55 protein-coding genes (1 of these 55 cut by a window edge) are annotated in these 55,208 nt (G+C 67.2%); 35 read left to right on the top strand and 20 right to left on the bottom strand.

Translation table 11 applies throughout. The features are described 5' to 3' along the window. Positions 1 to 132: 132 nt before the first annotated feature. The 10 genes from ACSQ89_RS25965 (at position 133) to ACSQ89_RS25920 (ending at position 11,518) form a co-directional block, all read left to right on the top strand. Positions 133 to 1,341 (top strand): aspartate transaminase, encoded by a 1,209-nt coding sequence (locus tag ACSQ89_RS25965; RefSeq protein WP_436295216.1) that lies wholly within the window; start codon positions 133 to 135, stop codon positions 1,339 to 1,341. A gap of 112 nt (positions 1,342 to 1,453) precedes the next feature. After that, positions 1,454 to 2,659 (top strand): ABC transporter substrate-binding protein, encoded by a 1,206-nt coding sequence (locus ACSQ89_RS25960; RefSeq protein WP_436295217.1) that lies wholly within the window; start codon positions 1,454 to 1,456, stop codon positions 2,657 to 2,659. 34 nt (positions 2,660 to 2,693) lie between these two features. Then, positions 2,694 to 3,566: a branched-chain amino acid ABC transporter permease gene (locus tag ACSQ89_RS25955; RefSeq protein WP_436295218.1), complete on the top strand. Its 873-nt coding sequence runs from the start codon at positions 2,694 to 2,696 to the stop codon at positions 3,564 to 3,566. 42 nt (positions 3,567 to 3,608) lie between these two features. Then, the gene (locus ACSQ89_RS25950; RefSeq protein WP_436295219.1) at positions 3,609 to 4,640 is read left to right on the top strand and encodes a branched-chain amino acid ABC transporter permease; all 1,032 of its coding nucleotides are present in this window, start codon (positions 3,609 to 3,611) and stop codon (positions 4,638 to 4,640) included. Beyond that, entirely contained in the window at positions 4,630 to 5,403 is a 774-nt protein-coding gene (locus ACSQ89_RS25945; RefSeq protein WP_436295220.1) for an ABC transporter ATP-binding protein, read from the top strand. Before ACSQ89_RS25950 ends, ACSQ89_RS25945 begins: the two co-directional genes overlap by 11 nt. Positions 5,404 to 5,419: 16 nt before the next feature. After that, entirely contained in the window at positions 5,420 to 6,148 is a 729-nt protein-coding gene (locus ACSQ89_RS25940) for a branched-chain amino acid ABC transporter ATP-binding protein (protein ID WP_436295221.1), read from the top strand. Positions 6,149 to 6,185: 37 nt separating this feature from the next. Then, positions 6,186 to 8,276 (top strand): hydantoinase/oxoprolinase family protein, encoded by a 2,091-nt coding sequence (locus tag ACSQ89_RS25935; protein ID WP_436295222.1) that lies wholly within the window; start codon positions 6,186 to 6,188, stop codon positions 8,274 to 8,276. Between the two features lie 12 nt (positions 8,277 to 8,288). After that, the gene (locus ACSQ89_RS25930; RefSeq protein WP_436295223.1) at positions 8,289 to 9,977 is read left to right on the top strand and encodes a hydantoinase B/oxoprolinase family protein; all 1,689 of its coding nucleotides are present in this window, start codon (positions 8,289 to 8,291) and stop codon (positions 9,975 to 9,977) included. Continuing rightward, complete coding sequence (locus tag ACSQ89_RS25925) at positions 9,977 to 10,780, top strand: SDR family oxidoreductase (protein ID WP_436295224.1); 804 nt, start codon at positions 9,977 to 9,979, stop codon at positions 10,778 to 10,780. The genes ACSQ89_RS25930 and ACSQ89_RS25925 overlap by 1 nt, the downstream gene beginning before the upstream one ends. A gap of 15 nt (positions 10,781 to 10,795) precedes the next feature. Then, a complete protein-coding gene (locus tag ACSQ89_RS25920; protein WP_436295225.1) occupies positions 10,796 to 11,518 on the top strand; it encodes an HpcH/HpaI aldolase family protein in 723 nt (240 codons plus the stop codon). Between the two features lie 3 nt (positions 11,519 to 11,521). Here ACSQ89_RS25920 and ACSQ89_RS25915 read toward each other — a convergent pair whose 3' ends face one another. Then, positions 11,522 to 12,490 carry a LysR substrate-binding domain-containing protein gene (locus ACSQ89_RS25915; protein WP_436295226.1) on the bottom strand — a complete coding sequence of 323 codons (969 nt, stop codon included), beginning with the start codon at positions 12,488 to 12,490 and terminating at the stop codon, positions 11,522 to 11,524. 88 nt (positions 12,491 to 12,578) lie between these two features. On the opposite strand from ACSQ89_RS25915, the gene nac (ACSQ89_RS25910) reads away from it, so the two are divergent. After that, complete coding sequence (gene nac, locus ACSQ89_RS25910; RefSeq protein WP_436295227.1) at positions 12,579 to 13,502, top strand: nitrogen assimilation transcriptional regulator NAC; 924 nt, start codon at positions 12,579 to 12,581, stop codon at positions 13,500 to 13,502. Between the two features lie 15 nt (positions 13,503 to 13,517). On the opposite strand, the gene ACSQ89_RS25905 is transcribed toward nac (ACSQ89_RS25910), so the two are convergent. Both ACSQ89_RS25905 and ACSQ89_RS25900 read right to left on the bottom strand, forming a co-directional pair. Next, on the bottom strand, positions 13,518 to 14,189 hold the full coding sequence (locus ACSQ89_RS25905) for an RraA family protein (protein ID WP_093103747.1): 672 nt from the start codon (positions 14,187 to 14,189) through the stop codon (positions 13,518 to 13,520). Between the two features lie 35 nt (positions 14,190 to 14,224). Next, complete coding sequence (locus ACSQ89_RS25900; RefSeq protein WP_436295228.1) at positions 14,225 to 15,433, bottom strand: aspartate transaminase; 1,209 nt, start codon at positions 15,431 to 15,433, stop codon at positions 14,225 to 14,227. A gap of 319 nt (positions 15,434 to 15,752) precedes the next feature. Here ACSQ89_RS25900 and nac (ACSQ89_RS25895) point away from each other — a divergent pair, with 319 nt between their 5' ends. From nac (ACSQ89_RS25895) to ACSQ89_RS25840, 12 genes are all read left to right on the top strand, one after another. Then, positions 15,753 to 16,691, top strand: a complete 939-nt coding sequence (gene nac, locus ACSQ89_RS25895) for a nitrogen assimilation transcriptional regulator NAC (protein WP_436295229.1) — start codon at positions 15,753 to 15,755, stop codon at positions 16,689 to 16,691. Between the two features lie 133 nt (positions 16,692 to 16,824). Next, positions 16,825 to 17,241, top strand: coding sequence for an acetyl-CoA carboxylase biotin carboxyl carrier protein (locus tag ACSQ89_RS25890; protein WP_436295230.1), 417 nt, complete (start codon positions 16,825 to 16,827; stop codon positions 17,239 to 17,241). A gap of 12 nt (positions 17,242 to 17,253) precedes the next feature. Beyond that, a complete protein-coding gene (accC, locus tag ACSQ89_RS25885; protein ID WP_436295231.1) occupies positions 17,254 to 18,606 on the top strand; it encodes an acetyl-CoA carboxylase biotin carboxylase subunit in 1,353 nt (450 codons plus the stop codon). Continuing rightward, a complete protein-coding gene (gene pxpB, locus ACSQ89_RS25880) occupies positions 18,603 to 19,271 on the top strand; it encodes a 5-oxoprolinase subunit PxpB (RefSeq protein ID WP_436295232.1) in 669 nt (222 codons plus the stop codon). The genes accC and pxpB overlap by 4 nt, the downstream gene beginning before the upstream one ends. Next, a complete protein-coding gene (locus ACSQ89_RS25875) occupies positions 19,268 to 20,254 on the top strand; it encodes a biotin-dependent carboxyltransferase family protein (protein WP_436295233.1) in 987 nt (328 codons plus the stop codon). The genes pxpB and ACSQ89_RS25875 overlap by 4 nt, the downstream gene beginning before the upstream one ends. A 1-nt stretch (position 20,255) precedes the next feature. Beyond that, on the top strand, positions 20,256 to 20,672 hold the full coding sequence (locus tag ACSQ89_RS25870; RefSeq protein WP_436295234.1) for an acetyl-CoA carboxylase biotin carboxyl carrier protein: 417 nt from the start codon (positions 20,256 to 20,258) through the stop codon (positions 20,670 to 20,672). A 13-nt stretch (positions 20,673 to 20,685) separates the two neighbouring features. Beyond that, positions 20,686 to 21,453, top strand: a complete 768-nt coding sequence (locus ACSQ89_RS25865; protein WP_436295235.1) for a LamB/YcsF family protein — start codon at positions 20,686 to 20,688, stop codon at positions 21,451 to 21,453. A 112-nt stretch (positions 21,454 to 21,565) separates the two neighbouring features. Continuing rightward, positions 21,566 to 22,318 (top strand): SDR family oxidoreductase, encoded by a 753-nt coding sequence (locus ACSQ89_RS25860; protein ID WP_436295236.1) that lies wholly within the window; start codon positions 21,566 to 21,568, stop codon positions 22,316 to 22,318. Positions 22,319 to 22,345: 27 nt separating this feature from the next. Then, positions 22,346 to 23,047 carry an amino acid ABC transporter permease gene (locus ACSQ89_RS25855; RefSeq protein WP_436295237.1) on the top strand — a complete coding sequence of 234 codons (702 nt, stop codon included), beginning with the start codon at positions 22,346 to 22,348 and terminating at the stop codon, positions 23,045 to 23,047. A gap of 3 nt (positions 23,048 to 23,050) precedes the next feature. Beyond that, entirely contained in the window at positions 23,051 to 23,809 is a 759-nt protein-coding gene (locus ACSQ89_RS25850; protein ID WP_436295238.1) for an amino acid ABC transporter permease, read from the top strand. A gap of 75 nt (positions 23,810 to 23,884) precedes the next feature. Next, positions 23,885 to 24,619: an amino acid ABC transporter ATP-binding protein gene (locus ACSQ89_RS25845; protein ID WP_436295285.1), complete on the top strand. Its 735-nt coding sequence runs from the start codon at positions 23,885 to 23,887 to the stop codon at positions 24,617 to 24,619. A gap of 35 nt (positions 24,620 to 24,654) precedes the next feature. Further along, positions 24,655 to 25,497 (top strand): ABC transporter substrate-binding protein, encoded by an 843-nt coding sequence (locus ACSQ89_RS25840; protein WP_436295239.1) that lies wholly within the window; start codon positions 24,655 to 24,657, stop codon positions 25,495 to 25,497. Positions 25,498 to 25,510: 13 nt separating this feature from the next. Here ACSQ89_RS25840 and ACSQ89_RS25835 read toward each other — a convergent pair whose 3' ends face one another. After that, positions 25,511 to 26,452 (bottom strand): LysR family transcriptional regulator, encoded by a 942-nt coding sequence (locus ACSQ89_RS25835; protein ID WP_436295240.1) that lies wholly within the window; start codon positions 26,450 to 26,452, stop codon positions 25,511 to 25,513. A gap of 92 nt (positions 26,453 to 26,544) precedes the next feature. On the opposite strand from ACSQ89_RS25835, the gene ACSQ89_RS25830 reads away from it, so the two are divergent. Both ACSQ89_RS25830 and ACSQ89_RS25825 read left to right on the top strand, forming a co-directional pair. Continuing rightward, a complete protein-coding gene (locus ACSQ89_RS25830; RefSeq protein WP_436295241.1) occupies positions 26,545 to 27,513 on the top strand; it encodes a Bug family tripartite tricarboxylate transporter substrate binding protein in 969 nt (322 codons plus the stop codon). Between the two features lie 20 nt (positions 27,514 to 27,533). Further along, positions 27,534 to 28,535 (top strand): 4-hydroxythreonine-4-phosphate dehydrogenase PdxA, encoded by a 1,002-nt coding sequence (locus ACSQ89_RS25825; RefSeq protein WP_436295242.1) that lies wholly within the window; start codon positions 27,534 to 27,536, stop codon positions 28,533 to 28,535. 22 nt (positions 28,536 to 28,557) lie between these two features. Here the strand turns inward: ACSQ89_RS25825 and ACSQ89_RS25820 are convergent, their stop codons facing one another. From ACSQ89_RS25820 to ACSQ89_RS25800, 5 genes are all read right to left on the bottom strand, one after another. Further along, positions 28,558 to 29,289, bottom strand: a complete 732-nt coding sequence (locus tag ACSQ89_RS25820; protein ID WP_436295243.1) for an MBL fold metallo-hydrolase — start codon at positions 29,287 to 29,289, stop codon at positions 28,558 to 28,560. Between the two features lie 601 nt (positions 29,290 to 29,890). After that, entirely contained in the window at positions 29,891 to 31,117 is a 1,227-nt protein-coding gene (locus ACSQ89_RS25815; protein ID WP_436295244.1) for a sulfite oxidase, read from the bottom strand. Positions 31,118 to 31,260: 143 nt separating this feature from the next. Beyond that, positions 31,261 to 32,442 (bottom strand): glutamate carboxypeptidase, encoded by a 1,182-nt coding sequence (locus ACSQ89_RS25810; RefSeq protein WP_436295286.1) that lies wholly within the window; start codon positions 32,440 to 32,442, stop codon positions 31,261 to 31,263. Positions 32,443 to 32,586: 144 nt separating this feature from the next. Next, a complete protein-coding gene (locus tag ACSQ89_RS25805; protein ID WP_436295245.1) occupies positions 32,587 to 32,934 on the bottom strand; it encodes a hypothetical protein in 348 nt (115 codons plus the stop codon). A gap of 102 nt (positions 32,935 to 33,036) precedes the next feature. Then, positions 33,037 to 33,864, bottom strand: a complete 828-nt coding sequence (locus ACSQ89_RS25800) for a TIGR02594 family protein (RefSeq protein ID WP_093103777.1) — start codon at positions 33,862 to 33,864, stop codon at positions 33,037 to 33,039. A 165-nt stretch (positions 33,865 to 34,029) separates the two neighbouring features. Between ACSQ89_RS25800 and ACSQ89_RS25795 the strand changes: the two genes are divergently transcribed. Both ACSQ89_RS25795 and ACSQ89_RS25790 read left to right on the top strand, forming a co-directional pair. Further along, positions 34,030 to 36,702 (top strand): C1 family peptidase, encoded by a 2,673-nt coding sequence (locus ACSQ89_RS25795; protein ID WP_436295246.1) that lies wholly within the window; start codon positions 34,030 to 34,032, stop codon positions 36,700 to 36,702. 159 nt (positions 36,703 to 36,861) lie between these two features. Then, positions 36,862 to 37,188, top strand: a complete 327-nt coding sequence (locus ACSQ89_RS25790) for a hypothetical protein (protein ID WP_436295247.1) — start codon at positions 36,862 to 36,864, stop codon at positions 37,186 to 37,188. Here the strand turns inward: ACSQ89_RS25790 and ACSQ89_RS25785 are convergent. Further along, positions 37,139 to 37,654 carry a DUF1772 domain-containing protein gene (locus ACSQ89_RS25785; protein WP_436295248.1) on the bottom strand — a complete coding sequence of 172 codons (516 nt, stop codon included), beginning with the start codon at positions 37,652 to 37,654 and terminating at the stop codon, positions 37,139 to 37,141. The genes ACSQ89_RS25790 and ACSQ89_RS25785 overlap by 50 nt on opposite strands. A gap of 196 nt (positions 37,655 to 37,850) precedes the next feature. On the opposite strand from ACSQ89_RS25785, the gene ACSQ89_RS25780 reads away from it, so the two are divergent. After that, complete coding sequence (locus ACSQ89_RS25780; protein WP_436295249.1) at positions 37,851 to 38,972, top strand: heparan-alpha-glucosaminide N-acetyltransferase domain-containing protein; 1,122 nt, start codon at positions 37,851 to 37,853, stop codon at positions 38,970 to 38,972. Positions 38,973 to 38,984: 12 nt separating this feature from the next. Here the strand turns inward: ACSQ89_RS25780 and ydiK are convergent, their stop codons facing one another. Beyond that, entirely contained in the window at positions 38,985 to 40,061 is a 1,077-nt protein-coding gene (gene ydiK, locus ACSQ89_RS25775; RefSeq protein ID WP_436295250.1) for an AI-2E family transporter YdiK, read from the bottom strand. Between the two features lie 90 nt (positions 40,062 to 40,151). Here ydiK and ACSQ89_RS25770 point away from each other — a divergent pair, with 90 nt between their 5' ends. The 4 genes from ACSQ89_RS25770 (at position 40,152) to ACSQ89_RS25755 (ending at position 45,452) form a co-directional block, all read left to right on the top strand. Then, on the top strand, positions 40,152 to 41,051 hold the full coding sequence (locus ACSQ89_RS25770) for a Ku protein (RefSeq protein WP_436295251.1): 900 nt from the start codon (positions 40,152 to 40,154) through the stop codon (positions 41,049 to 41,051). Beyond that, positions 41,048 to 41,902 carry a tetratricopeptide repeat protein gene (locus ACSQ89_RS25765; protein ID WP_436295252.1) on the top strand — a complete coding sequence of 285 codons (855 nt, stop codon included), beginning with the start codon at positions 41,048 to 41,050 and terminating at the stop codon, positions 41,900 to 41,902. Before ACSQ89_RS25770 ends, ACSQ89_RS25765 begins: the two co-directional genes overlap by 4 nt. Before the next feature lie 15 nt (positions 41,903 to 41,917). Next, positions 41,918 to 44,434 (top strand): DNA ligase D, encoded by a 2,517-nt coding sequence (gene ligD / locus ACSQ89_RS25760; RefSeq protein WP_436295253.1) that lies wholly within the window; start codon positions 41,918 to 41,920, stop codon positions 44,432 to 44,434. 238 nt (positions 44,435 to 44,672) lie between these two features. Then, positions 44,673 to 45,452 carry a transporter substrate-binding domain-containing protein gene (locus ACSQ89_RS25755; protein WP_436296561.1) on the top strand — a complete coding sequence of 260 codons (780 nt, stop codon included), beginning with the start codon at positions 44,673 to 44,675 and terminating at the stop codon, positions 45,450 to 45,452. 30 nt (positions 45,453 to 45,482) lie between these two features. Here the strand turns inward: ACSQ89_RS25755 and ACSQ89_RS25750 are convergent, their stop codons facing one another. The 8 genes from ACSQ89_RS25750 to ACSQ89_RS25715 all read right to left on the bottom strand — a co-directional run bounded on the left by ACSQ89_RS25750 (position 45,483) and on the right by ACSQ89_RS25715 (position 51,824). Then, positions 45,483 to 46,070 carry a DUF2894 domain-containing protein gene (locus tag ACSQ89_RS25750; protein WP_436295255.1) on the bottom strand — a complete coding sequence of 196 codons (588 nt, stop codon included), beginning with the start codon at positions 46,068 to 46,070 and terminating at the stop codon, positions 45,483 to 45,485. Between the two features lie 25 nt (positions 46,071 to 46,095). Next, positions 46,096 to 46,743 (bottom strand): OmpA family protein, encoded by a 648-nt coding sequence (locus tag ACSQ89_RS25745; protein WP_093103792.1) that lies wholly within the window; start codon positions 46,741 to 46,743, stop codon positions 46,096 to 46,098. Continuing rightward, a complete protein-coding gene (locus ACSQ89_RS25740) occupies positions 46,743 to 48,548 on the bottom strand; it encodes a hypothetical protein (RefSeq protein WP_436295256.1) in 1,806 nt (601 codons plus the stop codon). The genes ACSQ89_RS25745 and ACSQ89_RS25740 overlap by 1 nt, the downstream gene beginning before the upstream one ends. Then, positions 48,545 to 49,192 (bottom strand): DUF3348 domain-containing protein, encoded by a 648-nt coding sequence (locus ACSQ89_RS25735; protein ID WP_436295287.1) that lies wholly within the window; start codon positions 49,190 to 49,192, stop codon positions 48,545 to 48,547. The genes ACSQ89_RS25740 and ACSQ89_RS25735 overlap by 4 nt, the downstream gene beginning before the upstream one ends. An 81-nt stretch (positions 49,193 to 49,273) precedes the next feature. Further along, entirely contained in the window at positions 49,274 to 50,458 is a 1,185-nt protein-coding gene (locus ACSQ89_RS25730) for an amylo-alpha-1,6-glucosidase (RefSeq protein WP_436295257.1), read from the bottom strand. Between the two features lie 102 nt (positions 50,459 to 50,560). After that, positions 50,561 to 50,788 (bottom strand): hypothetical protein, encoded by a 228-nt coding sequence (locus ACSQ89_RS25725; protein ID WP_093103798.1) that lies wholly within the window; start codon positions 50,786 to 50,788, stop codon positions 50,561 to 50,563. A 92-nt stretch (positions 50,789 to 50,880) separates the two neighbouring features. After that, positions 50,881 to 51,186, bottom strand: a complete 306-nt coding sequence (locus tag ACSQ89_RS25720) for a hypothetical protein (protein ID WP_244503778.1) — start codon at positions 51,184 to 51,186, stop codon at positions 50,881 to 50,883. A 161-nt stretch (positions 51,187 to 51,347) separates the two neighbouring features. Further along, on the bottom strand, positions 51,348 to 51,824 hold the full coding sequence (locus ACSQ89_RS25715) for a DUF6130 family protein (RefSeq protein WP_436295258.1): 477 nt from the start codon (positions 51,822 to 51,824) through the stop codon (positions 51,348 to 51,350). Positions 51,825 to 51,972: 148 nt separating this feature from the next. Between ACSQ89_RS25715 and ACSQ89_RS25710 the strand changes: the two genes are divergently transcribed. Next, a complete protein-coding gene (locus ACSQ89_RS25710) occupies positions 51,973 to 52,536 on the top strand; it encodes a cupin domain-containing protein (protein ID WP_436295259.1) in 564 nt (187 codons plus the stop codon). A 139-nt stretch (positions 52,537 to 52,675) separates the two neighbouring features. On the opposite strand, the gene ACSQ89_RS25705 is transcribed toward ACSQ89_RS25710, so the two are convergent. Continuing rightward, a complete protein-coding gene (locus tag ACSQ89_RS25705) occupies positions 52,676 to 52,942 on the bottom strand; it encodes a hypothetical protein (protein WP_436295260.1) in 267 nt (88 codons plus the stop codon). 429 nt (positions 52,943 to 53,371) lie between these two features. Between ACSQ89_RS25705 and ACSQ89_RS25700 the strand changes: the two genes are divergently transcribed. Both ACSQ89_RS25700 and ACSQ89_RS25695 read left to right on the top strand, forming a co-directional pair. Next, positions 53,372 to 54,550: an aminotransferase class V-fold PLP-dependent enzyme gene (locus tag ACSQ89_RS25700; RefSeq protein WP_436295261.1), complete on the top strand. Its 1,179-nt coding sequence runs from the start codon at positions 53,372 to 53,374 to the stop codon at positions 54,548 to 54,550. Between the two features lie 37 nt (positions 54,551 to 54,587). Further along, positions 54,588 to 55,208: the 5' portion of a transporter substrate-binding domain-containing protein gene (locus tag ACSQ89_RS25695; protein ID WP_436295262.1), read on the top strand. It continues 279 nt past the right edge of the window; 621 of the gene's 900 nt are visible here — the first part of the coding sequence; the start codon lies at positions 54,588 to 54,590; its stop codon lies off the right edge, out of view.

Below are 55,208 nucleotides of genomic sequence, written 5' to 3'. Positions count from 1 at the left end.
GCTGTATAGCAAAAGCTTATGCGGGGCGCGCAGGCCCATAAGCGGATGCGACACCCCTAGAGCAAAGCCGTCTTGGCTTCCGCGCCGGGACAAGCCTACCGTTGCGAATATCGCCACCGAAGAGGAAATCCCGTGAGCCCGTCCCGCATCTCGACGCGCATCCGCCGCATCAAGCCGTCCCCGAGCAGCGCCGCTGCAGATCGTTTCGCCGAGTTGCGCAGGGAGGGCCGGGACATCATCAACCTGGCGATCGGCGAGCCCGATTTCGATACGCCGGCCCACATCCGGCAGGCCGGCTGCGAGGCGATCGAGCGCGGCGAGACGCGCTACACCCCGGTCGCCGGCACCCTGGCGCTGCGCGAGGCGATCGCGGCCAAGCTCCAGCGCGAGAACGGCCTCGCCTACAGCCCGCGCGAGATCATCGTCACCTGCGGCGCGAAGCATGCGCTCTTCAATGCGCTGTCGGTCACGGTGGAGGAGGGGCACGAGGTGATCGTGCCCGCGCCCTTCTGGGTCTCCTACCCGGACATGGTGCTGGCCTGCGACGGCACGCCGGTGATCGTGGCCTGCCGCGAGGAGGACGACTTCCGCCTCACGCCCGAGGCGCTCGAGGCGGCGATCACGCCGGCTACGCGCTGGCTGGTCTTCAACTCGCCGACCAATCCGACCGGCACCACCTACACCGGCGCCCAGCTGCGCGCGCTGGCCCACGTGCTGCTGCGCCACCCGCAGGTGATGGTGCTGACCGACGACATCTACGAGCACATCCGCTTCGACGACGTGCCGCCACGGCACCTGCTGGCCATCGAGCCGGCGCTGCGCGACCGCACCCTGGTGGTCAACGGGGTGTCCAAGACCTATGCGATGACCGGCTGGCGCATCGGCTATGCGGCCGGCCCCGCCGACATCATCGCGGCGCTGGACATGCTGCAGTCCCAGTCCACCAGCGGCGTCTCGTCGGTGAGCCAGGCGGCGGCCGTGGTGGCGCTGAATGCCGAGCCCACCTTCCTGCCGGAATGGGTGGCGACCTACCGCAAGCGGCGCGATACGGCATTGCGAATGCTCAACGCCATTCCCGGCATCCGCGCCCGCGCGCCGGGCGGGGCCTTCTACCTCTACCCGCACTGCGGCGGGCTGATCGGCAAGCGCACGCCAGAAGGCAAGACGCTGGCGACCGACAACGACGTGGTGATCCACCTGCTGGAGGCCGGCGGCGTGATGGTGCTCGCGGGCACGGCCTATGGGATGTCGCCCTACTTCCGCATGTCGACCGCCACCAGCGTCGAGCAGATCGAAGAGGGCTGCCGGCGCATCGCCCGCGCCGTTGCGCAATTGCGCTGACGTCGCACCCCATCAAGAACGCTTATACGTGAAGACGCATGACGTATTGGCCCGCCGGCAAGGGCCTTCCTATCATTCTTCCAACCCCCTTTTCATTGATTGGAGCACTGCGATGAGCTGCCACCCCACGACAACGACGAACATGCGCGCCGCGGCCTGGATGGCGCTCGTCGCGCTCTCCGGTCTCTGCGCCTTCACGTCCGCGCGCGCACAGGGCGCCGACACCTTCAAGATCGGCATCATCAGCCCCATGAGCGGCCCGAACGCGCGCTACGGCGCCTTCGCCAACAAGGGCGCCGCGCTCGCCGCCAAGGAGATCAATGCCGCCGGCGGCGTGCTCGGCAAGAAGATCGAGCTGGTGAGCGGCGACAGCCAGTGCGTGCCGGCCGAAGGCGTGGCGGCCACGCAGCGCATGATCAGCCTGGAGAAGACGGCGATCATCATCGGCGACGTCTGCAGCTCGGTGACGCTGGCGATGCAGCCGATGGTGGAGGAGTCGAAGGTGCTGCTGGTCAATGCGGCATCGTCCAACCCCGACATCACCCACAAGGCCGGCGTCGGCGGCTTCAAGTGGACCTTCCGCAACTACCCGACCGACGAGGTGCGCGCGGCCACCGTGCTCGAGTACGCCGCCAAGACCAAGGGCTTCAAGAAATACGCGGTGCTCTCGGTCGACAGCGACTACGGCCGCGGCGCGATCAAGTTCACCAAGCGCTACCTGCCGAAATACGAAGGCGCGGAGATCCTCAGCGAGGACTACTACAAGGATTCGGAGACCGACTTCCGCTCGGTGCTCAGCAAGATCCGCCGCTCCGGCGCGCAGGCCATCATCCTCTACGGACAGGCCGACACCACGCCGATCATCGCGCGCCAGATGCTTGAACTGGGCCTGGCCGGCAAGGTGGCGCTGGTGGGCAACGGCGAGTTCAACACCAAGGAGACCATCGCCGCGGCGCCCAAGGTCATGAACGGCGCGGTCGAGGCGGCGGCCTGGCTGCCCGAGGTGCCGGCGCCGCGCAGCCTCAAGTTCGTCGACGACTACCAGAAGGCCAACGGTGGCGAGATGCCCAACAACCACGCCTACACCCACTACGACACGCTGCAGCTGATCGCGCAGGCCATCAAGAGCGCCAACAGCCTGAAGGGCGAGGACGTGCGCAACGCGCTTTCGAAGATCAAGTACGACAGCCCGATGGGCATGGTGACCTTCGACGATCACAACCAGGCCGTGCTGCCGATGGTGCTGCTGGAGATCACCGACGGCAAGCCCGCCATCAAGGGAACGATCACCACCAAGATCGACTACGCGGTCAAGTGAAGCGCCGACTTCATCCGCCCGCCGGGACACCCACGTGAGCTCCTTCATCCTCGAGCAGATCGTCAACGGCATCATCACCGGGTCGGTGTACGCGCTGGTCGCCGCCGGCATGACGATGATCTTCGGCGTGCTGCGGGCCATCAACTTCGCCCACGGCGAGTACTACATGCTGGGCACCTTCGCGGCCTGGTGGGTCATGTCGAAGCTGATGGCCGACTACAGCCTGGCCATCGTCGGCGGCGTGGCCATCGTGTCGCTGATCGCGGTGCTGATCGGCCGCAGCGTGATGCAGCGGCTCATCGGCCAGCCCTTCCAGGCCGGCGTGCTGGCCACGCTGGGCCTGTCGCTGATCCTGCAGAACGTCGTCATCCTGGCCTTCGGCGGCGGCTACAAGGTGTTCTCGGGCGGCTGGATCGAGCCGATCGAGCTCGGCGACTTCGGCATGTCGCAGCAGCGCGTGATCCTGGTGGTGGTCACGCTCGTCGTGTTCGCAGCGCTCGAGTGGATGGTGCGCAGCACGCGCCTCGGCCGCTCGATCCGCGCGGTGTCGCAGAACATCGAGTGCTGCCAGGTCAACGGCATCGACGTCGAGCAGGTGGTGCGCCGCACCTTCCTGATCGGCGTCGCCATCGCCGCGCTCTCGGGCATCCTGACCGGCCCGATCAACGTCAGCATCTACGGCGGCATGGGCGAGTCGATCACGCTCAAGACCTTTGCCGTGATCGTGATGGGCGGCATGGGCAACGTGCGCGGCACCCTCATCGCCGGCTGCCTGCTCGGCGTGGTCGAGAGCCTGGTGGCCGGCTTCATCGGCCTGCAGTACCGCGACTCGGTCGGCTTCGTCGCGCTGCTCCTGATGCTCATGCTGCGGCCGCACGGCCTGTTCAGCAGCAAAGCCCGCTTCTGAGCCCATGAGCTTCTGAGATTTCACCGAATGGAACGGACGACGATGTCTATCACCACGCTGGATACGCCCCGCCTGCCGGCCGCACGGCTGGCCACGGTGAACTGGAGCGCCTGCGCGCTGGCGATGGCGGTATTGCTGGCGGCGCCGCTCTTCCTGGGCGACTACTACCTGCACGCGATGGTGCTCGCGATGATCTTCCTCTTGCCTGCCTTGGGCCTGAACCTGATCCTCGGCTACACCGGCATGCTGTCGCTGGCGCAGGGCGTGTTCTTCGGCCTCGGCGCCTACGGATCGGCGCTGATGTCGATCCACTTCGGCACGCCCTTCCTCGTGAACTTCCTGTGCGCCGGACTGCTCGCCGGGCTGGTCGCACTGCCGCTCGGCATCCCGGCGCTGCGGCTGCGCGACACCTCCTTCGTGATGTGCACGCTCGGCATGGTGGTGATTGCGCAGGTCGTGTCGAAGAACTGGGTCGAGCTCACGCGCGGCGACATGGGCCTGTCGGGCGTGCCGCGGCCGACGCTGGGCTTCGGCGACATGGCGCTCACCATCGTCAGGGCGCCCGAGTACTTCTATCTCGTGCTGGTGCTCGCCGCGCTGGCGGTGGCTGCCTTCGTCGCGCTGATCCGCTCGCCGGCCGGCCGCTGCATGGTGGCGATCCGCGACAACGAGACGCTGGCCGAATCGCTGGGCGTGCCGACCTGGACCTACAAGCTGATCGTGTTCATGCTGAGCGCGGTGTTCGCCGGCCTCGGCGGCAGCCTCTACGCGCACTTCTCGACGGTGGTCAGCCCGCTGGTGTTCCAGGCCTACTACTCCAACACCATTCTCATCATCGTGCTGGGCGGCGGTGTCGGGAAGGTGCCGGGCGCGATCATCGGCAGCTTCGTCTTCGTGGCCGTCTCGGAGGCGCTGCGGATCACGCCCGAGCTGCGCATGGTGATCTACGGCTTCGTGCTGCTGGGGCTGGTGTTCCTGTTCCCGCAGGGGCTGGCGCCGCTCTTCCACGGCGCGGCCGAGCGCATCGCGCGCATCGGCCAGGGCGGCCGCAAGGAGCAGCGCGATGTCCGCTGAGCACGCCATGCTGCGCATCGAAGGGCTGCGCAAGAACTACGGCGCGGTGGCTGCGCTGCAAGGCGTGGACATCGAGGTCCGGCGCGGCGAGGTGATGGGCCTGATCGGGCCCAACGGCTCCGGCAAGTCGACCCTGTTTGACTGCTGCACCGGCCTGCAGAAGAGCGACGCCGGCCGCGTGCTGCTGAAGGGCGTGGACATCACCGGCTGGCCGATGAACCGGATCGCGCGCGAAGGCCGCTTCCTGCGCAGCTTCCAGAAGACGGTGGTCTTCCCGACGCTGGATTCGGAAGAGAACCTGGTGCTCGCGGGCCAGATGTCGCGCTTCCCCAGCGTGCTGTCCACCTTCTGGATCGGGCCGGCCGCGCAGCGGCGCTTGAAGGCGCTGCGCGAACGCGCCCGGGAGCTGATCGAGGTCTCCGGCCTCTCGCGCGTGGCGCACCTGCCGGCCGGCCACATGTCCGGCGGCCAGCAGAAGCTGCTGCAGTTCGCCTCGATGCTGATGCCCGAGCCCGAGCTGATCCTGCTCGACGAGCCGCTGGCCGGCATCAACCCGGTGCTGATCGAGAAGGTGATCCAGTGCATCGAGCACGCCAACCAGACGCTGGGCGTGACCTTCGTCGTCATCGAGCACAACACCGACGTGCTGATGAACCTGAGCCATCGCGTGGTGGTGCTGCACCAGGGCGCCAAGCTGGCCGACGACACACCCGAAGCCGTCGTGCGCAACCCGGAGGTCATCGAGGCCTACCTCGGAGGCTGACATGGGAGACCCGACCATGGAACTCGAAATCGACAAGCTGTATGCCGGCTACGGCCACCTGGACATCCTGCACGGGGTGGACCTCAAGATCCGCCACGGCGAATTCGTCGCGCTGCTCGGGCCCAATGGGGCCGGCAAATCGACGCTGCTGAAGTCGCTGTTCGGCATGACCACGCACAAGGGCGGCGCGATCCGCTGGAAGGGCAAGGACATCGCCGGCCTGCGGCCGCAACAGATGCTCGCGCACGGCATTGCCTATGTGCCGCAGGGGCGCTGCAATTTCCAGCTGATGACCATCGACGAGAACCTGGAGATGGCGGCCTACACCCTCAAGGACGGCGACCTGAAGGGCGAGCGCGAGTACGTCTACGACCTGTTCCCGATCCTGCGCAAGCGCCGCAACGAGCTTGCCGGAAACATGTCCGGCGGCGAGCAGCAGCTGCTGGAGATGGCGATGGCGGTGCTGCGCCGGCCCGAGATCCTGCTGGTGGACGAACCCTCGGTGGGCCTCTCGCCGCAGGCGATCACGCTGGTCTTCAACGAGCTCAAGCGCCTGCATCAGGGCGGCCGAACCATCCTGCTGGTCGAGCAGAACACCCGCAAGGCGATGCAGGCGGCCGAGCGCGCCGTGGTGCTGCGCCTGGGCAAGGTGATCTGGGACAGCCCGGTCGGCGAACTGAGCAACGCGGACCTCGGCGAACTGTTCATGACGGGCCGTCGCGCGTCGGACGCGGCGCCGGCCTGAGCGCCGACATCCACCGAACATTCAAGGAACGAAAAGCATGAAACTGGCATTCGACACCGGCGGCACCTTCACCGACTTCGCCATGACGGACGACGACGGCACGATCCTGCTGCACAAGGTGCTGAGCACGCCGGATGCCCCGGCGCGCGCCGTGCTGCAGGGCGTGGACGAGCTGCTGGCCAAGGTGCGCGCGAATAACGCGGGCAGGGCGGACACCAGCGGCACGCTGCAGATCCTCGGCGCGACCACGGTCGTCACCAACGCCGTGCTCGAGCGCCGGGGCGTGAACACCGCGTTCATCACCACCGACGGCTTCCAGGACATGCTGCGCATTCGCACGGAGGGCCGCTACGACCTGTACGACCTGCGCATCCAGTACCCCGAGCCGCTGGTGTCGCGCGAGCTGTGCTTCGGCGTGGTCGAGCGCATCGCCGCCGACGGCACCGTGATCACGGCGCTCGACGAGGAGGGCGTGCGCGCCATCGGCCGCACGCTGGTGGAGCGCAAGGTCGACTCGGTGGCCGTGTGCCTGCTGCACGCCTACAAGTACGCGCAGCACGAGCGGCGCGTGGCCGAACTGCTGGCCGAAGTGGCGCCGAAGATCTCGGTGTCGCTGTCGTCGACGGTCTGCCCCGAGGTGCGCGAGTACGACCGTGCGTCGACCACCGTCGCCAACGCCTACACGCGGCCGATGATGGTCGGGCACGTGAGCCACCTCGAACGCGAGCTCTCGCAGCGCGGCATCGACGGCCAGTTGCTGTGGATGACATCGAGCGGCGGCGTGGTGCCGAGCTCGGCCGCCTCCCGCACGCCGGTGCGCCTGATCGAGTCGGGTCCGGCAGCCGGCGCGGTTGCCGCGGCCGACTATGCGCGCCGGGCCGGCGAGCCGAGCGTGCTGTCCTTCGACATGGGTGGCACCACCGCCAAGCTGTGCCTGATCCCGAACGGCCAGCCGATGGTGGCCAACGAACTCGAAGTGGCGCGCCACGCGCGCTTCCGCAAGGGCAGCGGCTTCCCGCTCAAGATCCAGTCGATCCACATGATCGAGATCGGCGCCGGCGGCGGCAGCATCGCGGCACGCAACCGGCTCGGCCTGCTGGGGGTCGGCCCGCGCAGCGCCGCGGCCGCGCCCGGCCCGGCCTGCTATGGCCGCGGCGGCACCGAGCCGACCGTGACCGATGCCGATCTGCTGCTGGGTTACCTCGACGAGAAGTCCTTCCTCGGCGGCGACTTCGCGCTCGACCGCGCGGCGGCAGAGGCCGCGATGGCGGGCCTGGCGAAGGAGCTCGACATCACCCCGGAGCGCTGCGCCTGGGGCATCCACGACATGGTCAACGAGAGCATGGCCGAGGCCGCCTCGATGCAGGCCACCGACAGCGGCGTGGACCCGCGTGCGCTCCCCTTGATCGCCTTCGGCGGCGCCGGCCCGGTGCATGCCTACGGCGTGGCGCGCAAGCTCGGCATCCGCAAGGTGATCTGCCCGCTGGGCGCGGGCGTCACCTCGGCCATCGGCCTGCTCGGCGCGCCGGTGGCCGCCGATCTCTCGACCAGCCTGCCGATGCGGCTGTCGGCCTGGGACCCGAAGGCGGTCGACGCGCTCAAGGCCGCGCTCCAGGCGCAGGGCCGCGAGGTGGTGCTGGCCAGCCAGGTGCCGGCCGACCGCATCGGCTTCTCCTACACCGTGGACATGCGCCACGTGGGGCAGGGCTACGAGATCTCGGTGGCGCTGCCCGAGCTGGACCCGGCCGACCCGGCTTTCCTGAATGAGCTGCTGGCGCGCTTCCACGCCAACTACGTCGCGCTGTACGGCCGCGCCGTCGCCGGCACCGATGCCGAGGTCATCACCTGGCGCATCCGCGCGAGCGGCCCGAAACACGAGGTGTCGCTCGCCGGGCTGCGCGGCGAAGCCGGCGCCGTGCGCGATCCGCGCAAGGGCACGCGGCCGGTGTTCTTCTCCGAGCTCGGCAAGTACGCCCTGACCCCGGTCTACGACCAGTACGCGCTGCTGCCCGGCGTGCCGGTCGAGGGGCCGGCCATCATCGAGCAGCGCGAATCGACCGTGGTGATGGGGCCGAACGCCTCCGCCTCGCTCGACGCCGAGCACAACCTGATCATGCTTTTGTCCTGAAGGGCCTCCGCCATGTCCATGCTGAAACCCGACTTCAACGACCCGATCACGCTGCAGGTGATGTGGGACCGCCTGGTCTTCATCGCCGACCAGGCCGACATCGCGCTCGGCCGCACCGCCTTCTCGCCGATCGTGCGCGAGAACCACGACTACGTCACCGTGCTGCTCGATGCCAAGGGCCGCGCGCTGGCCCAGTGCACCTGGTCGATCCCGGTGTTCATCACCACGCTGCCGATGGCGGCGCAGAACTATTTCCTGCCGGCCTTCCCGCCCGAATCGCTGGAACCGGGCGACGTGATCGCCACCAACGACCCGGTGATCGGCACCGGCCACCTGCCGGACATGGTGATGCTCACGCCGATCTTCCGCAACGGCAAGATCGTGGCCTATGCCGGCAGCATCGCCCACCTGCCCGACATCGGCGGCCGCCCGCAGTCGCCCGACTCGACCGACATGTTCGAGGAGGGCATCCGCATCCCGATGCTCAAGCTCTTCAAGGCCGGCAAGCCCAACACCGACGTGTTCGCGGTGATCGAGGCCAGCGTGCGCCTGCCGCACGAGGTGCGCGGCGACATCCAGAGCATGGTGGCGGCCAACGAGGTGATGTGCCGCGAACTCAGCCGCTTTATGGACGAGTACGGCCTGGACGATTGCAACGAACTCGGCGAGGCGATCTTCAGCCGCTCCGAGCGCTTCATGCGTCAGGCCATCGCGGCCTGGCCCAACGGCAGCTACAAGGCCGAGATGACCATCGACGGCTTCGAGAGCGACGTGAAGCTGTGCGTCAGCGTCGAGGTGGGCGACGATGCCATTCACGTCGACTACACCGGCACCTCGCCGGAAGTGGCGCGCGGCATCAACGTGGTGCCGCACTACCGCGTCGCGCACAGCGTCTACGCGCTCAAGTGCCTGCTCGATCCGGACACGCCCAACAACGAGGGCTGCATGATCCCGCTGACCGACTCGGCGCCCGCGGGCTCGATCCTCAACCCGCGGCCGCATGCCGCCGGCGCGGCGCGCAACCTGGTGGGCCACGTGATCCCGAGCCTGATCTTCAAGGCGCTGCAGAACGTGGTGCCCGAAGGCGCCATGGGCGACAGCGGCGGCGCGCCGATCTGGGGCATCAACTGCCAGGGCCAGCGCTCCGACGGCAGCGCCTACGGCAGCGCCCAGAACTTCCACGGCGGGCAGGGCGGGCGTTCGTCGATGGACGGGCTGGACACGCTGAGCTTCCCGTCGAACTGCCGTGTCACGCCGATCGAGATGTACGAGATGGCGGTGCCGATCCTGACCGAGCGCAAGGAGCTGATCCCGGATTCGGGTGGCCCCGGCAAGTTCCGCGGCGGCCTCGGTCAGCGCGGCGTGATGCGCAACCTGTCGGACCGCGAGATGAACATCTACCTCAGCACCGAGCATGTGAAGCACCCCTGCCTGGGCGTGCTGGGCGGCCAGGCCGGCCGCAACGGCGCGGTGATGCACGACGGGCGCCACGTGTTTCCCAAGGGCCGGCTCGTGCTGGGCCCGGGCGAGCGGCTGATGATCGAGCTGCCGGGCGGCGGCGGCTGGGGCGATGCCCAGCAGCGCTCGCGCGAACTGGTGGAGGACGACCTGCGACAGGGCCTGATCAGCGCCGCGGGCGCACTCGCCGACTACGGCTACGAAGCGCTGGCCCCGGCAACGCCGGCAAAGGCGGTGGCGTGATGGCCGGCGCTGCACTCTCCGGCAAGGTCGCGCTGGTCACCGGAGGTGGTTCCGGCATCGGCCGTTCCACGGCGCTGATGCTCGCGGCCGAGGGCGCGCGCGTGGTGGTGATGGGCCGCCGCAAGGAGCCGCTGGACGCGGTGGTGGCCGAGATCCGCGCCGCCGGCGGCGAGGCCTGGGCACGCCAGGCCGACCTGCAGGAGCGCGAGCAACTGCAGGCGCTGGTGCGTTGGACCGAGGCCGACGTCGGGCCGGTCGACATCCTGGTCAACAACGCCGGCCTCACCAGCCGCGTGCGCAACATCCGCTGGATCGAGTCGGACGACTGGGAGTCGGCCATCTCGGTCAACCTGACCGCCGTCTACGTGCTGATCCAGGCCGTGCTGCCCGGCATGCTGGCCGCGGGCGCAGGCACCATCGTCACCGTCTCTTCGCTGGCGGCGGTGCGGCCGAACCTGCTGGGCGGCGCCCCCTACGGCGCGGCGAAGGCGGCGGTGAGCAACCTGATGGGCTTCATGCATGCCACCTTCCGCAACAACAACATCCGCTCGACCACCATCCTGCCCGGCGAGGTGAACACGCCGATCATGGACACCCGCGTGCGCCCGCCCAGCGCCGCCGAGCGCGCCGCGATGGTCGCGCCCGAGGACGTGGCGCGCGCCATCCTGCTGGCCTGCACGCTGCCGCAGGGCACCACCATCGAGCAGCTGGTCATCAGCCCCACGCTGGCGCGCGACCAGGGGCCCGATGTGGAGATCAGTCGCTGGCTAGGCGCCCCCGACGGCACGCCGGGCAAACCCTGAACGAGAGACAACGCGATGAGCACTTCGTCATCATTGAAGGAACGCCTGGCACGCGGCGATTCCGTGCTGATGGTCAACCCCAACCACATCTCGCCCACGCTGTGCGAGAAGCTGGTGCGCTCGGGCGCCGACTCGGTCTTCATCGACTGCGAGCACGGCCTGGCCGGCTTCGAGGACATCCACCACATGGCCAAGGCCGCGCGCTACGCGGGCGGCTTCGGCATCGTGCGGCCGCAGAATCAGGAGCGCTCGACCATCACGCGCTGCCTCAACGCCGGCGCCGACGGCGTGATGGTGCCGTTGATCCACACCGCCGAGATCGCGCGCCAGGTGGTGCACACCTTCCGCTACGCCTGCCCGGACGACCATGAGGCCCGGCTGCTGATCGGCATGGTCGAGTCGGTCGAAGCGGTGCGCAATCTCGACGAGATCCTCGCGGTGGAAGGCATCGACGTGTTCTTCGTCGGCCCCGGCGACCTGTCGCAGTCGATGGGCTATTCGCCTGCGGTGGCGGCGGGAAAGCGCCGGGCGCAACCGGTGCTGGACCTGGTGGACCAGACGCTGCAGCGCATTCGCGCCGCGCGCAAGGTGGCCGGCACGCTGGTCGTGCGGCACGACGTCGCGCATCTGGTGTCGGTCGGCGCGCAGTTGCTCTATTACCATGCCGATCCCTTCGTCGCCGAAGGCGTGGGCGTGATGCGGCAGCTCAGCGTTCCGGCGACCGCCCAGGCGCACTGAGGTTCAGCGCGGCGTCGCGTCGGCCTCGGGCGCGCGAATGCCGACCAGCCGGCCGTCGACGAACAGGTCGTCGATCTGCCGCTTGAGGATGTCGAGCACCGCGCGCGCCTGGTCCGACATCGGCAGGTGGTCCGGCACGCACAGCGACACCGTGGCCTGCAGGCCGGGCTCGACGATCCGGCGAATGACCAGCTGCGCCGCGATGCTCGTCGCATGCGCCGAGGCCGACGGCAGGATCGTGGCGCCGACGCCGGCCTCGATCGCCTGGCGCAAGGTCGCGGCCGATTCGATCTCGGCCGTGATGCGCGGCACCACGCCGATGCGGGCGAAAGCCTCGTCGATCAGCCGGCGCAGGAAGTGCGTGCGGCTGGGCAAGAGCAGGTCCATGTCGGCCAGTGAACGCAGGGCAACGGCCTCATCGCTGCCCGGCGGCAACCGGAGATCCGGCGGCGCGATCAGGCACAGCTCCTCCGTGAACAGGGGCTGCAGCGTGACGCCCTTGATCGGGCCGGCCGCATAGATGACGGCCATGTCCATGCGCCCGGTCATCACCATCTCGCTGAGCACCAGGCCGAAGTTGTCGTTGATGAAGAGGCTCACATCGGGATACTCGCGCCGCACCGCCTGCAACAGGGGCATCGAGAGAATCGACGCCGTGCTGTAGGTGGCCAGCCCAACCGACACGGCGCCGGCGATGAAGCTGGCGTCGCTGCGGCTCGTGAGCTCGCGCTCCACCTGCTCGAGATGGCTGAGGATGATCTGCGCATGCCGGTAGAGTTCGCTGCCGGCGCGCGTCGGCGTGACGCCGGCGTTCGAGCGGTTGAGCAGCCGGTGCTTGAAATGCTCCTCGAGCGAGGCGATGTGCTGGCTCAGCGCGGGCTGGGCGACGCGCAGCTGGTGCGCCGCGGCGGACAGGCTCTTCGCATCCACCGCCGTCACGAAGCTCCTGAGCGTCTTGAAGTTCACCGTCATTGCCGGCTGATCGTAACCCCGGTTGACGCGGCCAATCGGTGGCTCGATGCTTGCTTGGCTCCGTCCCGAGAGCATCAACGAGGCCCCTGTGAATCTCAGGCGTTTGAAGTATTTCGTGAAGATCGTCGACGTCGGCAGCCTGACGCAAGCCTCGGAGGTGCTCCACGTCGCCCAACCCGCGCTGAGCCAGCAGCTGGCGACGCTGGAAGGCGAGTTCAAGCAGCAGCTGCTGCTGCGCACGCAGAAGGGCGTCATGCCCACCGAGGCCGGCAAGGCGCTGTACCGCCATGCGCAGATCATCCTGCGGCAGTTCGACCAGGCGCAGGCCGACGTGCTCAACGCCGGTCAGAGCCTGTCGGGCCAGGTGTCGGTCGGGATGGCCCCGGGCACCGCGGCCTCCGCACTGGCCTTGCCGCTGCTGCGGGCCGTGCAGGGACGCCATCCGCAGATCGTGCTTCACATCAACGAGAACTTCGGCACCACGCTGTGCGACGTGGTGCGCAGCGGCCGCATGGACATGGCCGTGCTGTACGGCGGCGGGCGCGTCGTGCAGGGCCTCTCCTTCGATCCGCTGCTGACCGAGGACCTGTTCGTCGTGGCGCCCGAGGGACTGCTGCGCAGGGAGGGCGAGGTGGCGCTGGCCGACCTGGACGGCATCGACCTGCTGCTGCCGTGCGCGAACAACCAGCTGCGCAGGTACGTGGACCAGGCTTTCGCAGCGGCGCAGATGGTGCCGCGCGTCGTGGCCGAGATGGAATCCTCGAACACGCTGGCGGCCGCGGTCGCCTCCGGCGTGGGCGCGACGATCCTGCCGGTGTCGGCCGCGCGCGGGGTCGCCGCGACCGCCGACGTGCACCTGCACCGGATCGTCTCACCGCCGATCGAGGTGCCGCTGGCCTTGTGCGCGTCCGATCATCTGCCGCTTTCCGAGCCGGCGCAGGTGGTCAAGGCCATCCTGCTCGAACTGGTCGGCCAGCTCGAACTCGAAGTCGGCCTGCATACCTTGCATTGACGGCCCCGCCCGCTTTCAGTTGGGGCAGCGGGCTTCTAGCGCGTCGATGAAGGAACGGTCCCATCGACCCTCCTTCATGGCCCGTATCGTCTCGGCTTCGGTCTCCAGGTGCGCGCGTGCCTTCTCGATCAACAGTTCGGCCTCGTCCGGCGCGAAGGCCATCAGGCCGTCCTGGTCGCCGACCACGATGTCGCCGGGGTTGACCACCATGCCGCCGACGGACACCGGCACGTTGATCTCGCCCGGGCCGTCCTTGTACGGGCCGCGATGGGTGACGCCGCGTGCGTAGACCGGGAACTCGCGCGCCCGGATTTCGGCCACGTCGCGGATCGCCCCGTCGACCACCACACCCACGACGCCGATGTGGGCGGCGTAGAAGGACAGGATGCCGCCGACCACCGCGTTGTTGAGGATGCCTCCGGCATCGATCACCAGCACGTCGCCGGGACGGCAGAACTCGAGGGCGCGCAAATATGTCAGGTTGTCGCCGCCACGCGAGCGCGCCGTGACGGCCGTGCCTGCCATGGTCCGGGCGACGGGGCGGTGATAGGGGTTCAGGCCCGTGGTGCCGATGTTGCGGTGCATGTTGTCGCTCAGCGCCGCAACGGGCATCTCGCGCAGTGCGGCCAGGATCTTCGGATCGACCTGCGCGGCCGAGGGGTTCTTGCGGATGGCTTTGTATGGCATGGGTGTGTCCTTGGTGGCGGCGATGGTTCGTGCGCTCAGCGCAGCTCGGCCACCGCGCGGGCGATGCGCGTGCAGCCTTCTTCCAGTGTTTCGATCGAGGTGGCGATGGACAGGCGGAAGTAGGGCGAGAGCCCGTAGGCGGTGCCGGCGACCGTGGCCACGCCCGCGCTTTCCAGCAGGTACATCACGACGTCGCCGTCTTCGTTCAGTTGCTTGCCTGCGGGCGTGGTCTTGCCGATCAGTCCGGCGCAGTCGATGTAGAGGTAGAAGGCGCCGGGCGGCGTGGCGCAGCTCAGGCCGGGGATCGCATTGACGAGTGCGAGCGTGCGGTCGCGCCGCTCCTTGTAGACCGCCACGCTCTCGGCCACGAAGCTTTGGTCGCCGTTGAGCGCCGCCGCGGCGGCCGCCTGGCTGATCGAGCAGCAGTTGCCGGCGGACTGCGAGAGCAAGGTGTCCATCGCCGTGACCAGATCGGCCGGGCCCGCGGCCCAGCCGATGCGCCAGCCGGTCATCGCATAGGTCTTGGAGACGCCGTTGACGGCCAGCGTGCGCTCGCGCAAGGCGGGCTCGACCGCCAGCATGTGCGGCGTCGAGCGGCCGTCGAAGCGGATGTGTTCGTAGATGTCGTCGGTCATCACCATCACGTGCGGATGGCGCATGAGGACATCCGCCAGCGCGCGGTATTCGTCGGCCGTGTAGCTGGCGCCGGTGGGATTGCTCGGCGAGTTGATCAGGAGCCAGCGCGTGCGTGGCGTGATGGCGGCCTCGAGCTGGGCGGGCGTGAGCTTGAAGCCGTTGGCCTCCGGGCAGGCGACAATGACGGGCTTGCCTTCGCAGGCCAGCACCATGTCGGGGTAGGACACCCAGTAGGGCGCGGGGATGATCACTTCGTCGCCCGGTTCCAGCGTGATGGCGAAGGCGTTGTAGATCGCGCTCTTGGCGCCGCTGGTGACGATGATTTCGTTCAACGCATACGACAGGCCGTTCTCGCGCTCCAGCTTGGCGACGATGGCCTGGCGCAGCTCGACCGTGCCGGCCATCAGCGTGTAGCGCGTCGCGCCCTTGTCCATGGCTTCGGCGGCGGCGCGCCGGATATGCAGCGGGGTGTCGAAGTCGGGTTCACCCACCACCAGGTTGACGATCGATTTGCCCTGGCGACGCAGCTCGTTGGCGCGGTCCGCGGCGGAGGTGCTGGGCGAAGGCTTGATGCGCCGTACGCGGGCGGCGATGCGGGAGGTGGTCACGGATCTTCCTTGGGTGCGGGATGTACGGACCCAACGGTACGCACATCGCTCCACCTCGGCCAAGATGAGATCGCTCTGGTTGTATAGGCGCAGCTTATGGTGACTCCTGTCTGGTCCCCTCTCCCTCTGGGAGAGGGTTAGGGTGAGGGCATCGTGCCTGTCCATCGGCACGGGCGTCTCGACCGTCCGGTGCCCTCACCCCCGCCCTCTCCCAGAGGGAGAGGGAGCAAGACACCGCTCGCCTCCGCACCCCGGACACATCGCATCTAGGCGCCCCTGCGCCCCAGTGATAGGCTCAGCTTTTGCTTGGAGACAAGGCGTGAACCTCCGACGCCTCAAATACTTCGTGAAGATCGTGGACATCGGCAGCCTGACGCAGGCCGCCGAGGTGCTCTTCATTGCGCAACCGGCTTTGAGCCAGCAGCTCGCCACGCTCGAAGGCGAGGTGCGGCAGCAATTGCTGGTGCGCACCAAGCGCGGCGTGACGCCCACCGAGGCCGGCAAGGTGCTGTATCGCCATGCCCAGATCATCCTGCGGCAGTGCGAGCAGGCCCGCGTCGACATGGAGGCCGCCGGCGAGGGCCTGTCGGGCCAGGTGTCAGTGGGGCTCGCGCCCGGCACCGCAGCCTCCGCGCTGTCGCTGCCGCTGCTGCGCACCGTGCGCGCCCGGCATCCCGGCATCCTGCTCTACCTCAACGAGAACTACGGCACCACGCTGAGCGAACTCATCATGAACGGCCGCATGGATCTGGCCGTGCTCTATGGCGACAAGGCCATCCACGGGCTGTCCTTCCTGCCGCTGCTGAAGGAACCCCTGTTCCTCGTGGGGCCGGCTTCCATGCCGGCGCCGGCCGAGCCCGTGCGACTGGCCGACCTGCGCGAGATCGAACTGTTCTTGCCGCGCCCCTATAACGTGGTGCGCAAGCTGGTCGATGCGGCCTTCGTGCGCGCCGGCATGGTGCCGCGCGTGGTGGCCGAGATCGAATCGGCCTTCACCCTGACCGCCGCCATCGCCGACGGACTGGGCGCCACCATCCTGCCGGCGTCGATGGCGCGCGAGGTCGTGGCGGCCTGCGGCGCCTGGCAGTTCCGCATCGTCGACCCGGTGATCGAGGCGCCGCTCGCGCTGTGCCAGTCGGACCACCTGCCTCTTTCCGAACCGGCGCAAGCGGTGAAGGACATCCTGCTCGAGCTCGTCGTCGACCTTGCCGGCACCGTCGCCTCGACGCCCGAACCCGAGCTGAGCGCCTTGTCATAAGCCGCCCTTATTGCGGCACAGCCAATCCGTCTTGGGCTTTGTGCCCGCGGCCCGCTACCTTTCATGCCTGCCGTCACGCGTTCGTCGAACGCGTCGGCCACCCAGGATGTTCCGTCGCCCAAGACGGCCCGGCATGAATCAGGAACAGATCAAGACGCTCATCGACGCGCTGGCCGCATCGGACCTGTGCGAGCTGGAGTACAGCGAGAACGGCTGCACGCTGCGGCTGGTGAAGCAGTCGGCGCTGGCGGCGACGCCGCGCCGGCGAGCAGCGATCGCGGCGCACGATCTGCCCGTTGCGGCGGCAGCGTCGGCCGAATGCCTCGCGCCGCTCTACGGCGTGGTGCACCTGCAGCCGACGCCCGCCGAGGCGCCCTTCGTGCAGGCCGGTCAAACCGTTAAGGCGGGCCAGACGCTGTGCGTGATCGAGGCCATGAAGGTCTTCAACGAGGTGCGCGCCGATCGCGACGCCACGGTGCAGGCGGTGCTGGTGCGCTCGGGGCAGGAGGTCGAAGCGGGCCAGCCGCTGTTCCGCTTCGACGGCGTATAGGGGACCATGGCCATGTTCGACACCGTGCTCATCGCCAATCGGGGGGAGATCGCCCTGCGCATCCAGCGCGCCTGCCGCGGCCTCGGGCTCCGGACCGTGGCGGTGTACTCCGAAGCCGACCGCGAGGCGAGCTATGTGGCGCAGGCCGACCAGGCCCTGTGCATCGGCCCGGCCGCGCCCGGGCAGAGCTACCTGAACCCCTCCGCGATCCTGTTCGCCGCCGAAGTCAGCGGCGCCCAGGCCATCCATCCGGGCTACGGTTTCCTGTCGGAGAACGCGGGCTTCGCCGAGCGCGTCGAGCAGGCCGGCCTCACTTTCATCGGCCCCAGCGCCACCTGCATCCGCACCATGGGCGACAAGGTCGCGGCCAAGCGCGCGATGCGGCGCGCCGGCGTGCCCTGCGTGCCCGGCCCCGACGGCAGCCTGCCGGAGGACCCGGACGAGGTTCTCGCCCTGGCGCGCGAGATCGGCTTCCCGGTGATCGTGAAGGCCGCGGGCGGCGGCGGCGGTCGCGGCATGCGCGTGGTGCACGACGAAGCCGCCCTGCCGGAGGCGATGTCGCTCACGCGCGAGGAGGCGCGCCGCGCCTTCGGCAACCCCGAGGTCTACATCGAGAAGTTCCTGCTGCATCCGCGCCATGTCGAGATCCAGGTGCTGGCCGACAGCCATGGCAATGCGCTATGGCTCGGCAGCCGCGACTGCTCGCTGCAGCGCCGCCACCAGAAGGTGATCGAGGAGGCGCCGGCCATCGGCATCGACGAGGCGCTGCTGGGCGAGGTCGGCGAGCGCTGCGCCGCGGCCTGCCGGCAGATCGGCTACTGCGGCGTCGGCACCTTAGAGTTCCTGTACGAGCAGGGCGCCTTTTACTTCATCGAGATGAACACCCGCCTCCAGGTGGAGCACCCCGTGACCGAGATGACCACAGGCATCGACATCGTGCAGCAGCAGTTGCGCGTGGCGCGCGGCGAGCGCCTGGGCTTCATGCAGGCCGACGTGCGTTGTGAAGGGCATGCCATCGAGTGCCGTATCAATGCCGAGAACCCCGATACCTTCGCGCCCTCGCCGGGGCGCATCAGCGCCTGGCAGCTGCCAGGCGGCTTCGGCGTGCGCGTGGACTCGCATGCCGGTGCCGGCTACCGTGTGCCGCCGTACTACGACTCGATGATCGCCAAGCTCATCGTGCAGGGCAGCACGCGCGCCGATGCGCTCGACCGCATGCGCCTGGCGCTCGCCGAGATGCGCGTCGAGGGCATCTCGACCAACGTGCCGCTGCACCGCGAGATCCTGCGCGACCAGGGCTTCGCCGCCGGCGGCGTGGACATCCACCACCTCGAGCGCTGGCTGCAGCGAAGGAGCCTCGCGTGATCGCACCGACCGCATCCGTCAGCCTGCTGGGCACCACGGCATTGCTGTTCGAGGCGCCGGGCGAGCTGAACCTCGGGTCGCAGCAGCGCATCTGGGCGCTGGCGCGCGAGACCCAGGCCTGGCCCGAAGTGCGCGAAGCGGTGCCGGGCATGAACAACCTCATGCTCACCTTCATGCGAGCGCCGCGCAACGCAGCTGCCCTGGAAGCGCTGGAGGCCCGCCTGCACGCCGCCTGGGACGCGGCGGAGGCCCTGCCGCTGGAAGGGCGCGTGGTCGAGCTCCCGGTGATCTACGGCGGCGAGGGCGGCCCCCACATGGCCGACGTGGTGGCGCACACCGGGCTCAGCGTGGAGGAGATCGTCGAGTTCCACAGCACGCCGGTCTATCCGGTGTACGCGCTCGGCAGCCATCCGGGCTACTGCTACCTGGGCGGCATGGACCCGCGCATCGCCACGCCGCGGCGCAAGGTGCCGGTGCTGAGCATTCCGGGCGGCGCGGTGTCGATCGGCGGCGTGCAGACCGGCGTGTCGGCCTCGGCCGGCCCGAGCGGCTGGAACACGATCGGCAGCACTGCCATGACCTTCTTCGATCCGTCGCAGGACCCGCCGGCGAGGCTGCAGCCGGGCGACATGATCCGCTTCCGGGTCCAGGGGGTGATCCGATGATCGAAGTGCTCTCGTCCGCCGCGCTGGCCACCGTGCAGGACATGGGGCGCACCGGCAGCCTGCGCTGGGGCGTGGGCACCTCCGGGGCCATGGACAAGCTGGCGCTGGCGGCCGGCAACCTGCTGCTGGGCAACGGGCCCGATGCGGCCGCCATCGAGGTGCCGGTGTTTCCTTTTAAGCTGCGCTTCGACCAGGACTGCGCCTTCGCGCTGACCGGCGCCGACTGCGCGGCGCGGCTCGACGAAGCGCCGCTCCTGCCCTGGTGGGTGCACCAGGCGCGCGCCGGGCAGACGCTCACGCTGGGCCTGCCGCAGGGCGGCATGCATCGCGGGAGCCGCGCCATGCTGTGCCTGGCCGGTGGCGTGGACGTGCCCGAGGTCCTGGGCTCGCGCAGCACCCAGCTGCGCGGCGCCTTCGGCGGCCACGAGGGCCGCGCGCTGCGCCGCGGCGATGCGCTGCGCGCGGTGGGCGAGGGGCAGTCCTGCCAGACCGGCTTCGGCCTCGTGCCGCCGGCATTGAGCCTGCCGCTGCAGGTGGACGGCCTGCCCGCAGTGCGGGTGTTGCCCGCCGCCGAATACCTGGGCTTCGAGGAAGCCTCGCGCGCCGCCTTCTGGGCCGGCGAATGGAAGATCACGGCCCAGAGCGACCGCTGCGGCTACCGCCTCGACGGCGAGGCGCTGCGGCCGATCGCGCCGATGGAGATGCGCTCGCACGGCATCGTGCCCGGCGTGATCCAGGTGCCGCACGGTGGGCAGCCCATCATCCAGATGCGCGATGCCCAGCCCTCGGGTGGCTACCCCAAGTTCGGCACCGTGATCGAGGCCGATCTCTGGCGACTCGGCCAGGCGCCGATCGGCAGCCGCATCCGCTTCATCGAAAGCAGCTGGGACGAGGCCGTGGCCGCGCTGGACGAGATCGAGGCCTGGCTCGACAGGGTGCGGCGCATGGTGGACCTCCACCGCAGCGCGCCGCGCATGAACTGAAATGAAGAGCCCTGCGCAAGTCCGGGAGCTCGCCGCCTGGCTGGCCGCCACCGACATCGGCCTGCTGGAGCTGCGCACGCCCGACGGCGTGCTGCGGCTGGGGCGCGGGGGTGGGCGCGGAAGCGGGATCGTGCAGCTGGATGCGCAGGAGGAGGGCACGCCGCCGGCGCCGCCGTCATGCGTGGCTGCCGCGCCCAGTGTGGGCAACTTCCTGCACGCCCATCCGCTGCATGCCGCGCCCTTGGCGCGCCCCGGCGAACGCGTGTCCGCGGGACAGCCCGTGGGTTTGATGCAGATCGGCCCGCTGCTGCTGCCGGTGCACGCACCGCAGTCCGGCGTGCTGATCGCCTTCCTGGTGCCCGACGGCCAGCCTGTGGGCTGGGGCACCCTGCTGGTCGAACTGCAGGCCGACGAATGAGGAGTACATCGCGATGGACATCGACCTGAACGCCGACCTGGGCGAGGGCTTCGGCCCCTGGCGCATGGGCGAGGACGAGGCGCTGCTGGAGATCGTCTCCTCCGCCAACGTGGCCTGCGGTTTCCATGCTGGCGACCCGGTCATCATGGACCGCACGGTGCGCATGGCCCGCGACCGGGGCGTGGATGTGGGGGCGCATGTGGGTTTTCCCGACCTGCTCGGCTTCGGGCGCCGCCCGATGCAGATCGATGTCGCGGAGCTCGCCACCTACGTCACCTACCAGCTGGGCGCGCTCGCGGGCATGGCGCGCTCGGCCGGCCACCGGATGACGCACATGAGCTTCCATGGCGCGCTGGGCAACATGGCGGCCGCCGACGCGGCGCTGGCCGGCCCGCTGGTGCGCGCGGTGGCCGATTTCGACCCCGGCCTGATCATCAGCTCGTCTGCCAGCCGCGCCATCGAAGACGCGGCCGAGCGCTGCGGGCTGCGCGTGGCCCGGACCTTCCTGGCCGACCGCGCCTGCGACGACGAGGGCCTGCTGGTGCCGCGCAAGCTGCCCGGCGCCGTCATCCACGAGCCCGAGGCCGTGCTGGCGCGCGTGCGCCAGCTGCTGGAGGAGGGCACGGTCACCAGCCATGGCGGGCGCAGGATCCCGATGAACGTCCGCTCCATCCTCGTGCACGGCGATACGCCCGGTGCGGTGGAGCTGGCGCGGGCCGTACGCGGCGTGGTCGAGGCTGCGGGGCGCGTGCTGCCGATCTCGCGCCAGATGGCGCCCTGAGGCCGGGCGACCAGGCGACATAAGGACGGCTTATCTCTACACAGCCATTCCGTCTTGGCGCCCCGAGGTCGCGCTGGATACAGTGAATTCGTCATAACGAAAGAAGCCAAAGATGCCTTTCTCCGACTACAAGACCGCGCTGGTGACGGGGGCCTCCTCGGGCATCGGCGCCGCGGTCGTCGAGCGCCTCTGCAAGGAAGGCCTGCAGGTCCACGCGCTCGCGCGCAGCGCCGGCAAGCTGGCCGAACTGGCCGCGCGCACGGGCTGCATCCCGCACGCCATCGACGTGAGCGACCTCGAGGGCATCACCCGGCTGGCGCAGGAGATCCCCTTCGACGTGCTGGTCAACAATGCCGGCGTCGACCGGCCCGGCTCGATCCTGAAGGCCGACGCCGAGGGCATCGACCTGCTGGTCGACGTCAACCTGCGCGCCGTGCTGCACCTGTGCCGGCTGGTCGTGCCGGGCATGGCCGCGCGCGACCGCGGCCACGTGATCAACATCAGCTCGATCGCCGGGGCCTACAACTTCGGCGGCAACAGCACTTACCACGCGACCAAGGCCGCGGTGAGCATGCTGTCGCGCCAGTTGCGCATCGATGTCTTCGGCAAGCGCGTGCGCGTCACCGAGATCTGCCCGGGGCGGGTGGCCACCGACATCTTCGCGCACGTGCACGGCAACCCGGAGGAAATGCACAAGCGCTTCATCGAGGGCTTCGAGCTGCCGCGGGCCGAGGACATTGCCGACGCCATTGCCTTCGCCATCGCCGCGCCGGTCGCGGTGAACGTGGGCCACATGGAGATCACGCCGACGCTGCAGGTGCCCGGCGGGCTCTCCACCGCGCGCCCGGAAGCGCCGCAGGCCTGAGAACCGCGGAAAACAAAGGAACGGCACATGAAGGACTTCGACCTGCTGGCCGTCCTGCTGAAGCCGGAGTTCGGCGCGATGCTGCTGCACGGCGTGGAGATGACGCTGAAGATCGCGGCCGGCTCCTGGCTGCTCGCGATGAGCCTGGCCATCGTGCTGCTGACCGTGCGCCTGACGCCCAGCCGCATCGCCGAGCGCGTGGTCGCGGCCTATGTCTCCTACCACCGCAACGTGCCGACGCTGGTGCAGCTGATGCTCTGGTACTTCGGCATCTTCAGCCTGCTGCCCCAGTTTCTGCAGAACTGGCTGTCCGAGCACAACGCGGAGGCCATCCTCTCGATCGTCGCGCTCGGGCTGTGCCAGGCGGCCTACTTCAGCGAGGACCTGCGATCGGGCCTGCGCTCCATCCCGGCGGGGCAAGCCGAGGCCGCGCGTGCGCTGGGCCACAGCTACATCGGCTCGATGCGCCACGTCATGCTGCCGCAGGCGATCCGCAACGCCATCCCCGCGCTGGTCAATCACAGCGTGTCGCTGTTCAAGAACAGCAGCCTGGCCATGGCGATCGGCGTGGCCGAGCTGACGCACGCGGTCAAGGAAGTGGAGAGCCAGAGCTTCCGCGCCTTCGAGGCCTACAGCGTGGCCACGGTGCTCTATCTCGGCTTCTCGCTGCTCATCATGGCCGCGGGCGGCTGGGTGGCGCGGCACTACCGCATCGTCGGAGCGAGGTGAGAGATGTTCAGCATCTTCGAGATCCTGCGCGACAACTGGCTGCTGCTGCTCATCGGCCAGTATCCCAACGGCCCGATGGGCGGCATCGTCGCCACGCTGGTCCTGTCGGTGCTGGGCATCGTGCTGGCCTTCCCGCTGTCGGTGCTGATGGCGCTGGCGCGGCTGTCGCCGTGGGCGGTGCTGCGCTGGCCGGCGACGGTGCTGGTCTACGTCGTGCGCGGCGTGCCGCTCCTGATGGTGATCCTGTGGGTCTACTTCCTCGTGCCGCTTTTGATCGGCCGCGAGATCTCGGGCTTCACCACCATGCTGTGCACGCTGGTGATCTACGAGGGCGCCTACCTGTCGGAGGTGGTGCGCGCCGGCATCCAGGCCCTGCCCAAGGGACAGACCGAGGCGGCGCGCGCGCTCGGCCACAGCCACCTGGGAACGATGTGGTACGTGATCCTGCCGCAGGCGCTCTACAACATGCTGCCGAGCATGCTGAGCCAGTTCATCTCCACCATCAAGGAAACGACGCTGGGCTACGTGATCAACGTGAACGAGCTCACCTTCGCGGCCAACCAGATCAACAACCAGCTGCTGACCAAGCCCTTCCAGGTCTTCTTCATCCTGGCGATGACCTACTACGTGGTCTGCTTCAGCCTCACGCAGCTGGCGCAGTGGCTGGAGCGGCGCATTGCCCACAAGCGGCTCGGCGCGGCGATGGCCCCGCTGTCGCCCGAGGGCGCCTCGCTGCCGCCGCCGGTGGCGGCCAATCCCTGACAAGGCCGCGCACGACGGTCGGACAAACGCAAAGGAGACAGAACCATGCCCACCCCAACGAACGCAGACGTTCCCATGATCCTGTTTTCCAACATCAACAAGTGGTACGGCGACTACCAGGCGCTCGCCGACGTCAACGCCGAAGTCAAGAAAGGCGAGGTGGTGGTGGTCTGCGGGCCTTCCGGTTCCGGCAAGTCGACGCTGATCCGCACCGTCAACCGGCTCGAGGAGATCAAGTCGGGCCAGTTGCTCTTCGACGGCCACGACATCCACGCGCCGATGAGCAGCGTGGCGCTCAACCGGCTGCGCAGCCGCATCGGCTTCGTGTTCCAGAGCTTCAACCTGTTCCCGCACCTGTCGGTGCTGGAGAACATCATGCTGTCGCCGATGCGCGTGCTCGGCGTCAAGCGTGCCGCGGCGCGGACCAAGGCGACGCAGCTGCTGGAGCGCGTGGGCCTGGCCGCCAAGGCCGGCGCCTATCCGGCGCAGCTCTCGGGCGGCCAGCAGCAGCGGGTGGCGATCGCGCGCGCCCTGGCCATGGAGCCGCCGGCCATGCTCTTCGACGAGCCCACCAGTGCGCTGGACCCCGAGATGGTGGGCGAGGTGCTGTCGGTGATGCGCGGCCTGGCCAACGACGGCATGACCATGATGTGCGTCACGCACGAGATGAGTTTCGCCCGCGAGGTCGCGGACTGCATCTGGTTCATGGATGCCGGCCGGATCCTCGAGAAGGCCGAGCCCGAGACTTTCTTCAGCAGCCCCCAGCATCCGCGCGCGCAGCGCTTCCTGTCCGACCTGCGCGCGCACTAGGCGTTTCCCATCCCAGCCCTCACCAGGAGTTCATCATGTCGAAGAAGACCGTCTTCCGTCTCGCCGCCATCGCTTGTTGCCTTGGCGCCCTGTCCGTCCTGGCGCATGCCGACCAGTGGGACGACATCAACCAGCGCAAGGAACTCAAGTGCGGCACCTTCGCCGATGTACCGCCCTTTGCCGCACCGGATCCCAAGACGCGCGAGATGGTGGGCTTCGATGTCGATCTGTGCAACGCGCTGGCCAAGCAACTGGGCCTGAGCGCGAAGGTCACGCCGCTGTCGGTCGAAGCCCGCGTGCCCGAGGTCAAGCTCGGCCGCGTCGATGTGACCGTGGCGAACCTGGCCTACACCAAGAGCCGCGGCGAGCAGATCCAGTTCAGCGATCCGTACTACGTGGCCAAGGAAATGCTGGCCGTGAAAGCCTCCGACCCCGGCACCACCAAGGCCGACTTCAAGGGCAAGCGCCTGAGCTCCACCAAGGGCTCGACCTCGGAGCTGTCGATCAAGATGAACGGCTCCGAGCCGGTGACCTTCCAGGACACGGGCTCGGCCTTCATGGCCGTGCAGCAGAACAAGTCGATGGGGATGGTGGCCAACACCATGACCATCACCAAGCTCGTCAACCAGTCGAAGACCTCGGGGGTCGAGCTCAAGATGATCAAGGAGCCGATGGTGCTGCAGCCGATCGGCGTCGGCATGAAGAAGGACGAGCCGGTGCTGCTGGCCAAGGTCAATGCGGCGCTGGTGGCGCTGGACAAGGCCGGCGAGATCGACAAGATCTGGGCCAAGTGGCTCGGTCCGAACACCGAATACAAGATGACGCGCGAAGAAAAGGTGATGCCGCTGTCCGAACTCAAGTTCGAGCTGCTGCCCTGAAGGTCCGCGCCTGTCAGGCCGCCGCCGGCCGCAGCAGCGCAACGAACTCGGCCGCGGCCGGCGACAGGCTGTGCGCCCGCCGCGTGATCAGGTAGATCGGCGGCACGCGGATCGGCAGTTCCACCGGCAGCACGCGCAGCACGCCCAGCCGCGCGTAGTGTGCCGCCTGCGAGGCCGGCATCACGGCGGCCATGTCCGAGTGTTCCAAGAGCGCCGTCATCGCGATCGGCGATGCGGTTTCGGTGATGCGCAGCCGCTGCTGGATGCCCGCCTCGCGCAAGGCCGCCTCGAAGCGCCCGCGCTGCGGCGAGCCCGGCGGCTGCAGCAGCCAGGGCCAGTCGACCAGCTCGCGCAGCGTCAGCGACTTGCGCTTGAACAGCGGATGCGCCTTGCGCACCACCACCACCTGCGGCTCGCCGAGCAGCGGCACGCAGTCGAAGGCTTCGGCGCTGTGGTCTTCGGTGAGCCGGCCCAGCATCAGATCGACTTCGCCGCGCGCGAGCTGGCGCAGCATCACGTCGCTGGTGTCGACCACCACGCTCACCGCCACGCGTTCGTGCTTCTTCTGGTAGGCCACCAGCGTCGGCGCCAGCAGCTCGGGCACCGCGCCCGGCACGCTGCCCACGCGCAACGCGCCGCTGAGCCCGGAGCGCAGCGCTTCGACCTCTTCGCACACCGCGCCGAAATCCGTCAGCACCCAGCGCGCATGGCGCACCAGCGCCTCGCCATACGGCGTGGGCGTCATGCCGCGCGCGACGCGCGTGAAGAGCGGCACGGCGAAGGTCTCTTCCAGTTGCTGCAGGAGCTTGGTGGCCGCCGGCTGGCTGATGTTCATCGCCGCGGCCGCGCGGCCGAGGTGGCGGTGCTGGTCGAGCAGCGCCAGCAGCACCCATTGCCGCGTGCGCAAGCGCAGCAGCAGGCGCCAGGGCGGGAGATCGGGGCCGGGCTGAGTCATATACGGCGGTATATGGATTCTTCAGAACATTCGATTGGATTGGAATGGCGAACATCCCTAAGCTGGGCACCACAAAGATCGGAGACACGCCCATGCCATTCCTGTCCTGGCGCCTTGCGGCGCTCTGCCTGATCGCCGTGCCGCTCGCGGCGCCCGCCCAAGCGGTCTATCCCGACAAGCCCCTGCGCATCATGGTCGGCGCCTCGCCCGGCGGCGGCACCGACATCCTCGCGCGCCTGCTCGCCGACAAGTTCGGCGCTTCGCTCAAGCAGCCGGTGGTGGTCGAGAACCGGCCCGGCGCCTCCAACACCATCGCGGCCGAACTCACGGCGCGGGCCGTCGCGGACGGCAGCACGCTGCTGCTGGCCACCAACACCGGCCAGGCGGTGGCGCCGCACCTGCTCAAGCTCAAGTACGACCCGTTGAAGGACCTGCAGCCCGTCGGCCTGGTGGCTGTGATGCCCAACGTGCTGGTGGTGCCTTCGACCTCGCCCTACCGGGACGTGAAGGAGCTCATCGCCGCGATGCGCGCCAAGCCGGGCGGCCTGCGCTATGCGTCCTCGGGCATCGGCAGCACGCAGCACGTGGGCGGCGAAGCCTTTGCACTGGCCACCGGCACCAAGGCCATCCACGTGCCGTACCGCGGCAGCTCGCAGGCGCACGTCGACATCATCGGCGGGCAGGTGGAGATGATGTTCGACAGCACCTCCTCGGCCATGCAGCAGATCAAGGCCGGCAAGTTCCGCGCGCTCGCCGTCGCCGCGGCCAAGCGCACGCCTGAGCTGCCGGAGGTGCCCACGCTGGCCGAGGCGGGCGTGCAGGGCGCCGACGTCAACACCTGGTACGGCCTCTTCGTCACCGCCGGCACGCCGCGCGCGGCGGTGGAGCGGCTCAACGCCGAACTGGCCCAGAGCCTGCGCATGAGCGACGTGCAGGAGCGCATCAAGGGCCTGGGCGGCGAGATCACGGCCATGGGCATCGAGCCCTTCGCGGAGATGAACCGCAGCGAGTTCGAGCGCTACGGCAAGCTGGTCAAGGACACCGGCATGCGCGCCGATTGACTCAAGAGAAAAGGATGTCGATGAAACCCCGAATCGCAGTGCTGCCCGGCGACCCGAGCGGCATCGGCCCCGAGATGACGGTGAAGCTGCTGCGCCGCGCGCAGAACCTCGAAGCTGCCGAGCTGCTGCTGATCGCCGATCCGCTGGTGCTTGAAAGCGGCGAACGCATCGCAGGAGGAGGCACCGCGCTCGACCCCTTGAGACTGGAAAGCCTGGACGCGCTGCGCTTCGAGCCCGGCCGCCCCAGCCTGCTGGTGCAGAACACCATGGGCGGCAAGCCGCCGGTGCTGGGCGAGTCGAACGCGCATTCGGGCAAGGCCTCTTTCGAGGCGATGCAGCTGGCCACCGAAGCCGTGCGCCGCGGCGCGGTCGACGGCATCGTCTTCGCGCCGCTCAACAAGCATTCGCTGCGCCTGGGCGGCCTCGCGCACGAGGACGAGCTGCGCTACATGCAGGAGCGCTTCGATGTGCCGGGCTTCGTCTGCGAGTTCAACATCACCGGCAGCCTGTGGACCTCGCGCGTGACCTCGCACGTGCCGCTGAAAGACGTCGCGGCCCTCATCACCGGGCAGGCCGTGCAGGACGCCGTGCACATCATCTGCGGCGCGCTCGTCAGTGCCGGCGTGCCCGCGCCGCGCATCGCGGTCTCGGGCCTCAATCCGCATGCCGGCGACGGCGGCTCCATCGGCCGCGAGGAGATCGAGATCATCGAGCCGGCCGTGCGCGCGCTGAAGGCGCAGGGCATGGACGCGCGCGGCCCCTATTCGCCCGACACCGTCTTCATCGGCGCGCGCCGCGGCGACTTCGACGCCGTCGTCTCGATGTACCACGACCAGGGCCAGATCGCGATGAAGCTCATGGGCTTCGAACAGGGCGTGACGCTGCACGGCGGGCTGCCGGTGCCGGTGGCGACCTCGGCGAGCGGCAGCGCCTTCGACATCGCGGGCAAGGGCGTGGCGAACATCGAAGGCTTGCAAAAAGCCTTCGAGCTCTGCGTCCGAATGGCCGGCAGGGCAGGGTAAGTAAAGGCTGAGCGCGCGGAACTCAATGCGAGGCCGAGAGTGCCTCTGAAAGACTGCGCAACAGTGATGCGCCATCTCCCTGCCATGCGCTGCCGTGCATGCATGCGAGCGTGCGGGGCTCCTGCTTCGCGAGCCCGGCCAGCAATGCGGCCGTCTGCGGGGCATGCGCGTAATAGTCCATCTGGCGTCGAAACGCCTCGCTGGGGCCAAGGATGTCGCTATCGACCAGCGCCCGCTCGCTGTTGCCCGGCTGCGTGAGGAGGTCGCCGCAGAAGAAGGTGCGCGTGTGCGTATCCATCATCAGCCCGCACTCCCAGCCGTGCGGAAGATGAGGCGTGTCGAACCAGCGCATCGTGTGGGTGCCGAGCGCGAGTTCTTCGCCATCGGCGAGCGCGCGCGGCGGGCGGTCGGCCATGTCGCCTATCGAGACCATGGCCGCGATGCTGCTGCACAGGGGCACGGCCTGCGGCGCTGCGGCCAGAAACAGGTTCAGCGCACCGCACTCGTCCGCCTCGACATGGGACAGCCCGATGTAGCGCAGGCGCTCGAGCGGCATCACGCTTGCGATGGCTTCGCTCACCAGCGGGAAAAGCTGGCGCAGGCCGGAGTGGAACAGCAGCGGCTGGTCGTCGACCACCAGGTATTGGTTGAAGCTGAACAGGTTGCCGTCGGGCAGCGGCACGGGCGTGTTGATGCGGAAGATGCCCGAGGCGATTTCCTGCACGTTGGTGCCGGCCTGCGGATTCGTGATCATGCGCGTCTCCGTGCGCCGGTCAAAACCGGCGAGATGTTGTGAATGAAAGAGTCATACGTTGAAGGCTTAGCCAGCTACGGCGGCCCCGAGTCATGCGTGCACGCTCGTGAGGGCGTGGGCGAAGCGTTGACAGGGGAAAAGGCAGGCCGGGTATTGAGCTGCGAAATACATGCCCTGTGCCGTGAGGTGCAGGTGGTTCGGGGTGCCGAGGTTTTGGAGACATGCCGAAGGCTACACCGTGCTTGCCGCTTTGGCGAGGCAAGTGCGGACCCCGCGCAGTCAGAGACCCCGTGCATGCGTGGACACATCTCGCGCGGGAACCGGGAGATCCCAGGGTCTTCTGCAACACTCAAATGGCCGGGCCACGGAGGTGGTGGAGGGCAGGCGGCAGGCCAAGGGAAATCCGTCAGTTGGCAACGCGTACCGGACATCGAGCCGGGCTCACGCGACAAACGTCCAGAGGCGGATACGACTGGCCGCATCTTGCTGGCCTGATCGTCATGACCCAAGGCAGGAGCCGTATGCGGTAGTTCCGCACGTACGGATCTGTGGAGGGGGTGCTGGGTGACTGGCATTCCTACTCCTACTGTGCGAACAACGATCAGGTGAGTCGGACCCGCCGCGTGACTTGCCCGTTGCTTTCCCAGTAGGTGCGTTTCTTGGCGATGCGGGGATCCTCCATCGCTGGTTGAACATTCCCCTGGGTATCGACAGCACGTGAAGTGATGGCGTGTTCTCCTGGCGTCGCATTCGCCCACTCCAGGGACCAGAGCTTCCACGCAAAATCGGCTTGCTCACTCCGGTCCATGGTTGCTGCGACCCAGGGTCCCGCGTCGATCTGCACCTCCACGCGCGCTACGGATGGCCCCCACGCCGCACCGACGATACGGTATTTGCCGTTTCTGCCGGTGACCTTGGCCGGTACAGACTTGAGTAGAGCCCGACCCACGGACGTTTCCGTCCAGACGGTTTCCTGATTGCGCTGCTCTTCGCGGATCGTCACGTAGTCACGCGCCATGAAGCGGCCCATGAAGCGGGTGTCCCATATCTCGATGCGCTTCAGCCATTTGACGTTCGCAATGCCATACCAGCCCGGAGCGATAAGCCGCACGGGGAACCCGTGGGGCTGCGGAAGCGCTGCTCCGTTCATCTCATAGCAGAGCAGGTTGTTCGGGTTCATCGCATCGACCAGCGACATGCTGCGGGCAAAGTGCTGCGGCATCTTGGCCTGGCGGACTTCCTCCTCACCCGCGTCGCTCCCAACGAAGACGACTTCCATCCCTCGATTCAGCACCCCGGCTTCCTTGAGCAGTGGGGCGAGCGGCGTCCCCGCCCACCTGGCGGTGCCAATTCCGCTGATGAACCACGGGAACCCATGATTCCCGGAGCATTCGAGTGTGAAGACGACCTCTTTCCGAGGTCGGGCCTTGAGCGCGGGGAGCGTCAAGGTCTTGGGCTGCTTGACGAGCCCGGTGATCTCGAGGGCCCACGCCTTCTCGTCGATGACCGGCTTGTTGTAGTGCGCCACACGAAAGAACTTGTCGTTGGGCGTCAAAAAGGAACTCAGCTCTTCCCACTGGGGCAGATTCTCGACAACACCGCCACTCGGGTTCGGTGGCGGTTGATCCAGCCAGGGGATGACCTCCTCGCCCGGCCGGGCCGGGAAGGCCTGGGCAAGCAAGTGGGAATGCAGCAGCGCCAGACCGGCGAGCGCCGCACCGCCTTGCCGCATCAACTGTCGTCGTGCCATGTCTTTTGCATCCATTGCAGGTCTCCTTGATAGAGAAGTGGAACCTGCATCGAACTTGATCTGGACTTCGTTGAGCATGGCAACTCCTTGGATCCGGGACTCGCGGCGCGAACCACCACGACTTCGAATAATCGGCGGCGCTTCATGGAAATGCAAGAAACGGGAAGGCCTGGTCGACGAATGGTCCAAGCCTTGCGCACCACCCGGTGGCGCGCGAGATGTCACGGCTTCTTGCTGAGCTCCATCACCATGCGGGTGAGCAGGTAGAAGCGCGGCACCACGCTCTCGACCTCGGCATATTCGTCCGGCGTATGAATGCCACCGCCGACGATCCCGAAGCCATCGAGCGTGGGAACGCCGACATCGGCGGCCAGGCTCGCGTCGGCGGCGCCGCCGGAGCCCTCGATGGTGAGCTTCTTGCCGATTTCGGCGTAAATCGATTCGGCCGTTTTGACCAGTGCGTCGGACTGCGGCGTGCGCGGCATCGGCGGCAGGCCGCGCGACAGCATCGTCTTGACCTGCGTGTCGGCGATCAGCTTGCTTTGCGAGACGCGGGCCAGGTCGCGCTCGATGCGATCGAACTCTTCGCGCGTCACCGCCCGCACGTCGCCCCTGGCAGATGCGTTCTCGGGGATCACGTTGGTGGCGCCGTTGGCTGTCAGCACGGTGAAGTTGATCGTGGTGAGCTTTTCCGCATCGCCCAGCTTGCCGAGCTGCAAGACCTGATGGGCCACTTCCGTGGCAGCGTTGCGACCTGCGTCCGGCGCCACGCCGGCATGGGCCGCGCGCCCCTTGACCTCCACCGTGGCCGTGGCGCTGCCCTTGCGCCACACCACCAGGCCGTCCGCCGGTCGGCCGGGCTCCAGGTTAAGGGTGACATCGTGTTCCCTGGCTACGCGGCGGATCAGCGCCGTGGTGTCGAGCGAACCCACCTCTTCGTTGGTGTCGATCAGGAAGGTGATGCGGCCGTAGTCCTTGAAGTTCATCGCTTTCAGGATCTTGATCGCGTACAGCCCCGCGACCACGCCGCCCTTGTTGTCCATCACGCCGGGGCCGTAGGCGCGACCGTCCTTGATGTAGAAGGGCTTGGCCTTCGCCGTGCCGTCGGCGAACACCGTGTCAATGTGCGCCATCAGCAGGATCTTGCGGGTGCCGGTGCCCTCGAAGGTCGCGACCACGTTGGTTCCGGGATGCGGCGTAGCCGGAAAGGTCTCGATCTTTCCGCCGAGCTTTTGCAACTCTTCGACCACCACGCCCCGCACCTTCTCGAGGCCTGCGGTGTTGGCCGAACCGGAGTCGATGTTGACCAGGCGTTCAAGCAGCAACAGTGCTTCGTCCTTGTAGCCTGCAGATCGGTCGAGAACTTCCTTGTGGGGCTGGGCATGAAGCGTGGACACCAGCATTGCCGCGCCGAGCCCCAACAAGAAACGAGGCAGCCAACGTGCCGCAGGCGCACAGGTGGTCGATGCGAATGTCATCGGGAAATCCTTCGTTGAACAGAGACGCGGGAGTCTAGGCCAGGTTTTCTCCGAGACCAGCCGTCTGAGCTATGCCGTCCGATCTTTCACAGCCCTGACCGCTCGGCGATAGATCAAGACCATGGAAACCAGACCAAAAAAAGACGCCATGGTCGAGGCCAGCGCGATCGCAAACAGTACCCCTGGCACTGCATCGTCCGTGGCAAGGAGCGCGAGAACCAGGCAGGCTGCCCACAGTGCACCCCAGCGCAGGATGTAGATGTCCATGTACGTTTTCAGCCAGACGTAGTTCCGGCTCCTGATCGCCGCACGCTCAGGCGCACTTGCATGGGCCGGAGTCGGCTCCAAAGCGGAAGTCGGCGACCAGAACCGGATCCAGACAGAGCCGGCATTGGCGTTTTCCTTGGAGGGTGTCATCAGGCCTCCAGCCTAACCCTTCTGGCAAACCCTCTGCGCGCGAAGCAGGTCGAAGACGGCAACGAGGAAACGTTCCACGTCGAGTACGGCTCAACCACGGAATCAGGCGGGAGGCCATCGGTAGCCCACCAGGTTCTCCTTGGGCCTGGACGTGATCCGAACGGCATTTCCGACGTTGCCGCCCAGGCAAAGAATGTAGGTCGCGGTTTGGCCCAGGTAGAGGCACGAATAGGCCTGCCCGCGCGACGGGGACGCATCACTTTCCGGGCGCTTGAAGATCGCCACGGCGCCTTGCTTGGGTTCCTTCAGCTCGCTCCCCCACGTCAGCCACGCGATATTGCGACCATCATCCACGCCGGGAACGCCCGACGCTTTCATCACCCAGTTGAGGAAGAGCGCGCTCCAAGGAAGCATCGTGTCGTCAGTGACATTCTTGGAATGAGGCGAGGAATGGATGTATTCAAGAATGCGTGGATTGGACTCGGGCCCTGGGATCTCTGACTGGCCCAGTTCGGCCAAGGCAAGCTTCAACCAGGGCGGTGCCGGTATCGCCGCGGTCCCGACCGACAACGGCGCTTCGATCTCCTTCGCCGCGCTCTTCAGATTCGCCGAATCCTTCTTCACCTCTTCGCTGGCCGCGCCTCCGGACTTTGCAGCAGCGGTCTTGGCCATGGCGTCTGCAATGGCGACCAGCGTCTCGGCAGTCACCTTGATTTCAGTGCCCGGCGTCGGCTGCGGCTTGCCTCGGAACCAGCCGGAGGCCGTGGTCCAGATCGTGTCGACGTTCTTGACGAACGCGGCCGTTCCAGCGACGACGGTCACGACGATGGCGATCCAGGATGCCAGCTTCTTGAAGCTCAGACGGCGTTGTGAATCCGTGCCATCGGTCAGCACAGCGGTCGATAGCGAGTCCTTGTCACTGGTTCCCATCGCACCTCCTCGGAGTTGCCCGAGATTTTGCCGCAGCGGGCTGATCACTCGTACATCCCTTTGGCTAGATCGACAGACATAGTCCTTCAGTCCGCTTCGTCAGATTCTGCGTGAGAGGCAGAATTTGCCGCGAGCCAGTCCCCGTCACTCGCGAAAGGGCATCCCATGCTCACCGACCTTCAACTCGCGCAGATCATGCTCCACGCTTCGCAGAAGAAGCGCCTCCTGTACGTCGACCCGCTGAACGCGGCGATGGAGGAATTCGAGATCAACAATCTGCGACGAACATCCGCATTCATCGCGCAACTGGCGCACGAGTCGGGCGAGTTCAACTTCATGGAGGAGATCTGGGGGCCAACGCCGGCGCAGAAGCGCTACGAGCCGCCGAGCGACCTGGCACGGACGCTCGGCAACACGCAGCCCGGCGATGGCAAGCGCTTCAAGGGCCGCGGCCCGATTCAGTTGACTGGCCGTGCCAACTACCAGAAGTTCGGCGATCTGCTCGGGGTCGACCTCGTCGGCCAACCCGAGCTGGCCGCCGCGCCGGAGCTGGCGTTCAAGACGGCGGGGCTGTACTGGAAGCGCAAAGGGCTCAACGAGCTCGCCGATGCGGACAACTTCACCGAGATCACGCGCAGGATCAACGGCGGCCAGAACGGCGCGGCTGAAAGGGTTCGCTTCTACGAGCGGGCCAAGCTGGTGCTGGCCCCCTCCTTTCCGGCCGCGAGCGCCAGACATGCCAAGGCAAAGACCGCGAAGACGTTCGCGGAGCCCGCCGATGCATTGATGCGCGGCGCTGAGTCAATCCAGCTGGAGCCGCCGCCGCCGGCCTTTGTGCCGCCGCCTTCCGAATCGCTCGCAGTGCGGCCGGACACGCTCGACTTCCGCGACCTGATGTACACGCCCACGCTCATCGAGGTGCCGACCCACATTCCGCTGGGCGAGTACCTGGAGCACAAGGTGCCGATCCTGAACCAGGGCAGCGAAGGCGCGTGCACCGGCTTCGGCCTGGCGACCGTCGCGAACTATCTGCTCCAGCGCAGGCGGGTGGTGCCTGACAGCGTTCCCGTCAGCCCGCGCATGCTGTACGACCTGGCGCGCCGCTACGACGAGTGGCCCGGCGAGAACTACAGCGGCTCGAGCGCGCGCGGCGCGATGAAGGGCTGGCACAAGCACGGCATTTGCTCCGAGGAGCTATATCCCTACCAGCCCGGCAAGGTCGACCGCCGGGGCATGACCGAGCAGCGCGTGGCAGACGGCGTCCGCCGGCCGCTGGGCGCCTATTTCCGCGTCAACCACAAAGACCTGGTCGCCATGCACGCGGCCATCGCCGAGGTCGGCGTGCTCTATGCGACGGCCACGGTCCACGAGGGATGGGGCAGCGTAGGGGCCGACGGCCTGATCGTGCAGTCGGAGGTGATCACGGGCGGCCATGCCTTCGCCATCGTGGCCTATGACGATCAAGGTTTTTGGCTGCAGAACTCCTGGGGTCCGACATGGGGCCTGCGCGGCTTTGCGCGGGTCACCTATGACGATTGGATCGCCAACGGCACCGATGTGTGGGTGGCCCGCCTGGGGGCGCCGGTGACGCTGCGCGCGAAGCAATCGGCCGCCGCCACGCATTCGGCCACCGCCAACCAGAGCGTGGCCTATTCCTTCGCAGACCTGCGGCCTCATATCGTGAGCGTCGGCAATGACGGGGAGCTGAAGGCGGGCGGCGACTACGGCTCGACGCCCGACGAGCTCAGTCACATCTTCGAGCAGGACATCCCGGCGGCGACCCATGGTTGGAAAAAGCTGCGGGTCCTTCTGTATGCCCATGGCGGGCTGGTGAGCGAACAGGCCGCGGTGCAGCGCCTCGCGGAATACCGACCGGAGCTGTTGAAGGCTGAGGTCTACCCGCTGGCCTTCATCTGGCGCACCGACTACTGGACCACCTTCTCGAACATCCTCAAGGATGCGGTGAGCCGTCGACGGCCAGAAGGCGCGCTGGACGCCACCAAGGACTTCATGCTGGATCGGCTCGACGACGCGCTGGAGCCGCTCGCCCGCGTCTTGAGCGGCAAGGCCGCCTGGAGCGAGATGAAGGAGAACGCCTTGCGCGCCGCCAGCCAGGGCTGTGCCTCGACCTTGGTCGTCGATCACCTGAAGAAGCTGGCGAAAAAGGCCGAGAAGAACGGCCAGGCCCTCGAGATCCATCTCGTGGGCCACAGCGCGGGCTCGATCCTGCACGCGCCGATCGTCAAGCTCCTGGCTGCGCGCGGCCTGCCGATCGAGACCTGCACCCTGTGGGCGCCGGCCTGCACGGTCGAACTCTTCAAGGAGTTCTACGTGCCGGCGATGGAATCAAAGGCGCTCCGCAAGCTGACGGTGTATGTGCTCAAGGACAAGACCGAGCGTGACGACGACTGCGCCAAGATCTACAACAAGTCCTTGCTCTACCTGGTCTCGAATGCCTTCGAGGGCCAGGCGCGCATCCCGTTCTTTCGCGATGGCGTGCCGATCCTCGGGATGGAGAAAGCCTTTGATCCCGCCTTGCGCAAGATCTTTAATTCCCACGGCGCCGAACTCGTGCTCACGCCCAACACCGAGCCCGACGATTCGCTGAGCGCATCGGAGGCCATGCACCACGGCGACTTCGACGACGACAAGAAGACAGTCATGTCCACCTTCAGGCGCATTGCGGCAGGTGCCGGCAAGGCGCAGGCAAAGCTCGCGGTGAAGCTCCCGGACATGGCGATCCCGATTCGCAGCGCCAAGCCGATGTTCCCGCACACCGAATCGTCGCTGCGCGATCGGCGCATGCAGATCGACCAGCGCACTCGGGAGAGGGTGTAGCGGCGTACGCGAGGTGCCCGACGGTTGGCGAGGGCAGGCCACTTCGGCGCTTGCGACTCGCGCCGGGCCCGCCGCCTTCAGCCTCCCCAGCCGGGAGGAGGCGATGCATCGCTGCTGCGCGTACAACCGGCGCATCGAGCCCACCTCAGGAGATAGGCCATGGCCACTACCAACTCCATCGATGGCGACATCGTGAAGCGAGCGATCGTGCAGATCAAGGAGGAGATCAAGCGCAAGCGCGAGCGCATCCGGACGATGCCGGCACTGATCCAGAAGCTCAGGGACGAACTCGCGACGCTCGAGAGCGAACTCGAGACCGACCTTGCCCAACTCAAGGCCTTCGAGGAGCAGTCCACGGCGACCTGCGAGCATGTCTCGGTCGACGCGGCACCGCCATCGCAAGGAGCGCGCTGGTTGTGGGGCTTCCTGCCCGACCTCAGGCGCCCGACGCTCCCGCACGCGCCCACTGCACTGCCGCCACCGTGAACGAGAGCGCAGCCAGCACCCCCATCACCGTGCGCAGGTGGTTCCACCGAACCCAGGGCCCCACATAGGCCGGCCACTGCACCGCGGCAACCGCTTCAGACGCCTCGGCCCGCGCCAGCGTGTTGTTCATCGGCACATTGAAGACCATCGTCACCCCGAAGGTCCCGATCAGATAGGCCGCTGCGCCCACGACCAGCCACCAGGTGGCCGCATCGTTCGCATGCAGCAGCGCCCGCAGCACCAGCACCGCGCACAGGAGCGCGGTGCCGGCGAACACCCCGAGAAACACCGGGTTCTGGATCGTCACGTTGATGTTCTGCATCGCGGCCATCCCCTGCTCGGGCGGCAGCTGCGACAGCGCCTTCATCACCGAGGTCGAGAAGGCGAAGAGCAGGCCGGCGATGACGGCCGAGCCGACGGCGGCGAGCACGGTAAGGGGGAGCATGAGTGCGTTCAGGGTTGCCATGTGGTTTGCCTTCTGCAGTGCGTTCCTGGAATTGCAAAGGTCGCTATTGGGCCCTGGCGGTGCGTGAAATTCAATCACGTGTCGTCCCGGCCTCGTGCTCCATCGTCCAGGTTGCGACACCGCGCGCATGTCGCCAATCTCCAAGACGTGCGCTGCGCGCCTGCCCGACACTGGCCACGCCCCTCGAGACTCCCCCATGCATAGCCCTTCCTCCGCAATCCTCGCCCAGGCCAGCGCCATAGACGCGCCGATCGCGCGGCAAGGCTACGTCGACGCCTTTCGCGGCCTCCTGATCGCGCACATGGCGCTGGACCACGCCTCGCTGATGTTCAACGCCGGCCGCGCCGGCGAAGAACTGGCCGCGGCCGCGGCGCCCGTGCCCGGCGACCTGCTGCAGTTCCTGACGCGCTTCACGGGCGTGCCGGTCGCGCCGGCCTTCTTCTTCATGGCCGGCTTCATGGTGGCGCTGACCAGCGCTGCGCGCGAGCAGCGCGGCCTGCCGCATGCCGAGGTGACGCGGCGGCTGATCCTGCGCGGCCTGGTGCTGATCGCGGTGGACGCGCTCGTCATGGGCCTGCCGCGCGCCGCCATGGGCTTCTATTCCTTCGTGGTGCTCAGTTCGATCGGCGCGGCCATCATCATCCTCGCGCTCGTGCGCGACGCGCCGGGCAAGCTGCTGCTGGCGGCGGCGATCGCGGTGCTGGCGCTGCACCCGCTGCTCGACGTGTCGGCGCTGCCGCTGCCCTTGCGGGCGGTGCTCTACGAGCCGGTTCGAAGCGGCGCGTTTCGTTCGCTTTACCCGGTGATCCCCTGGGCCGCGATCGCCGTCGTGGGCTTCGTCGCGGGCCGCGACGCGCTGCACCGCCTGCAGCCGGCGCGGTTCTGGCTGGGGCTGGCCGGCGTCTGCCTGGCGCTGTTTCTCGCGATCCGCCTGGCTGGCGGCTATGGCAATGCCTACGCGTACACGAAGGTCGCCAGCCTGGCGTTCTGGAACTTCGCCAAGTACCCGCCTGACCTGCCCTTCCTCGCCTGGTCTTTCGCCGCGATCTTCGCGGGCCTGGCCGTGCTGTGGTGGGTCACGCGCAGCGGCCTGCCCGTTTGGCTGCGCCCGTTCGTGGTCTTCGGCCGGGTGCCGTTCTTCTTCTACGTCGTCCATTTCTACGTGCTGGGCCTGGCCGCGGCCGCTGTGCACACGAAGTGGGGATTGGCGCAAACCTATCTGATCTGGCTGCTGCTGCTGGCCCTCATGCTTTGGCCCTGCGCCTGGTACTACCGCAAGAAGCGGGACCGGCCGAACTGGGTCACACGCTACGTCTGACCCTCGCCAGCGCTACTGCCGCGCCGCATCGGCCGTCTGCGCCTCGGCATCCCGAAGCCAGTTGTCGATCAGGGTGTAGGACACCGCCAGCATGACCGGCCCCACGAAGATGCCGACCAGCCCGAAGCCGAGCAGCCCGCCGATGACGCCCGCGAAGATCAGCACCAGGGGCAGGTCGGCGCCGCGCCGGATCAAGAGCGGGCGAAGGAAGTTGTCCATCGTGCCGACGATCACCGTCCACACCAGCAGGAAGATGCCCCAGCCGGTCGATCCGCTCCAGAAGACCCAGATCACCGCCGGCGCCAGCACCAGCGTCGGCCCGACCTGCACGATGCACAGCATGAACATCACGGCCGTGAGCAGGGCCGCGAATGGCACGCCCGCAATCGCAAGACCGATGCCGCCCGCCACCGCCTGGACGAAGGCCGTCACGCCCACCCCCAGCGCCACGCCGCGGATCGCCTTGCCGGCCAGCACCACCGCGTCTTCCCCGCGCTGGCCGCCGAGCTTGAGGCCGAAGCGCCGGACCACCGCCGCCGCCGATTCGCCGCCCGCATACATCATCCCGGCGATGACGACCGTGAGCAGGAACTGCAGGGTCAGCGCACCCACGACGCCGGCCTGCGCGAACAGCCATCCCGTGACCTGCCGGATATAGGGCGTGACCTTCGCCTCCAACCCCGCCACGCCCGATGCCACGAGTTCATTCCAGGCCATGGCGAGCCTCGGCCCGACGATGGGCAGGCGCTCCACCCAGCCGGGCAACTGGGGCGGGCCCCGGCTGATCAGCAACCTGATCCATGCGACGACTTCCTCCGCATTGGCGGCGATGGTCGAGATCGCCAGCGTGAGCGGCAGCACGAACAGCAGCAGCAGGATCAGCACCATCGCGGCCACCGCCAGGCTGCGACGCCTCCACAGCCGCGCCTGGATCCAGAGGAAGGCCGGCCAGGTCGCCACCACGACCATCGCGGCCCAGATCGTCGCGCCCAGGAAGGGGCGGAGGATCCAGAGCGAGGAGCCGATGAGCAGCACCAGGGTCAGGACGCCGAAGGTGGTTTTGGCGAGGTCAGGGCGGGGTTCGGACATGGTGGGGGTTGGGTGAGGGGAAGTGCGCCTATTCTCCTGGCAGCCAAAAAATGGCATGCTGCCTTCCTTCGTTCGCCTGGAGGCAATCCCATGGCTGCTCGTTCCATAGCGTCGCTGTCGCTCGGCTTCGGCTTGGTGTCGATCCCCGTCAAGCTGTATTCGGCGACGGAGAGCTCGGCGACCATCCGCTTCAACCTGCTGTCGAAGGACGGCTCGCGCGTGAAGCAGCAATACATTTCCGAGAAGGACCAGACGGTCGTGCCGCGCACCGAAATGGTCAAGGGCTACGAGTTCGAGAAGGACCGCTACGTCATCTTCAAGCCCGAGGAGCTCAAGGCGCTGGAGGAGGGCGGCAGCCACGTGATTGACATCGTGTCCTTCATTCCCGAGCAGGCGGTCGACCCGCTCTACTACGACAAGGCCTACTTCCTCGCGCCCGACAAGCGCGGCGGCAAGCCCTACAACCTGCTGAAGGCCGCCATGCAGCAGAGCGGGCGCTGCGCGCTGGCACGCTGGGCCTGGAAGTCCAAGCAGTACGTGGTGCAGGTGCGCGCCAACGACGACGGCCTGGTGCTGCAGCAGCTGCTCTTTGCCGACGAGGTCCGGTCGATGAAAGACCTGGAGATCGAGCAGCTCCCGCCGCCCTCGGCCGCCGAGCTCAAGCTGGCGCTGCAGCTCATCGAGCAGATCTCCGCCGACGACTACGAGCCCACGCTCTTCGAGGACGAAGAGAAGAAACGCATCCTGGTCGCGATCGACGCCAAGATCGCCGGCCAGGAAGTGGTGGCGGTCGAGCATCCGGAAGATGCTGCCGCCGGCGCCCAGGTCATCGATCTCACCGAAATGCTGCGCGCGAGCCTCGGCCGCGCCGTCAAGCCCGGCGCGAAGCAGCCCGCACCCGCAGTCGAAAGCAAGGGCGCAAAGCGTGCTCCCCGGGCGGCAAAAGTGGCCGAGGCCGCGCCGCCGGTGCGCGCGCGCATGAAGAAGTGACGAACAGCGCACCGCTCGAAAGCACGCACCCCTACACCTTGCGCGGCGTCCGGCAGATGCTGGGCCTGACCCGGCATGCCGTCTCGAAGCTGATCGAACTCGGCTTCGTCGACCCGTCGCGCGGACCCGGGCGCGCCTTGCGCTTTTCGTTTCGCGACGTCGTGCTGCTGCGCTCGGCGCACGACCTGCGCGTTGCGCGCATTCCCACGCGGCAGATCCTGCGCTCGCTGCGGCGACTGCGCGACACGCTGCCGCCCGAAGTGCCTGTGAGCGGCCTGCGCATCACGGCCGCCGGCGACCGCATCACGGTGCGCGAAGAGAACGCGCAATGGGAGCCCGACACGGGCCAGCTCGTGATGGACTTCAGTGTGGCGCCGTCGACCGGCTCGGTGAGCTTCATCTCCCAGCGCGCCGCCGAGCCGGCGACGCCCGAGTCCGACGACCTCGAAGACCTGTTCGAAACGGCGGAAGAGCTGGAAGCCTCCGACCCCACCGCCGCCGAAGACACCTACCGCCTCATCCTCGAGCAGGACCCGACCCACGCCCACGCCTACCTGAACCTCGGCTTCATGCTGTGCGAGGCCGGCCGCAGCCGCGAGGCCGTGGCGCTCTACGACGAGGGCCTCGCGCACTGCCCCGACGACCCGCTGATGCACTACAACCGCGCCGTCGCGCTCGAAGACCTCGGCCGCGTGGCCGCCGCGCTCGCGAGCTACGAGGAATGCCTGCGCCTGCAGCCCGACTTTGCCGACGCGCACCAGAACGCCGGGCTGCTCTATGCACATGCCGGACAGAAGCAGATGGCCATCCGCCACTTCAGCGCATTCCGGCGGCTGCAACCGCGGGTCTAGCCGGCGGCGACCGCGATGGCCCGCGCCGATCCGCTCAAGAAATACAAGGCCAAGCGCAACTTCGCGCTCACGCCGGAACCGGCGGAGGGCGGAGCCGAAAGCACCCACGCGCGACAGTTCGTCGTGCAGAAGCACTGGGCCACGCGCCTGCACTACGACGTGCGGCTCGAGCTCGACGGCGCGATGAAGAGCTGGGCCGTGCCCAAGGGCCCGAGCTACGACCGTCAAGTGAAGCGCATGGCCGTGCACGTCGAGGACCACCCGATCTCGTACAACAGCTTCGAAGGCACCATCCCGCCGAAGCAGTACGGCGCCGGCAAGGTCGTCATCTGGGACAAGGGCACCTGGACGCCGATCGGCGACCCGCACGAGGGCTTGCGCGACGGCGACCTCAAGTTCGAGCTGCACGGCTACAAGCTGCGCGGCAAGTGGGTGCTGGTGCGCATCAAAAGCAAGGAAGAAAAGCAGAACGCCTGGCTGCTCATCAAGGAACGCGATGCCTACGAGCGCCCTTCGGCCGAGTTCAGCGTCGTCGACGAGTTCCCGGACAGCGTGGCCGACCTGCCGATGCCCAAGCCGGAATCGGCCGCACCCGCGCCCGCACCGGCAAAGAAGCGCGCCGGTGCGCGCGGCATGCCCGCGGGCGCGGTCAAGGCAGAGATGCCGCAGAAGTTGTCGCCGCTGCTGGCCACGCTGGTCGATGCGCCGCCCGGCCGGCCGAGCGAATGGATCTACGAGATCAAGTTCGACGGCTACCGCATGCTGGCGCGCATCGATGCAGACGGTGGCGTGCGGCTCATCACGCGCAACGGCCACGACTGGAGCAGCCGCCTGCCGCACCTGGTGCAGGCGCTGGAGCGCATGAAGCTCAAGCCCGGCTGGCTCGACGGCGAGATCGTCGTGCTCGCCGAATCCGGCCGGACCGACTTCCAGGCGCTGCAGAACGCCTTCGAGAGCGCCAGGACGCAGGGCATCGAGTTCTTTTTGTTCGATGTGCCGTACTACGACGGCCACGACCTGCGCGGCGTGCCGCTGATCGAGCGGCGCGAGTTCCTGCGCGCGCTGCTCGCCGAGGCGCCGGGCGGCATCCGCCTGAGCGAAGCCTTCGATGCGGCGCCGAAGGACATCATCGCCTCGGCCTGCAAGCTCGGGCTCGAAGGCATCATCGGCAAGCGCAAGCAGAGCAGCTACAGCTCGCGCCGTTCGACGGACTGGATCAAGCTCAAGTGCAGCCAGCGGCAGGAGTTCGTCATCGGCGGCTACACCGACCCGAAGGGCTCGCGCATCGGCATCGGCTCGCTGCTGCTCGGTGTTCACGACGACAAGAGCGACCTGGTGTACGCCGGCAAGGTCGGCACCGGCTTCAACGACCGCTCGCTCGCGGACATGTTGACGCGCCTGCAGAAGATCGAGATCGACCAGCGCCCCTTCAAGAACAGGACCGAAGACGAACGCAACGCCCACTGGGTCAAGCCCACGCTGGTGGCGGAGGTCACGTACTCGGAGTGGACCGCCGGCGGCCACATCCGGCATGGCGTGTTCGAGGCGCTGCGCGCCGACAAGCCGGCCCAAGCCATCGTGCGCGAGAAGCCCGTGCACCTGGTGGACGCCGATGTCGAGCAGCAGCAGCAGCCCATCGCGCACACGCTGCCGCCGAAGCTCAAGGTTACCCACCCGGAGCGCGTGATCGACCCGAAGAGCGGCGTGACGAAGATCGAGCTGGTGCGCTTCTACGGCCTGATCGCGCCGCTGATGATGGAGCACCTCAAGGGCCGGCCGGTGTCGATCGTGCGCGCGCCCACCGGCATCACGGGCGAGCTGTTCTTCCAGAAGCACCTGGACAAGGGCAGCATGGAAGGCATCCGGCAACTCGACCCCGCCATCTGGCCGGGCCATGAACAGATGATCGAAGTCGCGACGCCCGAAGGCTTGCTGTCGGCCGCGCAGATGAACGTCATCGAGTTCCACACCTGGAATGCCGTGAAGACCGCGACCGGCAAACCCGACCGCATGACCTTCGACCTCGACCCGGGCGAGGGCGTCGGCTGGCCGGCGGTGCAGCAAGGCGCCGAGGTCGTGCGCGTGTTCCTCAACGAACTGGGCCTGGTGTCTTTCTGCAAGACCAGCGGCGGCAAGGGCCTGCACGTGGTGGTGCCGCTGCGCAAGCATCACGACTGGGACACGGCGAAGGATTTTTCGGAAGCCATCGTGCGCCACCTGGCCCGCACCCTGCCGAAGATGTTCGTCGCCAAGAGCGGCCCGCGCAACCGCGTGGGCAAGATCTTCATCGACTATTTGCGCAACGGCTTCGGCGCCACGACCGTCTGCGCCTGGTCCGCCCGCGCGCGGCCGGGGCTCGGGGTGTCGGTGCCCGTCGAGTGGGCGGAGGTGCAGCACCTGACGAGCGGGGCGCAATGGACGGTGCGGAACATCCATACGCGGCTGGACAAGGGGAACGAGCCCTGGAAGGACTATGCGAAGTCGGCGCAGGGGATTGGGCCGGCGATGAAGATGCTGGGGTTTCGGGGATGAGGGGCCTTGCTCCCTCTCCCTCCGGGAGAGGGCTGGGGTGAGGGCACGCGACCCGTGAGCGCGTCGATCGGCTCGCCCGGGGCTCGTCGACCACGATAGGCAGGGCGTTCAACTCGGAGCAGAATGCTTCCGGGAGCAGACCTTCGACGGCAATGTCTGCTGACCCAAAGGCATCTCCATTCGGGAAGCACCGCGAGCGACTTCAACGGAGGACGCAATGCGAACGACTCATTGGCTGATGACGGCAGTCCTTGGACTGCTGCTTGCGGGCTGTGCGGGCATCAGAACCGCTCCGACACCGGAAGCGCGACAGGTTTTGGCTCCAACCGGCAAGCTTCGCGTTGGACTCCAGCTTGGCAATCCCTTGAACGTGGTGCGGGACTCCGTGTCGGGTGAGATGAAGGGGGTCGGATTCGACCTCGGAAAAGAGATGGCCCGGCGCATAGAGGTTCCGTTTGAGCCGGTGCTGTACCCATCGATCGGAGCCCTTCACGACGGCGGGAGATCAGGGGCTTGGGACGTCGCCCAATTTGGGTTCAGTCCCGAGCGGGCGAAGGAGTGGGATTTCAGCGCGCTGCACCTGGAAGTCGAATTCGGCTACCTCATCCCTGGCGGTTCTTCGATCTCAACAATGGCTGATGTGGATCGCCCCGGGACTCGAGTTGCCGTGCAGGAGAAGTCCGGACCCGATGTCTTTTTTACTCGCACGCTGAAGAATGCTGTGGTTGTCCGAGCATCAAGCAACCCTGGCGCATTGGAGGCGCTGAAATCCGGGAGAGCGGACGTCATGGGCAGCATCAAGCCGATCCTGTTCGAGATGTCGAATCAATTGCCTGGTTCTCGAGTCCTCGACGGTCGACCTGGCATCGATCCGCACGCTATGGCGATGCCGAAGGGCCGGGATCTCGGAGCGGCATACACGCGCCAGTTCGTTGAGGACGCGAAGTCCGAGGGTCTGGTCAAAGCCGCGATTGAGAGAGCCGGTTTACGCGGCGTGATTGTCGCTCCGCTCAAATGATGCTCTCTAGCCGCGGCTCCGCGCCCGGCATCAGCCGGATCGGCTCCGAGCGCTCTTCCTGTTGCCCTCGGTGCGCGGGGTATCCGTACCCGCCGAGGCACTGCCACCGTTCGCCTGATCGACCCACTGCAAAGCGTCGACATACGACATGAAGCGGTGGAGGTACTCCGGCGACAGTTCACGCATCAACATGAGCGATCGATGCACGAGGTGACGCGAGTTGAGGGGGCCGGCGTTCTGCGGCACCGTCGCCAGCGACTGCGTCAGCCGTCGATCGGCGCTGAGCCTCGACCAGGTGTTTCTGAAATAGCTGAGCGTCTTCGAGTCGAGCGCCGCGCCGTCCCCACGCGATGACGACGCATGCCGGGCGACGTGGTCGACGAGCGCCGCGAGCGCGCCGCGATGGGGCTGGTCCTGCTGCCCCGCGATGTCGCCGTCCGCGCATCGGGCCCTTTCGAGATCCTCTCCATAGGCCGCGAGCAGCTTGAGCACCTTGTCGTCCAGGATGCGTCGCGCCTCGCCGCTGTAGGCCGCCGCCCGTCCGGCCAGCACCTCGATGAAACGAAAGCGGACCGGATCGAAGCGATGATCGCCACGTTCGCGCCGTGCGTCGATCATCGCGCCGGTTGCGCATGTCCCCTCGCTACTCACGGGACTTCATGCTTGCGTTGGACGGTCTCGGCGTGGGCGCCATTTCCACGCGCCGGTTCCTGGATCGTCCGTCGGCATCGGCGTTCGACGCCACTGCCTGCTCGGAACCGAAGGCTGCGGCAAATACCGAGGACGACGGGATGCCTTCCTCGATCAAGGCCCGGGTCACCGTCAAGGCCCGCTGAGCCGACAGCTCCCAGTTGTCGGCGAACTGGCGGTTGCCCCCCCGCACCTGCCGGTCGTCGGTGAAGCCGCTCACCATCAGGATATCGTCGCGGCCCTGGAGGTAGGCGGCCAGCGGTGCGCTCAGGCTCCTCAACAGTTGCCGGCCTTCGGGCTGCAACTCGGCGGAGTTGACGGCGAACAGCACGCTGCCGCTGATGCCGATGCGCCCGTTGTTCAGCGTCACCCGGCCCGCCGCCAGCGGCCCCGCGAGGGCCTGCTCGAGGGCCTGCAGTCGCTGCGCTGCAGCCTGCCGCTGCCTGACCTCGGCTTCCAGCTTCGTCGTGAGGTCCAGCTGCATGCCGACCACGCACACCAGGATCAGCACGAAGGCGCCCAGCAGCCCCGACATCAGATCGCCGAACACGGCCCATACCGGCACCGTCGGCTCCAGGCCGGCGTCGACGTCCTCCGTCATCACGCTTCGCTGCCGACCGGTGCCCGGCTGCTGGCGAGCTGCTGCAGATCCTCGACGATCTGCTTCTGCGACATGATGCTCAGGTCGATGACTTCTCTGGCCTGCGCCACGTAGTAGTCCAGCTGCTCGTCACTGCGCGCGATGGACTTGCCGAGCGCGCCTTCGATGCGCTGCAGATGGGCCACCAGCTTGTCGTTCGATTGGCTGAACAGCTGCACCGCGAAACCGAATGCCTCGCCCAGGCTCGCCACCTCGACGGCACTGCCGGTGATCTGTGCGGCGACGTCGGCCATCTTCCCGGTTTCCGCGTCGACCTTTTCCGTGAAGCGCGTGCCGACACGGTCCAGCAGATCCGCCGACGCAGCGACCAGCGCGTCGATCGCCGAGCGCTGTTCGGTGGAGGCATGGTTCACGCTGTCGAGCAGCGTCTGCAGCGTTTCCAGAATGCGGCCGCGTTCCTCCAGCATCGTGTTGTCGCGCGCCATGCTGTCGGAAAGCTTCTGGCGCAGTTCGGCGATCACCTCGGCCGCGGCCCGGGGGGCTTCCGAGGCGGCATGCACGAGTTGGGCGATCTCGGCGATCGTGTTGCTCGCGTGCGCTTCCGTCCGGGCCGATATCTCTTCGGCGGTCTGCGCCAGCGTCTTGCAGAGCTGCTGCTGCTGGCTCTCGCTGCGCGCGCCCGCCTGCTGCCATTCCTGCTGCAGCGACACGGCCATCGCCTCGAGCGCATCGGTCCAGGCCGCCAGCCGCTGCTGGTCGCGCGACGCCATCTCCGCCTGCAGGTCGGCCTGCGCCTGGGCCACATTGCGCAGCTGTGAAGCCGTATGCTGTTCCAAGCGGGTCGACAGCCCTTCCAGTTGCCGCTGCACGCCGTGCTCGATGGTGCCGTGCAAGGAGGTCGCCTCGCGCGCGATCCCGGCCATCGTGGCTTCGACGACCGGCTGGATCGTCGCGCCGGCAACGCGGGCACTCTCGGTCAGGCTCTCCTTCAACGAGCGGTCGACGGAGGAGGCCAGGCTTGCATACGCGGCCTCGGCCTTGCTGTGGAAGCTGTCCTGGCTGGAGAGCAGGCGCTCGTTCAAGGCCTGGCTCTGCCGCTCCATCGTCGCCATCATGGCCTGCAGCCGATCGACCAGCGCGGGCATCGCCTGGCCCTGTCGCTGCAGCAGCTTGAAGGACTCCTCGCGCTGATGGGCCAGGGAGAAGGCACGCAAGGTGGTCGCGATGCGCGTGTCGAGCAGCTGCGCGGCCTGCAGCCTGTCGCGCCGGCACAAGGCGGAGACGAGGCCCAGCATCGCGGACGCGGCCACGCCCGCAACGGACGTGCCGAAGGCCAGCCCCAGCCCCTTGACCGGGGCGGCCAGGGAGGAGCGGATGGCCTGCAGGTCCGACGCGCTCTCCAGCGCGATCCCGGTGCCGTTCAGCGTGACCACCATGCCGAGAAAGGTGCCCAGCATCCCCAGCAGCACCAGCAGCCCCGCGAGGTACGGCGTCAGGGCCGGGCCGGGCAAGCCGACGCGCTCACCCTCGATGCGCAGGCGCACCGCGTTCCGCAAGGAAGGATGCAGCTGGTCGAGCCAATGGCCCAGGCTCGCCGGGGGATCGGGCATGTCCGCCAAGGCGCGTGCCAGGGTGGACGTGGCCAGGTGGAAGCGGTGCAGTTCCAGCGCGCCCATCAGGTAGAACGCGCCGACGAGCAGCGTGATCACCAGCGCCAACGGGTTCGAGCCGATGTACCCGGCGCCGACCCAACAGACGGCGGCCAAGCCCACGAAAAAAGCGAAGTGTTGAAGAAATCTAGTCATTCACTCTTGCGAAGGGCTTCGAGCAGCCCTTCGACCGGTTGCAATCGAATATCCAGCTCGGCAAGCAACACGCTTTGCATGTTCTTGCAGAAAACGTTTGACCAGCCTTCGGGCTGGGCCCCGCTGTCGGCCTGGCGCAAGCGCCCGAAATGCTTTTCGAGCAACCCGGGCACGGTCGACAGCAAGCGCTGCTCGTGCGCACCCAGCGCCTGTTCCATGACGGCATCCACGGCAGCAAGCCGGGCCATGGCGGGCGACCTGGCCGCCAGCTTCGCCCGCAGACGACCGCGCAAGGGCTCGATGGCCGCCTCGATCGCCTGTTGCCTGGCGAGGTAGCGCCGACGGTATGCGGAGAAGTCGGCCCCGAGTGCGCTGTCTGCGGCGATGGCTTTCGCCAACGCGGCTCGCACGCGGGTGCATTCGGCTTCCTCGGCGCGTGCGGAAGCGCGCGCGCCGGATGGCGCAGTCGCCGCACCGCCATTCAACGCCGCGGACAGCGAGATGGCGTCGGTCCAACGGAGCCATTCACCCAATCGATCCGCGAAGCCTTGCTTGGATTCGGGAACGTCGGTGTCGGTCAGTTGAGCGAGCAAGCGAATGAGCGCCGATCCGGTGAAACCTGTACGCCGTGACACTTGCACCATACCGCCAGAAGGAAAAGCCCGGCAGTCTACACCGCGCACTCACGCCCGACGGGCTGGCCGAGTCGCCTCTGTAACGAGACGTCACCAGCCTGCGCCGCCGCCCAGCAGGGCGCGCCTGGCCAGCAGAAAGGTCGCCGCATTCCAGCTCTGCCCGGCCATCCCCATCGGCGCCAGCGTGCGGCCGTGGAACCACTCGGTGAAACGCCAGTCGCCGAGCTCGTTCACGCGCGCCAGTCGCGCGAGCTCCTGCCAAGCCATTGAGTGCAGGCCCACCCGGGCCAGCGCCATCACCCAGAAGCCGCCGACGAAGGGCCAGATGCCGCCGTTGTGGTACTGGTGCACCATGTTCTGCTGATGGCGCGCCATATACGGCCGCCACAGCGCATGCTGACGCGACAGCGGATGCAGCACCACACGCACAGGGTAGGGATCGCAGGCACGCGCCGCGCTGATGGTCTTGACGATACGGCGTGCCATGGAGGAATCGGCCAGCCCGCTCTGTATGGCCAGCACGTTGCCGAACACATCCCCCTCGTCGCCGACGACCGAGAGATTGACGAAGCTGAGGTACAGGCCCGGGTCGCGCCGGCCGCGGCGCGCATAGTGCCGCAGCAGTCGGGCGCGATGGTACTCGGGCAGGTTGCGCTGGAACGGATTGAACAGGTGGTTGAAGTGGTACTGCGTCGCCTCGGCCTCGTCCATTGCGTAGCGACGCTTGACCTCGTACCAGAGCGCGTTGGTGTACAGCACGTAACCCGAGCGCGGCATGATGTCGGCCCAGTCGCTGGCCTCGTTCTGTTGCAGCAGCCGAAAGTGCTGATGCTCCTGCGCCAGCAGCCAGCCGAGCGCGCGGCCTGCCTCGCGGCCCCAGTGCGAGCGACCGACGCGGCCATGGCGGCGCACATGATCCACCGCGATCAGCCACCACAAGGTGGCGTCGATGCAGCCCAGGTACCAGAAGTCGGCATCGCGGCCTTCCGGGTCGACGTATTTGGGGATCTGCCCATTGGCCGCCTGCTGTGCCGCGAGCGCGTCGAGGCTGGCCACCGCTCCCTGCTCCAGCGCCGGCACACCGCTGCCGCACATCGCCATCACGCAGATCGCGGCGTCGCGCCCGAAGATGCGCGTGTAGCGCCGCGCTTCGGCCGCCTCGGTACGGCTCGCGGCCAGGATGCCGTGCGGCGTCAGGTTGCGTTGCAGAAGTTCGAGTGAAGCCTGGGAGCAGGTGTCGATCAGCGCGAGCGTGGGGGCGTCTAGGTTCTTCATGGGGGCGTAGGGGGCGGTGGGGCGCCGCTTGGCAGCGGAAGCTGCCGTTGTCTTTGAACGAATCCCCTCCCGTTTCTGGCGAAGATCGCGACGCGGCAGCAGTCAGTCGATCCAGGGACCACCAAGCATTGCTTGGATATACGCCGCGACCTTCACCAGGTCCTCGTCAGACATCGGGATCGGGGGTGCGTCGACAAGGTGCTCGGCGACCAGGTGCAGCTTTGCCGATGCGTTGGGCTGCTCCTGGAGCAGAACCGCGATCGCCGCGGTTTGGGCGACAGCTCGCAACTCGAGCGAACGCAGTCGCGCGTTGACTTCTTCCATTTCCATTTTGTCCCTCCTCCCCGGGGTCCAAGTTGAGGAATCTGGATTCTGCTTCGAAAAAGGGCGGGCACGTCAACGGGTCCGCATCCGGTACTGCCTCAGCCCGCCCCATCCGCTGCGACAGAGCTTTCGCATGCAATGGCTGCGGACGCGCGTTCTTGAAGGGCAAGTTCAGAGTCCCGAATCCGCCGGAGGACAGACCTTAGCTCGTTCTCCTCCACATGGGTCAGCTCAAGCGCCAGGCTCCCGAACTCAGCTTGATAGCAGGGCAACATCAACGCCGCTGTGAGCGCGTGGACGTCATTGCTGCGTGCAATGTACTCATTGCACGCAGCAATGCTTCGATAGATTTCGAGCGCCCGTGCTACTCGGCCGGAAGCTTGCTTGCTTGTCTTACTGGTCATCGCCGGCTCCTTGTGGCGCGCCTCGGATGGCGCCGCAAGACAACTCTATTCACTCGGGAGCGCAGCGCGGAGTAACAAGATCGTCGTGAATCTGACCGCTGCACCCGTGGCGTGCGATGGCGATGAGGACTCCTGAATTGGCGCATCGCCCCATGCACGGCTTATCCATGCTCGTGGGACTTTGACGCCTTCTGCTCAGGGACAGTCACGGCGATCGTTTCGCTGGCAAGGATCTTGTGACTCGGATCGGCAAGTTCGATCAGCATCTTGTGCACGCCAGGCTTCAAACCCACCACGATGATGGGATCGCCGCTCGTGTGGGCCCAGGTGCCGGGCCGATCGTCGACTGTCACGTGAAGGTGGCCGACACGGGGCGATACCTCGGCGGCGCTCTTGCCGAAGACCGGGATGATCCGCAGGTTCTCGGTCCGGTGCTGAACGATAACGACGCCCCGAGCCAGAGGCTCGGCCAACGGCGGATACACAACGAGTTTCGGCGGCGGTTCCGATTCGAGCGGAATGACAGCCGCGGGACGGCCGATATCCGTGGCAGTTTGCGTGGCGGTTTGGGCCCAGGCTGCGACGCAGAAAACAGCGGCGGCAGCGGCGACGGCAAGGTGTCTGAAAGCAGATGGCATGGCGTTTTCTTTCGCAGAGGGTTGGTTGACGACGGCCGAATTTTCAGTGGGGAACTGAGCCTCCGGAGCGCAGAACGTATGCCTCTGTATCGGCACGAGAAATCAACACAGTACGTTTCATCTTGGGTTTGCGCGCCGCCCACGCGCCATGCGCCGCACGCCGGCAGTCGTTCTGTACGCCACTGTGTCTGACAGGCGCGAGAACACACGGGAATGCAAATCGACGGCCGCTCGACACATCGCAGATGCGAGCGCCGTCTCCAATGCACTCTTCAACTTTTTGAAAGCCAGCCATGAAGACCTATTTCGCCATCGCATCGCCAGTGCGGCGCTTGTCAGCCTGTTCGTGTTCTCGTCCCCTGCCTACGCCCACATGCCGCAGGCGCAGCCGCCGGGAATCGCGCGCACCGATCTCCAGCGGCACGATCTCACCGCGCCGGGACGCGAGGTCGTCCAGGTGCGCGTCGATTTCGCCCCCGGGGTGGTGGCCCCCAAGCACAGCCATCCGGGCGAAGAGATCGTCTATGCCATCGAAGGCTTGCTGGAGTGCCAGCTCGAGGGCAAGCCGCCGGTGACGCTCAAGGCCGGTGACGTCCTGTTCATTCCGGCCGGAGCGAACCACACGGTGACGAACGTCGGCAGCGGCAACGCGGCGGAGCTCGCCACGTATATCGTCGAAAAAGGGAAGCCGCTCGTCGTGCTGGGGAAGTGAGAGACCAGCTTCGGGCCCCTTGTTGTCCGTCGACCTCCGCATCTGAACTTTCGCTCCGCAGTGCGAAACCGGCCGTTACCGGCAAGATGCTGGGCTTCGACAGTCGGGCCAAGCAGACCTTCGACCCTGAGGCGCGAACCTACTGCCCTACGACCGACCAGCCCGCTTGTTGGTTCGTCTTGTCGTTTTCGTACTCCCACCGCGTGCCGCAGGCGTCACAACGGTAGCTGGTGATGGTGACCGCGTGACCGCCGCTATCGCCATCGCTGCGCTCCGCCTTGCGACTGGACATCTGAACGAGTTCGGCATGCCCGGGCGCGCGGCGCCAGTTGCGCTGGATTGCGGCGCACGAGGCGCAGAGCACCAGCTTCTTCAGTTCGTCTCGTCGGTTGGATGCGTTCGTCATACGGCTTCTGCCTTCTCTCTATCGGGTCGACCATTCAATCTGCCCATGCTAGCAACATGACAGATTCCACTGGCCAGTCCCGTCAGGGGCTCTCCCTTCGCATTTGGCCATGCGGCGCCGAGGACTTAACACGCGTCCGAAAAGTGCGACGCAAAAAGATGAGGTGACCCTCCGAACAGTGCTTGAAAGACGCTCTTCGAGGTGCTCGGCGACTAAATTCCGTCTCAGAATTCGGACGCAAGTTCTGGAGCGGCCTGCAGGTGCTTTTCCTCGTAAGCCCGGACTTCGACCTGGCCGAATATTGAGACGTGGTGGCTCAATGGCGCTCCTAGGATGGGGCCATCGCATCAATCGACGTTACACGGTGATCACGCGTTCCGTGCACCAGTCGCCCCGTTTCGGGGCACCGATTGATGAACCGAGGAAACCATGTCAGCCACTCTCGAACTCGACTCCATCCGCCAGGAGTTTCCCGTCACCAAGCGGATGCTCTACCTGGACTCCGCGCACCAGACGCCGATGGCGACTTGCGTCCGCCAGGCGCTCGCGGAATTTCTCGCCGAAGGCAACGAAATGGCCGGACCGAAGCCGGTATGGATGCGCCGCGTGGAGCGCGCTCGTGAGGACGTTGCTGCGCTGCTCAACGCGTCGCCCGGCGAGATCGCCTTCACCAAGAACACGTCTGAAGGACTGAACATCGCCGCCAATGCCGTTCCGCTCGCGAGCGGGGATACGGTCCTCATGCTCGAAGGCGACCATCCGAACAACGCCTATGCCTGGCTCAACCTCAAGCGCAAGGGCGTGGAGGTACGCTTCGTGAAGGTGGCAGACGATGAAATCGCGACGGCGGAAACCTTCGAGCGCTTCATCGACGCCACGACCAAGGTGATCTCGCTGTCTCACGTGACCTTCCATGCTGGCCAGCGGCACGATATCGCCAGCATCGGACGCCTGTGCGCGCAAAAGGGCATCTTCCTGGTTGTCGACGTGATGCAGTCGGTCGGCGTGGTTCCGGTCGACGTCAAGAAACTGGGCGTTTCTGTGCTTGCCGCCGGCTGCCACAAGGGTTTGCTGGTACCCCAGGGCCTGGGCATCCTCTACGTGAAGGCCGGCCTCGATGAGCTTCAACCGGCGTACCTGGCAATGAGCAGCCTGGCGAATCCCCCCGAAGACTACATAGCGCGGCCTGACGATCTTGCACCGCGCAAGGATGCGGGTCGCTTCGAGTTCGGCAACTACAACCTTCCGGATCTGCATGCCCTGTCGAGCTCGATCGGTCTCATTCAGAAGACCGGCGTCGAGCGAATCGAAGAGCATGTGCTCGCGCTCGGTGATCGGCTGATCGCCCAACTCGAAAAGCTCGACGTGCGCCTCGTTGGACCGCGCGCTCGTGCCAGCCGTGCGCACATCTACGTGATGGATCTGCCGGTTGCCGAGTGGCACGACTACTTCACGCAAAACCAGGTTCGCGTGTCGCCCGAGCGAGGCGGTGTTCGCATCTCCTTCGGCATGTTCAACACCGCCGAGGACGTTGACCAGGTTGTGTCGCTGATCGAGCAGCGCTTGAACCGAACCAGTCATCCGACCGCTGCAATACAGGTCGACTGAGCGCCATCCATTTCCATTGCCCGCAGGAGAATCTTTCATGAACTTGAAGTCGTCCTTTCTCACCATCGCAGCGGCGTGTCTGTTGGCTGCGAGCATGCCCACCTTCGCCCAGGCGGGCGGCGATACGCTGCAGAAGATCAAGGAAACTGGAGCGATCACGCTCGGCTACCGCGAGTCGTCCGTGCCCTTCTCATTCCTGGACAGCCAGCAGAAACCCGTTGGCATCTCGATGGACCTGTGCGCGGCCATCGTGGACAAGGTGAAGCAGCAGCTGAACCTGCCCAAGCTCGAAGTCAAGTACGTGGCGGTCAACTCGTCGAATCGCATCCCGCTGGTCGCGAACGGCACTGTCGACGTCGAGTGCGGTGGCACCGCGAACAATGCGGCGCGGCAGAAGCAGGTCGGCTTTTCCGTTGCGACCTTCGTCAGCCAGCCGCTTTGGCTGGTGCGCGTGGACTCCGGCGTGAAGAAGCCCACGGACCTCAAGGGCAAGACCGTCGTGGTCACGCAGGGCTCCAACGCCGTTGGCTTCGTGCGCAAGTTCAACGAAGGGCAGAAGATGGAGCTGGTGACGATCGCGGCCAAGGATCACGGCGAATCGATGCTCACGCTCGACAGCAACCGTGCTGTAGCCTGGCTCGAAGACGACATCCTGCTG

The organism is Variovorax sp. LjRoot175 (assembly GCF_964253805.1).
Lineage (GTDB): Bacteria > Pseudomonadota > Gammaproteobacteria > Burkholderiales > Burkholderiaceae_C > Variovorax.
The sequence above is the reverse complement of the archived record's forward strand: the minus strand, read 5'-3'. Positions and strand labels throughout refer to the sequence as shown.

Coding starts and splice junctions, on each gene's coding strand:
- ACSQ89_RS25950 (WP_436295219.1), top strand. CDS start 3,609: ATGTCTATCACCACGCTGGATACGCCCCGCCTGCCGGCCGCACGGCTG.
- ACSQ89_RS25915 (WP_436295226.1), bottom strand. CDS start 12,490: ATGACGGTGAACTTCAAGACGCTCAGGAGCTTCGTGACGGCGGTGGAT.
- ACSQ89_RS25940 (WP_436295221.1), top strand. CDS start 5,420: ATGGAACTCGAAATCGACAAGCTGTATGCCGGCTACGGCCACCTGGAC.
- ACSQ89_RS25770 (WP_436295251.1), top strand. CDS start 40,152: ATGGCTGCTCGTTCCATAGCGTCGCTGTCGCTCGGCTTCGGCTTGGTG.
- ACSQ89_RS25905 (WP_093103747.1), bottom strand. CDS start 14,189: ATGCCATACAAAGCCATCCGCAAGAACCCCTCGGCCGCGCAGGTCGAT.
- ACSQ89_RS25750 (WP_436295255.1), bottom strand. CDS start 46,070: ATGATCGACGCACGGCGCGAACGTGGCGATCATCGCTTCGATCCGGTC.
- ACSQ89_RS25800 (WP_093103777.1), bottom strand. CDS start 33,864: ATGGGAACCAGTGACAAGGACTCGCTATCGACCGCTGTGCTGACCGAT.
- ACSQ89_RS25860 (WP_436295236.1), top strand. CDS start 21,566: ATGCCTTTCTCCGACTACAAGACCGCGCTGGTGACGGGGGCCTCCTCG.
- ACSQ89_RS25755 (WP_436296561.1), top strand. CDS start 44,673: ATGACGGCAGTCCTTGGACTGCTGCTTGCGGGCTGTGCGGGCATCAGA.
- ACSQ89_RS25795 (WP_436295246.1), top strand. CDS start 34,030: ATGCTCACCGACCTTCAACTCGCGCAGATCATGCTCCACGCTTCGCAG.
- ACSQ89_RS25705 (WP_436295260.1), bottom strand. CDS start 52,942: ATGACGAACGCATCCAACCGACGAGACGAACTGAAGAAGCTGGTGCTC.
- ACSQ89_RS25710 (WP_436295259.1), top strand. CDS start 51,973: ATGCGCCGCACGCCGGCAGTCGTTCTGTACGCCACTGTGTCTGACAGG.
- ACSQ89_RS25815 (WP_436295244.1), bottom strand. CDS start 31,117: ATGCTCAACGAAGTCCAGATCAAGTTCGATGCAGGTTCCACTTCTCTA.
- ACSQ89_RS25785 (WP_436295248.1), bottom strand. CDS start 37,654: ATGGCAACCCTGAACGCACTCATGCTCCCCCTTACCGTGCTCGCCGCC.
- ACSQ89_RS25920 (WP_436295225.1), top strand. CDS start 10,796: ATGAGCACTTCGTCATCATTGAAGGAACGCCTGGCACGCGGCGATTCC.
- ACSQ89_RS25865 (WP_436295235.1), top strand. CDS start 20,686: ATGGACATCGACCTGAACGCCGACCTGGGCGAGGGCTTCGGCCCCTGG.
- ACSQ89_RS25805 (WP_436295245.1), bottom strand. CDS start 32,934: ATGACACCCTCCAAGGAAAACGCCAATGCCGGCTCTGTCTGGATCCGG.
- ACSQ89_RS25930 (WP_436295223.1), top strand. CDS start 8,289: ATGTCCATGCTGAAACCCGACTTCAACGACCCGATCACGCTGCAGGTG.
- ACSQ89_RS25840 (WP_436295239.1), top strand. CDS start 24,655: ATGTCGAAGAAGACCGTCTTCCGTCTCGCCGCCATCGCTTGTTGCCTT.
- ACSQ89_RS25730 (WP_436295257.1), bottom strand. CDS start 50,458: ATGAAGAACCTAGACGCCCCCACGCTCGCGCTGATCGACACCTGCTCC.
- ACSQ89_RS25825 (WP_436295242.1), top strand. CDS start 27,534: ATGAAACCCCGAATCGCAGTGCTGCCCGGCGACCCGAGCGGCATCGGC.
- ACSQ89_RS25830 (WP_436295241.1), top strand. CDS start 26,545: ATGCCATTCCTGTCCTGGCGCCTTGCGGCGCTCTGCCTGATCGCCGTG.
- ACSQ89_RS25845 (WP_436295285.1), top strand. CDS start 23,885: ATGATCCTGTTTTCCAACATCAACAAGTGGTACGGCGACTACCAGGCG.
- ACSQ89_RS25745 (WP_093103792.1), bottom strand. CDS start 46,743: ATGACGGAGGACGTCGACGCCGGCCTGGAGCCGACGGTGCCGGTATGG.
- ACSQ89_RS25720 (WP_244503778.1), bottom strand. CDS start 51,186: ATGACCAGTAAGACAAGCAAGCAAGCTTCCGGCCGAGTAGCACGGGCG.
- ACSQ89_RS25935 (WP_436295222.1), top strand. CDS start 6,186: ATGAAACTGGCATTCGACACCGGCGGCACCTTCACCGACTTCGCCATG.
- ACSQ89_RS25810 (WP_436295286.1), bottom strand. CDS start 32,442: ATGCTGGTGTCCACGCTTCATGCCCAGCCCCACAAGGAAGTTCTCGAC.
- ACSQ89_RS25855 (WP_436295237.1), top strand. CDS start 22,346: ATGAAGGACTTCGACCTGCTGGCCGTCCTGCTGAAGCCGGAGTTCGGC.
- ACSQ89_RS25735 (WP_436295287.1), bottom strand. CDS start 49,192: ATGGTGCAAGTGTCACGGCGTACAGGTTTCACCGGATCGGCGCTCATT.
- ACSQ89_RS25725 (WP_093103798.1), bottom strand. CDS start 50,788: ATGGAAATGGAAGAAGTCAACGCGCGACTGCGTTCGCTCGAGTTGCGA.
- ACSQ89_RS25835 (WP_436295240.1), bottom strand. CDS start 26,452: ATGACTCAGCCCGGCCCCGATCTCCCGCCCTGGCGCCTGCTGCTGCGC.
- ACSQ89_RS25960 (WP_436295217.1), top strand. CDS start 1,454: ATGAGCTGCCACCCCACGACAACGACGAACATGCGCGCCGCGGCCTGG.
- ACSQ89_RS25890 (WP_436295230.1), top strand. CDS start 16,825: ATGAATCAGGAACAGATCAAGACGCTCATCGACGCGCTGGCCGCATCG.
- ACSQ89_RS25700 (WP_436295261.1), top strand. CDS start 53,372: ATGTCAGCCACTCTCGAACTCGACTCCATCCGCCAGGAGTTTCCCGTC.
- accC (WP_436295231.1), top strand. CDS start 17,254: ATGTTCGACACCGTGCTCATCGCCAATCGGGGGGAGATCGCCCTGCGC.
- ACSQ89_RS25925 (WP_436295224.1), top strand. CDS start 9,977: ATGGCCGGCGCTGCACTCTCCGGCAAGGTCGCGCTGGTCACCGGAGGT.
- ACSQ89_RS25870 (WP_436295234.1), top strand. CDS start 20,256: ATGAAGAGCCCTGCGCAAGTCCGGGAGCTCGCCGCCTGGCTGGCCGCC.
- ligD (WP_436295253.1), top strand. CDS start 41,918: ATGGCCCGCGCCGATCCGCTCAAGAAATACAAGGCCAAGCGCAACTTC.
- ACSQ89_RS25820 (WP_436295243.1), bottom strand. CDS start 29,289: ATGATCACGAATCCGCAGGCCGGCACCAACGTGCAGGAAATCGCCTCG.
- ydiK (WP_436295250.1), bottom strand. CDS start 40,061: ATGTCCGAACCCCGCCCTGACCTCGCCAAAACCACCTTCGGCGTCCTG.
- ACSQ89_RS25875 (WP_436295233.1), top strand. CDS start 19,268: ATGATCGAAGTGCTCTCGTCCGCCGCGCTGGCCACCGTGCAGGACATG.
- ACSQ89_RS25945 (WP_436295220.1), top strand. CDS start 4,630: ATGTCCGCTGAGCACGCCATGCTGCGCATCGAAGGGCTGCGCAAGAAC.
- ACSQ89_RS25715 (WP_436295258.1), bottom strand. CDS start 51,824: ATGCCATCTGCTTTCAGACACCTTGCCGTCGCCGCTGCCGCCGCTGTT.
- ACSQ89_RS25780 (WP_436295249.1), top strand. CDS start 37,851: ATGCATAGCCCTTCCTCCGCAATCCTCGCCCAGGCCAGCGCCATAGAC.
- ACSQ89_RS25790 (WP_436295247.1), top strand. CDS start 36,862: ATGGCCACTACCAACTCCATCGATGGCGACATCGTGAAGCGAGCGATC.
- ACSQ89_RS25850 (WP_436295238.1), top strand. CDS start 23,051: ATGTTCAGCATCTTCGAGATCCTGCGCGACAACTGGCTGCTGCTGCTC.
- ACSQ89_RS25740 (WP_436295256.1), bottom strand. CDS start 48,548: ATGACTAGATTTCTTCAACACTTCGCTTTTTTCGTGGGCTTGGCCGCC.